Raw genomic sequence first — 57,671 nt, 5'->3', positions numbered from 1 at the left:
CTGTTGATCTTGCCAGTGGCGAGCGCGCAGCGCGCGGCCCTCGGCTTCCAGCGCCGCCTGATCGATGTCGCCCTTCCAGTAGGCTTCGGTGGCTTTCTTCAGTTCGCGATCGGCACCGATGCGCGGATAGCCGAGAATGTGAGCCAGCGTCATGGTTATTCCTTTGCGTAATTAAGAGATACACTTGGCAATGAATTCGCCATAAGCGATGGAGGCAGTTTCGCTGGCCGCCGAGAGTGAATCAAACTAAATTATCTAATCTACAACATGAAAAGCGCTCACCCACATGCTGGAACTCCGTCACCTCCGTACCCTGATTGCCCTGCGTGATGCCGGCTCGCTGGTGGAAGCCGCCGAGCGCGTCCACCTGACCCAGTCCGCCCTGTCCCATCAGCTCAAGGATCTCGAGGAGCGCCTGGGCAACTCGCTGTTCCTGCGCAAGACCCGGCCGGTGGAGTTCACCCGCGCCGGCCAGCGCCTGCTGGCGCTGGCCGAACAGATCCTGCCCGAGGTGCGCATGGCCGAACGGGACCTGGCGAGGCTCGCTGGCGACGAACGAGGCCGGCTGCACATGGCCATCGAATGCCACAGCTGCTTCCAGTGGCTGATGCCCACCATCGACTATTTCCGCGATCACTGGCCCGAGGTCGAGGTCGATATCCCCAGCGGCCACAACTTCGACCCGCTGCCGGCGCTGGCCCGGGAACAGCTCGACCTGGTGATCACCGCCGACCCTCAGCCGCTGCCCGGAGTGCACTACGAGCCGCTGTTTCGCTACGAGGGGTTACTGGCAGTGGCCAAACAGCACCGCCTGGCCGGCAAGGCCTGGATCGGACCCGATGAGCTGGCCGACGAGACCCTGATCACCTATCCGGTGGAGCACGCGCGGCTGGATGTCTTCACTCAGTTTCTCGATCCGGCCGGGGTCCGCCCCCAGGAAATACGCACCGCCGAGCTGACCATCATGATGATGCAGCTGGTGGCCAGTGGACGCGGCGTCTGTGCGCTACCCAGTTGGGCGCTGACGGAATACCTGGAGCGGGACTATGTGCGCGGCGTGGCGCTGGGCGAACAGGGCATGTGGAGCACGCTGTTCGCGGCCATCCGCGAGGACAGCCGCGATGCCCCCTGGATGGAGGACTTTCTGCGCACCGCGCGCGAGACCTCGTTCGCGGTGCTGGAGGGCATCAAGCCGGCGTGACGCCGGCCTGCTTGAGGGGCAGCAACAGGCTGAAGCGCGCGCCGCCGAGACGAGAACTATCGTCGACCATCACGCTGCCACCGTGCCAGAGCATCACCTTGTGGACGATCGACAGACCCAGGCCATAGCCACCGGAGCGCCGGGTACGGCTGTCGTCGAGCCGGGCGAAGGGCTTGAAGATCTCCTCGCGCTCGGCGACCGGCACGCCCGGTCCGTCATCCTCGACGTCCAACCGCGCCACCTGACCATCGTCACTGAGGGTCAACCTGACCTGGCCGGCGGCATGCCGACAGGCGTTGGCCACCAGATTCTGCAGCGCCCGTTGCAGATAGCGGGGGTCTGCCACCACCTCGACAGAGGGCCCGGGCGTCACCTGTAGCGAGAGCTTGGCATGCAGCGGCGCCAGTGCTTCGACCACGTTGTCGGCAAGATCCCGGCAATCGACCAGCTCCGCTTCCTGCAGCACACCCTGGGCATGATCATTGCCAAGCTTGGCGTAGGTGAGGATCTCATCGATCAGGCCGTCGAGTTCCTCGATGTCGCCGTCGATGCCAGAGAGTTGACGCCGAACTGGCCCGCTGTCGGTCATGTCCTCGACCATTTGTACAGCGAAACGGATCCGCGCCACCGGAGTGCGCAATTCATGTGACACCGCGCGAATCATTTCCTGCTGCGCCCTCAAAAGCGCCTGCACCTGGGAGGCCATGCCGTTGAAGGCCATGCCGACCCGCCCCAGGAAGTCGCCGCTCTCGACCTTGACCCGGGTGTTTAGGTGGCCACAGGCGATCCGCGTGGCGGCTTGTTCGAGGCGCGCCATTCGCGATTCCACGCCCCGCACGATCATGTAGATGATCCCTGCCAGCACGCCCAGCATGGCGACCAGCAACGATAGTGACAGCGACAGCGACATGGGCTCGAAAGCCGCCAGCGGCCCTACCTCGACCCACTGGATACCGCCGCCAGCCGCGGGCAGGCGCAGATACAGCGTCATCGCCCAGCGCTGGGGCAGCAGTTGAATGACCACCTCGGTATCGCGCAGGCGGGCAATCTGGGTTGGGGGTAGGTCTTCGGGTGGAGTATCGGTAAGTTGCGCCTGGATCACCGGGCTCTTGAGGCGCTCGAGACGCTCGAGACGCGCCTCGCCGTCGACCTCGGCCAGCCACTCCCCGAGCTGGCGAGCAAGGCCCAGCAACTGCTGTTCAGAGAGACTCTTGAGCTCGGCACGCAGCATCCAGGTCTCACCAGGCAGTTGGCGAAACAGTTTCCAGCCTTGGCCCTCGGCCTCATCGACCTCATCCACCAGGGTACGGCCACTTTCGAGGCTGGTGCGCTGAAAGAAGTTGAGCGGGTAATTGCGACGATCATGCAGGCTCAACGTCATCGACAGCTGCTCGCTCTTGCGGGCCAGCCAGGCATCACGGCGAGACAGCGGCAGAGCAGCCAGCTGGAGCGAAAGCAACGTCATCGGGGCTTCTGCCAGCTGCTCGCGGTAGTGATCATGGCGGACCTTGTCGACCAGGGCAAAGGTCGACAGGGCAAGAACAAAGGTCAGCACCAGTGCCAGCGCCAACCATACATAGACCCGAAGGAAGGCGCTGTCGGCCAGTGGCCGTGGCAACAGGCGAGAAAGCACCATCAACTATCCTTGACGAACAGGTAACCCTTGCTGCGGACGGTCTTGATGCGGTGTGGTTGGTTGGGGTCGTCCCCGACCTTGGGCCGAATGCGCGACACTCTAACGTCAATGGAACGATCCTGGCCGTCATACTTAATGCCGCGCAGCTGCGAGAAGATCTCCTCCCGGGTCAGCACCCGGCCGGCATTGCTGGCCAACAGCCACAGCAAATCGAACTCGGCGCTGGTCAGATCGATGCGCTCGCCCTCGAGCCAGGCCTCGCGCGTGGCACTATCGATTTCCAGGTTACTAAAGGTCAGCCGCCCTTCGCCGGTCGGTATGCTGACATCGGCGCGGCGCATCAGTGCCCGCATACGCGCCAGCAGTACCCTTGGCTGCACGGGCTTGGGCACGTAGTCATCGGCGCCCATCTCCAGCCCCAGCACCTGATCCATGTCATCGGTGCGGGCGGTCAGCATCAAAATCGGACCATCGTAGTCTGGCCGCGCCCGGCGACAGATCGACAGGCCGTCTTCACCTGGCAGCATCAGATCGAGGATCACCAGATCCGGCTGCAATTCGACGATCTTTTCGACCCCCTTGGCTCCATCAGCCTCTACCGTCACAGTGAAGCCATTGGCCTCGAGATAGTCTCGCGTGAGCTCCGCGAGTCGCTCGTCGTCCTCGATGATCAGGACATGATCGTGGTCATTGCTTAGCACGCTCTCGCTCGCTCCTCGTTGACGTCCAGTTACTGCAATTGTCATTGGATAGCATATACCAGTCTGCATGATACCCCAGCAGATGCTGTTTTGGCTGTCATTGAGACTCATTAGACTATGAGGTGCGCCTGATATAAAAGTCATCAACCGCTCTAGGATGCGGACTCCACGCGGTCGCTTTCTCACCCCCAAGTCAGGCACAAGATACCCACAGGTTATCCACTTGATGAAAGCTCTCGAGCACACTATCTTGTGCTGCATATCAGAAACGACACAAGATAGTGTGCTCCTAGCAATTCAGAGCACGACTGTCAAACCACGCTGTCCAAGCAGCGCGGCCCCCGGTTTCGCCCAGATATAATCGTTGACCAGACCATCCGTTCAACGTCCTGGGCTCCGCTCATCCATCAATCACCGCTAGGAAGACACGGCGCCATGGATACTACGCTTTCCCCCGGCAACTCGTCCGTCAACGTGACCGCCCCACAGCAACTGCGGGTGATCAAGCGCAACGGCGATGTTGCACCCTTCGATGCCAGCAAGATCGCCGTCGCCATGTCCAAGGCGTTCATCGCCGTGGAAGGCGACAACGCCGAGGCCTCCTCGCGCATCCGCGATTTCGTCACCCAGGCCTCAGACGCCATCTGCGAGGCCTTCCTGCGTCGCATGCCGGATGGCGGCACCCTGCACATCGAAGATATCCAGGACCAGGTCGAACTGGCGCTGATGCGCGCCGGCGAGCAAAAGGTCGCCCGCGCCTACGTGCTCTATCGCGAGGAGCATGCCCGGGCGCGCGCCGCTGCCGGCGATGATATCCAGAAGCCCCACCCCAGCCTCAATGTGACCCTGCCCGATGGCACCTTGCGTCCGCTGGACCTGGGCCGCATCGAGACCCTGGTCTATGAGGCCTGCTCGGATCTACCCAATACCGAGCCGCAGAAGATCGTCGACGACTCGGTGCGTAACCTCTATGACGGGGTGAGCAGCGACGGTGTCTCCCAGGCGCTGACCATGACCGCGCGCACCCTGGTCGAGAAGGACCCGAGCTACACCTACGTCACCGCTCGCCTGCTGCAGGACAACATCCGCCGCGAGGCGCTGTCCTTCCTGGGCGTGGCCGAGGAAGCCACCTACAGCGACATGGCCGAGCTCTATGCGCCGGCCTTCAAGGCCTACATCGAGAAAGGCATCGAATTCGAACAGCTCGACGAAGCGCTGGCCGAGTTCGACCTGGAGCGCCTGGCCGCGGCGCTCGACCATACCCGCGACAACGCCTTCACCTACCTGGGCCTGCAGACCCTCTACGATCGCTACTTCATTCACCGCGATGAGGTGCGCTACGAGCTGCCCCAGGTGATGTTCATGCGCGTCGCCATGGGCCTTTCGCTCAACGAAGACGACCGCGAAGCGCGCGCCATCGAGTTCTACGAGCTGCTGTCGAGCTTCGACTACATGGCCTCCACGCCGACTCTGTTCAACTCAGGCACTCAGCGCAGCCAGCTCTCCAGCTGCTACCTGACCACCGTGCCCGACAACCTCGACGGCATCTACAGCGCGATCCGCGACAACGCCATGCTCTCCAAGTGGGCCGGCGGCCTTGGCAACGACTGGACGCCGGTGCGCGCGCTGGGCTCCTACATCAAGGGCACCAACGGCAAGTCTCAGGGCGTCGTGCCCTTCCTCAAGGTGGTCAACGACACCGCCGTGGCTGTCAACCAGGGCGGCAAGCGCAAGGGCGCGGTCTGTGCCTACCTCGAGTCCTGGCACCTGGACGTCGAGGAATTCCTCGAGCTGCGCAAGAACACCGGTGACGACCGTCGCCGCACCCATGACATGAACACCGCCAACTGGGTGCCGGACCTGTTCATGAAGCGGGTCTTCGACGACCAGGAGTGGACGCTGTTCTCGCCGGCCACCTGCCCGGACCTGCACGACCTCTACGGCGCGGCCTTCGAGAAGCGCTACCAGGAATACGAAGAGATGACCCGTAACGGTCAGCTCAAGCTCTTCAAGCGGGTCAAGGCCAAGGACCTGTGGCGCAAGATGCTGTCGATGCTGTTCGAGACAGGCCACCCGTGGATCACCTTCAAGGATCCCTGCAACCTGCGCAGCCCGCAGCAGCATGCCGGCGTGGTTCACAGCTCCAACCTGTGCACCGAGATCACCCTGAACACCAGCGTCGATGAGATCGCGGTGTGCAACCTGGGCTCGGTCAACCTCGCGCAGCACATGACCGACGGCGAGCTCGACGACGAGAAGCTGAAGAAGACCGTGCGCACCGCCGTTCGGATGCTCGATAACGTCATCGACATCAACTACTACGCCGTGCCGCAGGCCAAGAACTCGAACTTCAAGCACCGCCCGGTGGGGCTCGGCATCATGGGCTTCCAGGACGCCCTGTATGCCCACGGCATCGCCTACGCCTCCGAGCAAGCCGTCGACTTCGCCGACCGTTCCATGGAGCTGGTCAGCTATCACGCCATCGAGGCTTCCTCGGATCTGGCCGCCGAGCGCGGGCAGTACCAGAGCTACGAGGGCTCGCTGTGGAGCCAGGGCATCCTGCCGATCGATTCCATCGAGAAGCTCAAGGCCGAGCGCGGCGAGAAGTACATCGAGGTCGACACCTCACAGACCCAGAACTGGGATCAGCTGCGCGAGAAGCTGGCCGATCAGGGCATGCGCAACTCCAATGTCATGGCCATCGCCCCGACCGCGACCATCTCCAACATCTGCGGCGTGTCGCAGTCGATCGAGCCGACGTATCAGAACCTGTTCGTGAAATCGAACCTGTCCGGCGAGTTCACAGTGGTCAACTCCTACATGGTCAACGACCTCAAGGAGCGTGACCTGTGGGACGAGGTGATGATCAACGACCTCAAGTACTACGACGGCAGCGTGCAGCCGATCGACCGCGTACCGGACGATCTCAAGGCCAAGTACGCCACCGCCTTCGAGGTCGAACCCAAGTGGCTGGTGGAAGCCGCCTCGCGTCGCCAGAAGTGGATCGACCAGGCACAGTCGCTGAACCTCTACATTCAGGGCGTGTCCGGCAAGAAGCTCGACGTGACCTATCGCATGGCCTGGTTCCGCGGTCTCAAGACCACCTACTACCTGCGTGCGCTGGGCGCCACCTCGGTCGAGAAGTCCACCGTTGATCGCGGCAACCTCAACGCCGTCGGCAACGGCAGCGAGCCGTCGCCCAAGCCTGAGGCAGCCCCGGCGCCGGAAGCCAAGCCGGAAGCCCGCGGCATCGAGGACTTCCTGAGCGGCAAGAGCGGCAGCGGTTCGCGCGCGCCCTCGGCCGGCGATATCGATGAGCTGGGCTGCGAGGCCTGCCAGTAACGGCGCGACGCCAAGCGCTGATTCACTTTCAAGACCGGAAGGCCCCGAAGGCGCCTTCCGGCCCCACGACACATCGAGGAAGACGACATGCTGAACTGGGACGAGTTTCACGAAGACACGATTGACGACGATACCGCGGTCGCCGACAAGCCTGCCGAGGCCAAACCCGCCCCGGCCGCAGCGCCCGAGCCCACTCCTGAGGCAGTCGCGGAAAGCGCCGGTCAATACCAGACCGCCGATCAGGACCGCCAGGCCCGCGCCAAGCAGTCCCTCGAAGAACTCGACGTGGCCGCCGGCCTCGAGGAACTCGAGATGGGCGCCAAGCGTATCGAGGTCGACCAGAAGCGCATGATCAACGCCCGCGCCGACCTCAACCAGCTGGTGCCCTTCAAGTACGAGTGGGCCTGGCAGAAGTACCTGGATGGCAGCGCCAACCACTGGATGCCCCAGGAAGTGAACATGAACGCCGACATCGCGCTGTGGAAGAGCGCGGACGGCCTCACCGCCGACGAGCGTCGCATCGTCGAGCGTTCACTCGGCTACTTCTCCACCGCCGATTCCCTGGTTGCCAATAACCTGGTGCTGGCCGTATATCGCCTGATCACCAACCCCGAATGCCGCCAGTACCTGCTGCGCCAGGCCTTCGAAGAAGCGATCCACACCCACGCCTACCAGTATTGCGTGGAGTCGCTGGGCATGGACGAAGGCGAAGTCTTCAACATGTACCGCGAGGTGCCTTCGGTTGCCGCCAAGTCAGCCTGGAGCCTCAAGCACACCCAGTCGCTGTCGCGTCCAGACTTCCAGACCGGTACTCCGGAGACTGACCAGGAGCTGCTGCGCAACCTGATCGCCTTCTACTGCGTGACCGAAGGCATCTTCTTCTACTGCGGCTTCAGCCAGATCCTGTCCATGGGCCGGCGCAACAAGATGACCGGCGTCGCCGAGCAGTTCCAGTACATCCTGCGCGACGAGTCCATGCACCTGAACTTCGGCGTCGACATGATCAACCAGATCAAGATCGAGAACCCGCACCTGTGGACGCCGGAGTTCCAGGACGAGGTCACCCAGATGATCCTGCAGGGCACCGAGCTCGAGATCGCCTATGCCCGTGACACCATGCCCCGCGGCGTGTTGGGCATGAACGCGGCGATCATGGAGGAATACCTGCACTTCATCTGCAACCGTCGTCTGGCGCAGATCGGCCTCAAGGAGCAGTTCCCGGGCGCCAAGAACCCCTTCCCGTGGATGAGTGAGATCATCGATCTGCGCAAGGAGAAGAACTTCTTCGAGACCCGCGTGACCGAGTATCAGGTCGGCGGCGCGCTGAGCTGGGACTGAGCTCACCACAAGGATGGCGTAACGCCTGCTTCCACAAACACCCGCCACTCGGCGGGTGTTTTTTTGCCTGGATACCAGGCTCTTGCGCGGACGTGATATGCCACGCGGCGACTCAGGCCGAGCCCGTGCGCTCGCTCAGCCAGGGCATCAGGCGCTCAAGCGGCATGGGTCTGGCCAGGAGATAGCCCTGGTAGAGATCGCAGCGCTGCTCTTTCAGATAATCGAGCTGGGCCTGGGTCTCCACCCCTTCGGCGACCACCTTGAGTTCCAGCTCCTTGGCCAGAGTGATGATCCCTTTGCAGATGGCAGCATCCTTGGTGTTGTGGCTCACATTACTGACGAAGCTTCGATCGACCTTGATCTTCTTGATGGGCAGGTAGCGAAGATAGCTCAGGCTCGAGAAACCGGTTCCGAAGTCATCGATGGCGGTGGTCACACCGAGGTCTTGCAGCTCATTCATTCGCTCGATGGCACTGTCGGTGCTTCGCATAAGGATGCCCTCGGTGAGTTCAAGCTCCAGATGCTCGGGGGAGAGTCCGGCCGCCTCTAGCGTCTGCTTGAGGCCAGCCAGAAAATTGGCGCGGTGAAACTCCAGCGGCGACAGATTGATGGACACCCGTCCATTGAATAGCCCACGCGCCAGCAGCTCCTTAACATCACGGCAGGCGCGTGCCATCACCCACTGGTTCAGGACAATGATCTGTCCGGTCTCTTCGGCAAGGGGGATGAAATCACAGGGCGGAATGGCCCCCTTGGTGGGGTGCTGCCAACGCACCAGCGCTTCGAGCCCGTCCAGTCGGCCATCAGCGTCCAGCAGCGGCTGATAATGCAGGGTCAGACGCTCCTGAGTGATCGCTTCCTGAAGCTCATTGCGCAGAGTTAGCCGCTGAGACAGACGGCTGTCGAGATCGGCACTGAACTGATGGTAGGTATTACGCCCCTTCTGTTTGGCCTCATACATGGCCATGTCGGCCTGCTGAATAAGCTTGCCGTCCTGTTCATCACTTGTGGCGTCACTGTTCGCATGACTGATGGCGATACCGATGCTCGCTGAGAGGTACAGCTCGTGACCGCCCACTCGATGTGGGGCCACGAGCTCATGCAATAACCGACTGGCCACCTCGCTGGCCTCGCGGCTCTCTTGCAGATCCGGCAACACCAGCACGAATTCGTCTCCCCCCAACCGAGCCAGCGTGTCGCTGGGCCTTAGCCCCCGGCCCAGACAGCGCGTCACGCTGATCAGGAGCTGATCGCCGACCTCATGCCCGAGGGTATCGTTGATCGGCTTGAACTCATCAAGATCGATGAACAGTACTGCCAGCACATAGCCGTGTCGGCGAGCCAGTGCTAGACCTTGTTGAAGCCGGTCGTTGAGCAATGCTCGATTGGGGAGCCCGGTCAGGGCATCGTGGCTAGCATGGTAGGCCAACCTCGCTTCCTGATCCTTGCGTTCGGTGATGTCATTCATGATGCCGACGAAGTGCGTAGCTCGACCTTGGGCATCACGTACCGGAGAAATGAACAGCTGATTCCAGAACGGCGTGCCATCGGAGCGGTAGTTCAGCACGGTGAGTGCCAACTCCTGCCCCTGATCGAGAGAGGCCTGTATCCGTGCAGCCTGCATGGGATCGGTCTCCGGGCCCTCGAGGAAGCGGCCGCTACGCCCTAATACCTGATCGTCGCGATAGCCAGTGATGCGAGTAAAGGCAGGATTAACGTAGATGACCGGGTGCTCTGGCTGGGTAGCATCGGTGATGATCACGGCATTGCTGCTGGCCTCGATACTGCGCTCGAGCACATTCAGGCGCTCCATGTCACGCTGGCGCTGTGTAATGTCTTCGACGATGCCATACACGCCCTGAACCCGATCATCCACCATGATCGGCAGCAGTCTCACATCGAGACCCTTGGGCGCCTGGCCCGGCGGCGTAAATTGCAGCTCATACTGCTGAATCTGGCCGCCCTTCACAGCTTCGAAGGCCGCTACCACACGCTTGAGTGCCTGACGGCCCACGGCCTCAGGCGTCAGCACCTGCTCGAGAGAACGCCCCAGAAGCGCCGTGGCATCGATGCCAATGACGGCCTCTGCCGCCGGATTGATGCTGCGATGAACGCCATCAAGGTCTATCGACATCACCGCATCGGGGTTTTGAGTGAACAGCGAACGAAAGCGCTGCTCGCTGATATAGAGCTCTCGCGTCTGCGACGAGCGAATGGACATCAGCGACAAGCTGACGATCAGCTGATGCGTAAGACCGATGCCCATCAGCCCGGCGCCCAGCCCCAGGCTGCCGACCAGCGTCTCAGCCCGCTCTGGCAGCTCCCGAGGCAGCACCCCACTGACCAGCCACCAGACCATTATGCTCAGAGTGATACCCAGAGCGGCGATGATGAGGATCGTGCGCGAAAGCGGAGGCAACAGCTCTCCTTGAACCGGAGCACTCAGCAGCAGCGCCGCCCCCAGTAGCATCACTTCAAGACTTGAGACCAGGGTAAGGGGCGTGAAGAGGACCGACGAGGCGTCGCTATCGGCGGGCCACAGCCATAGCGTCAACGACAGGCCGCCCAACATGACCGCAAGCCATCCACCCCTTCGCGATAGGCGCGAGTGTAGCGCCGCACGCCAGCGCCCATGATGATAAACGATCCCCATCAGGCCAAGTGTCAGCAATAGCAACAGGACGCTGACTAATGGTGAAGCCATCCGCCAAGGCGGCATTGGTATATGAGGCAGGATCGTGATCGTATGAGGTAGAGCCGTTTGAGGAAGAAGCACCACCAGGATGTTGATCAGAGCAAGAATAAGACTGGTGATCAGCAGGACCAACAGGCCCGCCTGGCGCATCAACGCTCGATTATTCAAATCCATTTGAATGTGACCTAGGTAATCCAGCGGACTGCTGTTGCTGTCGAGTCTTTCTTAGCGAATCCAGCAACCGAATCTGGAGCGCACCTTGAGTGAGAGGCGTGTCGGCATAACCGAAAGCCGAGGAAGGTGGTTAATTATTGTTAATGGAACGTAATGATATAGTACCTCCCGGTGTATCGAAATATTAGCCGCTTCCCATAAAATTAGTCAGCTTCCATACAACAGTGCCAAGCGACACTGCCCCGTTAATAGGCTAGGCGCTGTTTTTGGCCAAGCACGACCACCAGGCAGACAAAACAGACATGAAAAAGGCAGGCCGTTGGCCTGCCTTTCTGAGTAGTACGCCTCTCGCTACCTCAGAGTTGATCGTTGCCCGTCGGCGGACGCTTCCTGCCGGTGACCATGGCACGCATGAGGTTTTCCCTCGATAGCCAACTGGAAGCGATTACCCCCAGCAGGTGCAATCCCACCAGCGTAAGCACCAGATTGCCTGCCAGCACGTGAAGCTGCTGCACCCAATCCACGCCCCAGAAACGGTCGGTCGTCGACAGCCAGCCGGAGCAGGTCAGCACCGCGAGCCCTATCAGCAAGGCGATGATCATCGCCGCGCCGGCCGGATTGTGTCCCAGATAGCGCGTTTCCTTGCCCGACAGCATCTCGCGCAGGTGGGCAAAGACCGCAAACGGGGAGCGTACGAAACTGGTAAAGCGCGCCCGCTGTGGGCCGACGATACCCCACAGGCAGCGCCAGGCCAGCAGGCCCGCCACGGTATAGCCCGCCCAATGGTGCAGACTGCCCCACTCGTCGGCGCTGAACCAGGCAGTGGCAAAGGCAGCCACCAGCCCCCAGTGGAACAGCCGCAACCAGAGGTCCCAGACCTTTACTGATGACGGCTTGGCCATGACTCAGTCCTCATCCTCGGAGACGGGCTCGAGAGACTGGGGATCGAAATACACTTCCCGACGCTTGCCGTCTGCGTCGATGGCATAGGCCTCGTAGCAGCCGCTATCGACCTTGATGTTCTTGATCGTCCAGCCCTGGTCAGTGAGTTGCTGCTCGAGCGCCTGCTGGGGCTGCCACTGATCTTCGGGCACATCGCAGCGGTCGCTGGCCTGGGCGGTAGCAGCACCGGCCATGGCGATCATCGACAGCAGCAGCGTCACGGGTTTGAGGTGAGTCATCGTCTTTCCTCCTCGTACGATCTCAGAATGAGTGCCACTCAGGTGGCATCACCCACTCTCCTCCCTGTGACTTAAGGCAACCTTAGCGGCGACGAGACGTTTCGCAGGAAGAAGGGGCGGCGAATCAGCAACACGAAAAAGACCTGACGTAAAAACCCATCGCTGGGCTCAGCGCTGCTCGCTCGGCAGATGCCCGACCTTGACGTAGATCAGCGCCCCCTCTTCCTCGGTGAAGGGCGCATGGCGACTCAGGTGAGGACTTCGCAGCCAGCTGCCTGCCGGATAGGCACCGTGTTCGTCATGGAAGCAGCCCTCGATCACGAAAATCTCCTCGCCGCCCCAGTGGGAATGGCCGGCAAAACGGGTATGGGGTGCCCACTTCACCAGTGCCACATGCTCGCCGCCGATGTCGTGCAGCGGGAGCACCTCAAGGCCCTCGACCTGGCCGGGATACCAGCTGGCCGCCCGGGTATCGAAGGCGAAATGGGCCCTGTCATCGGCGGCGAACTGATGCAGCTTGACCAGGATGGTAGCTCCGTCAGCCCCCACTCGCGGCGCATGGTGAGTACCGATGGGATTGCGCAGGTAATAGCCGGCAGGATAGCGGCCATGTTCATCGCCGAACTCACCTTCCAGCACCAAAATTTCTTCGCCGCCGCCATGCTCGTGGGTCGGAAAGTGGCTGTTGGGGGCATAGCGCACTAGCGAGGTAGCCCTGGCGACCTCATCGCCAATGCGATCGAGCATCATCCGCTCGACGCCTGGGGTCGGCGAGGGAACCCACCGATAGTCCTCGGGGGTGATCACGACTTTCTTCGAGAAATCGGCGTTGAGCTGCATGACAAGACATCCGGTCGGCGAAACGTAAGCAACGAAGGCGTGCAAAAGAAACGAAATGTGCAAAGGAGACGTGCCACAAGCATGTGCCACAAGGGGAATGCGGGCATGAAGCGTGCGCCTTCGCCCGGTCTGGCGCAAGACGCGCCCGGCCCATGTTGTCGGGTCGTGTAGAATCATCCTCTAAGGGAGTCTAGAAAGTGCCTCCACACATATAACAGGGAGACGAAGGTGGCCATTGCGCTATTGATCAACGTGCTGATCTTTCTCGCCGCGGCGGTGCTCATCGTGCCGCTGTTCAAGCGCCTTGGGCTCGGCGAAGTGCTCGGCTATCTGGCCGCCGGGGTCGTGATCGGCCCTTCGGCGTTGGCCCTGGTGCCCGACGCCGACGCAGTGTTGCAGTTTTCTCAGGTGGGCATCGTTTTCCTGCTGTTCGTGATCGGGCTGGAACTCAAGCCCTCCCGACTCAAGCTGATGCATCGGGTGATTTTTCGCTTCGGTGGCCTGCAGGTGACCATGACTACGCTGGGGTTATCGGCGGCGGCCTGGGGGCTGGGCCTATCCCCGGTGGCGGCTCTGGTGGTGGGCTTCAGCCTGGGGCTGTGCTCAACGCCGCTGGTGCTGCAGCTGCTGGGAGAACGTCACGAGTTGCAGACTCGCCACGGCCGCAATGCCTTCTCGCTGCTGCTGTTTCAGGACCTGGCGGCGATCCCGGTGCTGGCGGCGATTCCCATTCTAGGCGCCGGCTCGCTGTTGGCCGAAGGCGTCACACCGCTGCTCGCCGAGGTGGCCGTCGCCTTCGGCGCCTTCGCCGGGCTGATCATCGGCGGCCGGCTGCTGCTCCGCCCGTTATTCCGCTTCGCCGCCGGCACCGAAAGCCGCGAGGTATTCTCGGGGACCGTACTGCTGGTGGTGATCGGTGCGGCATTGCTGATGGAACTGGCCGGCCTGTCGATGGCGCTGGGTGCTTTCATCGCCGGGGTGCTGCTGGCCGACTCGGAATTCCGCCACAATATCGAGGCCGATATCGAGCCGTTCCGCGGCCTGCTGCTGGGGCTATTTTTCATGGCAGTGGGCATGACCGCTCAGATCGGCCTGCTCGCCGACATGCCGCTGATCATCATTGGCCTGACCGCGGCTCTGCTGCTGACCAAAGGGCTCTCCGTACTGGCAGCCTCGAGGCTCTATGGCACCGGCTGGAAGGAGGCCACGACGCTCGCCATGCTGCTCTCACAGGGCGGTGAATTCGGCTTCGTGCTGCTCACGGCGGCCGGCAGCGCCGCGCTGCTGGATCGCGAGCTGGTCAACCTGCTGGTGCTGGTGGTCTCGCTGTCGATGGCAACCACACCGCTTCTGTATCTGATCCATGTGCGCGGCATTCGTCCGCTGTTCAAGGGCAAGCGCAAGAAGCCCAGTTTCGATCAGCCGGTGGACGATTCGCCGCAGATCATCATCGCCGGCTTCGGCCGCTTCGGACAGATCATGGGCCGCGCTCTACAGGGCCTGAAGATTCCCTATACGGTACTCGACGTCAACGCCGAGCAGGTCGAGTTCGTGCGCCGCTACGGCAACAAGGTCTACTATGGCGATGCCTCGCGCATCGACCTGCTCGAGGCCGCCGGCGCTGACAAGGCGCGGGTGATGGTGGTGGCGGTAGGTGACACAGAGGCCTCGATGCGCATCGTCGCCCAGGTGCAGCGCCAGTTCCCGCATCTGCGCCTCTATGCTCGGGCCCGCAACCGCTATCATGCGCATCTGCTGATGCGGGCAGGCGTCGAACACCTGGTGCGCGAACTGCTGCCGGCAAGCCTGGAGCTGACCCGCGAGGTGCTGATCGAACTGGGCGTCACCCGCGATCAGGCCCAGCACACCATCGACACCTTCCGCCCCCACGATGAGCAGGCGCTGCGCCGCCAGCTCGAGGTCTTCGGCAACGAGAAGAAACAGATTCAGACCGTGCAGGAAGCCGCCCGCGAGCTCGAGGCACTCTACGAGGCCGACGAGGAGATCGATACCTCGCTGACGCCCCTCTCACGCCCCCCACAAGGATGACGCCATGGCTGGTGCAAGTTTACTGACGCTGATCGATGACATCGCCACCCTGCTCGACGACGTGTCGCTGATGACCAAGGTGGCGGCCAAGAAGACCGCCGGCGTACTCGGCGACGACCTGGCGCTGAACGCCCAGCAGGTCACCGGCGTCAAAGCCGACCGGGAGCTGCCGGTGGTGTGGGCGGTGGCCAAGGGCTCGCTGCGCAACAAGCTGATTCTGGTGCCGGCGGCACTGGCGATCAGCGCCGTGATCCCCTGGCTGGTGACGCCGCTGCTGATGCTCGGCGGTGCCTTCTTGTGCTTCGAGGGCGCCGAGAAACTGCTCCACGTGCTAAGCCACGATAAGGACGAAGACGCGGCGGCCCATGCCGAGCACGTCAAGGCGCTTGCTGATCCCGCGACCGACGTGGTGGCTTTCGAGCGCAACAAGATCAAGGGCGCCGTGCGCACCGACTTCATCCTCTCCGCAGAGATCATCGCCATCACCCTGGGCAGCGTGGCCGGCGCCCCCTTCGTCCAGCAGGTGATCGTGGTGTCCGGCATTGCCGTGGTCATCACCGCCGGCGTCTACGGGCTGGTGGCCGCCATCGTCAAAATCGACGACTTGGGTCTCTACCTGAGCCAGCGCGGTGGGCGCCTGATAAAGGCCGCCGGTCGCGGCCTGCTCGCCGCCGCGCCGATACTGATGAAGACGCTGTCGGTGGTCGGCACCGCCGCCATGTTCATCGTCGGCGGCGGCATCCTCGTTCACGGCCTGCCGATGCTGCATCACGGCGTCGAGGCGCTGGCAGAGCGCGCTGGCGAACTGCCCACCACCGGCGCGGTGCTGGGCCCGCTCAGCAGTATCGCTCTCAATGCCGGTATCGGCCTGGCCGCTGGCGCCGTGCTGGTCGCTATCGGCAAGGCGGTCGCCGCCCTGCGCGGCCGCCGCGCCTGATCGCCGGCGCCTGGCACCTTCCCCAACGCATATCGCAGGATGCTCTTTTCCATGCACCCTGCGCGGTTCGTTACTATCAGCGTTCGTGACTATCAAGGCAGACGCCACCAGCCCGGCAGCAGGGCCCTGACTTCGGGACGGGCAAAGCGGTCGTCCATCAGCACCACCACGCCGCGATCCTCGGGGGTGCGAATCACCCGGCCGGCGGCCTGCACCACCTTGTTGAGGCCCGGATACTGATAGGCGTAGTCGAAACCGCGACCGAAGCGCGCCTCGAGCTGTTCGCGCAGGGTCTCCTGCCGCGCGTCCACCGGCGGCAGGCCCAGGGTGGCAATGAAGGCGCCGATCAGCCGATCGCCGGGCAGGTCGATGCCCTCGGCGAAGGCCCCGCCCAGTACCGCGAAGCCGATGCCCTGCCCGCCCGAGACGAAGCGGGCGAGAAAGGCGTCCCGGGCCCCTTCATCCATCCCCCTCGCCTGCCGCCAGATAGGAATCTCGCCGTGGGCGTCGCCAAAACGTGCGGCGACCGCTTCCAGATAGGCGAAGCTGCTGAAGAAGGCCAGATAGTTGCCCGGCGCACGCTGGAACTGCTCGTGAAGGGTCGCAACGATCGGCTCGATGGAGGCCTGGCGATGGGCAAAGCGGGTCGAGATATCCCGGCGGATATGCACGTCGAGCTGCTCACAGGCGAAGGGCGAGGCCACCTCGAGACAGGGCGTTGCCGCCGGCAGGCCCAGCAGATCGCGAAAATAGCCGCCCGGCGAGAGGGTGGCCGAGAACAGTACCGCGCTATGGCTCGCCGCGAAGCGCGGTGCCAAAAAGGGCGCCGGGATCAGGTTGCGCAGCGCCAGTCGGGCCCGCCCGCGGCCGCTTCGGGTGAGCTCGAAGAGCGAGTGGTCATCGAAGACCTCGGCGAGCCGGGTGAAGGCCAGCGCCTCGAAAAGAAACTCCTGCAGGGCCGGGTCGACCTCGCCGGGGTGCTCGGCCAGATAGTCGGTGATCGACGTCGCCGCCTGGCCAAGGGCCCTGAGCATCCCTCTGGGCGGCGCGGAAAGCACCTGATAGTCCGCCGCTCGGCTTGATTGGCCGCCCTTGCGCTTACGATCGCCGCGGGTATCGCCTGATCGCCACGCCTGAGCATTCTGCTGGCCGGGCTGGCCGGCTCCCTGCTCTTTCCCCAGATAGCCTCCCGTCTCTTTCTCCCCGCCCTTCTCTTCGCCCAGGGCCGCCCACTGACGACCGAGTCGCTCCAGAGGCTTCACCAGCGCCGGTGGCGCCTGGCGGCGCAGCCCCGCGAGCCGGCGCTGATCCAGCTCGGCGCTGTACATGCCGCGCGCCCTATCGATCAGGTTGTGGGCCTCGTCGACCAGCACCCCGACCCGCCAGTCATGGGCCTGGGTCAGCGCATGGAGCAGGGCGTGTACGTCAAAGTAGTGATTGACGTCGCCGACCACCACATCGCACCAGCGAGCCAGCTCCTGCCCCAGATAATAGGGGCAGACCTGATGTTCCAGCGCCACCTCGCGCAGCGCCGCCCGGTCGAGCCACCCTCGTTCGGTAGCAGCCTGCCGCGCCGCGGAAAGGCGATCATAGAAACCCCTGGCCAGCGGGCAGGCCTCACCGTGGCAAGCGGTGCCTGGGTACTCACAGGCTTTCTCGCGGGCGATCAGCTCCAGCACGCGAAGCGCGGGAGCTGCCTTCTGCGGCTCGAGGGATGCCTCCAGCCGCTCCAGGGCTTCCAGGGCCAGGCGCCGCCCGGGGGTCTTCATGGTCAGGAAGAACAGTCGATCCAGCCCCTGGCGAGGCATAGCGGTGAGCATCGGAAACAGCGTGCCCAGGGTCTTGCCGATGCCGGTGGGCGCCTGGAGTAGCAGTGCGCGGGAGGTGCTCGCCGCCTTGTAGACCGCCTCGGCCAGCGGCCGCTGGCCGGTGCGAAAGGCGGCGAAAGGAAAGCCGAGCTGCCTGAGTGCTGTGTCGCGGCCCTCACGGTGCGCCCCTTCCTGCTTGGCCCAGGCCATGTAGCGTACGCAGTGATCCCTGAACACCGCTTCCAGCGCCGGCGCCGTGCAGGTCTCGCTGAGCCGGGTCTCCCGGCCGCTGCCGAGTTCCAGGTAAACAAGCGACAGGGTCAGACGCTCGAGACCACGGGTCCGACACAGCAGGGCACCATAGACGTAGAGCTGGGCCCAGTGCAGGGCCCGCTGGTTGTCGGCCATGCGCGCCAGATCGCCACGATGGGTCTTGACCTCCTCGAGACAGCTCCTTGTCGGGTCAAAGCCGTCGGCTCGACCGCTAACCACGAGAGCCTGGCCCGTCTCGTCGACGTAATCGCCTGCGAGGGCCACCTCGGTTTCAAAGGCTGGGTCCGCCGCCCGGCGCCGCTCGGCGATCAGTTCATGACCGGCGATGCCCTCGCTGGCGGTAGGCGACGGGGTGAAGCGATGATCGAGGTCCCCGCGACGGGCGGTGAAGTCGCATAGGGCACGCACCGCGACCCTGAGGCTCACGGTGCGCGTGCTCCCAGGGGCTCGTCCCGGGGCTCTTTCAAAGACTCTTTCAAGGGCTCATCCAAGAACTCGCCCCCGCTCTCTTCAGTACTATTTCCAGTACTCTCTGCAGTACTCTCTTCAATACCCTCTTCAATACCCTCTTCCCAACGCACCTCGCAGACCGCCGCAGGGATGCCCTGCTCGGCGAAGAAGGCGAGCCAGCGGCGCTGGTTATCCTGCAGCCGGTCGCCCGGTCCCTTGACCTCGATCAGCCGATAGCGCGGCCCCGTCTCCGCCTCCGGCGAGAATTGGATCAGATCCGGCAGCCCGGCACGGTTGGCTCGCGGGTCCTCAAGCAGGCGCTCGAACAGCACGCGCAGATGCATCGCCGGGATGCAGGCCAGGGCCTGCTCGAGCATGGCCGCATCGAGTACCCCCCAGTGCACGAAGGGCGAGGCCAGGCCCTGCTTGTCCTGAAGGCGCGCGCGCAGAGTGGCGGGATAGCGGCCATCGTCGAGCTCGGCGAGGCAGGCATCGAAGTGCGCCCGGCGTCGGGTGACGAAGTCCTCGCGGAAGAGATCGGCGGGCCCACTGTGGAAGGGATGGAAGAAGGCGCCGGGAAGCGGTGCGAAAATAGCGGGCCAGCACAGCAGGCCAAAGAGCCCGGTGATCAGGGTGTTTTCCACGTAATGCACCGGAGCCGACGGCTCGGCGAGATGGTCACGCACGGCGAACTCCACCCGGCCAGCTGAGGCAGGCAGCGTCAGGGTAAAGCGCTTAGGCGCGGGGGCCCGGGCCGGCGCAACGGGCCGTCCCAGGCGGCGACCCAGCCGGGTTTCCAGCCGAACCAGCGCCTGCGCCTCGGCGGCATCACGAGGGGCCGCCAGAGCGCGCCTGACCTTGGCGAGGATGGCGGCGTGGGTCTCCTCGCTGTCGGGGTCGTTTGCCGCACGACGTTCGGCCAGGCGCAGCGCCCGCACGCGTGCCTCGGGGTGACTAGAGTGGGGGTAAAGCTCGGCGGCCAGGGTTATATCGCCCTGCCGCTCGGCCTCACGGGCGAGCCGGAACACCAGCCGGCCACGCCGCGTCTCAAGCCAGGCATTGGGCGCACAGTCAGGGGAAACGACGGACGAGCTGTCGGGCAACAGCGGCCACAGCGCGCCCGGAGGCTCGCCGTCGTCCAGCCGCTCACGTAACGCTTCCAAGGCCAGGTAGGTATCGACCTCGTGGCGCGCCTGAAAGGCACGGGAGTCATCGCTAAAGGAGACCTGCTCGAAGCGCTGATGGCCAAGCTCGGCAAGCACGAATTCCGAGAAGTCCTGACGCAGATTGCCAAAGAACATCAGCCGCAGCCGCTCGCAGAGCGCCATGCAGGTGAGTTCGACCACGGAGACCTCGTCAGGTGCTCCCCAGCCGTCGAGCGAGCGGGGAGCGGGCAACCCCGGGCTCAGTGCCTTCAGGAGCCGCGCCTTGCTGACGCCCGCGGGCAGCCCCGCCGCGCGGATGTCATCGCAAAGCCACTGGCGCAGCTCGCCAAGCGTTGCCAGACCGAACAGCCCGACAAGATCGAGCCTTGGGGCGTCGTCGACGAGCCCCGCCTCGACCAGGGATTCCAGGGCCAGGCGGGGATCGCCGATCTCGGTATAGTGCAGCTTATCAAGGCGAAAGCGGCTGCCCTTGCGCATGACCATGCGCGTGAGCAACGCCAGCGAGGCCGCCGGCAAGCGACCAAGGCGCGTCAGCGTCGCGTGCTCCTCGCCGCTCAACAGGTCACCGTAGCGCGCGACGACCCAGTCGAGCACGAAGCGGAAATTGGTCAGGTAATAGCGCGGGTCATCCAGAGAGGCGGTGACCGGCGCCGCCGGCGGGGCACTGTTCATTCATCCATGCTAGCAAGGGAAGCTTGGCCGCGACCAGGCAGTTTTAGTACCTTTCATCGATCACGCCCCATCAGGACGTCATTCACTTGCCATGCGTTACCGGGCGGAGACGGCGCTTAGGGCACCTCGCAGGACGTCCAGCGGCATGGGGCGGTGCCAAAGGAAACCCTGCATATGCTCGATGCCAAGACCACACGGCACCGACTGCTGCTCCAGGCTCGCATCGTAACGGCGCAGACCCGGACCAAGTGATCCCTCCTTGGCGAGGTTGGCACGCCGTATCAACTCGTGGGCACTGGCGACATCGCCTGCGAACTCACAGACGCCGATGGCCACCAACGCCGAGCGCTGACCTTCGCCGACGGAATACGGAACGGTGACGTCTTCATGCACCCGTTGCGCCCACCGCCAGGTTTCCTCCTTCGTAAGGAAGTCGGCGCGAGCCACCATAATGCGATCCCTCTCTGGCAGAGACACTAGGCCACCCGGCCCCGCCAGGCAGCGCAGGCGCTCAACGAAGAGCCGTATCGCCTCATTCAAGGCCTCGCGGCCGTAGGTAGTGAGAAATTCATTGAAGTGCAGGAAATGAACGGCCGCCAGCGCCCCCTTGCGGCCTTCAGCCTGCGCCGCGTCGACCAGTCGCTGGAGTTGTTCCTGACCCAGCAGTTTATTGGGCAGCGAAGAATCAGGGTCGTAGAACGCCTGATCAGGAAGATCGTCGCTGGCCCCGTGAAGCCGTTCGGTGATGGTGATCTCATGCTCGACCAGTCAGGATTCTTTAATCGGAGCAAGAACCGCAAGCTCGCAGGCCTCCCACTGCTGAGCGGCGCGACACCCGCGAGCCTGATCGACGGCCAGACAGATCAGAATGGCCATCACGAATAGCGCAGCGCAGAGCAGAATCGAGGCCTTCAGCCCCACCACCGACTGCAGCAGGCCCAGGCCAATGATGCCGATCACGCCAGCGAGCTTGTTGGCCAGGCCCCAGAACCCGAAGAACTCGGCGGCCTTGTGCGACGGTGACAAAAGCCCTACCAGGGCGCGGCTTGCCGACTGACTCGAGCCCAAGCTGAGCCCAGCTAGACAGCCCACCACCAGGAACAGCTGTTGAGGCTGCAAGCCAAGGCCCAGATAGGCGTTTAGCCAGGCGGTCAACTCCGGCGTGGCCCAGATGGCGAGGATCGCCAGCACCCAGAGGCCAAGCGTCAGCAGATAGGTGCGCTTGGCGCCGAGCCGGTCCTGAATCACGCCGAACCCCAGCGCCCCGGCGGCGGCAGTGATCTGCACGATGATGAACATCAGGTTGCGCGTGGTGGTGTCCCAACCGATCACCTGAGCCCCGTAGATGAAGGCGAAGGCAATGATGATGTAGACGCCCGCCATCGAGAACACCAGCGAGACCAGAAAGGTACCCAGGTCGCGAAAGCGCCTGAGTTCATGAAACGTAGTACCGACCCTCGCCCAGGCGATGCCGGCATAGCCGCGCCCCGGCGGCAGACGCTGGGGCGTGCCACGCTCCCTAAGCCAGAGGAAGGTCGGAATGGCGGTGATCAGGAAGAAGCCAGCAGCGAAGGGCCCAACCCAGCGGATGCGGTCGAAGTTCTCGGCAGTGGCTTCGCCCAGCACTACCAGCGTAAAGCCCGCGGCGAACAGACCGCCGACATACCCCAGCGCCCAGCCAAAGCCGGAAATCCGGCCCAGCGCTTCCGGCGGACCGAGGTCCGGCAGAAAGGCCGCGATAAAGGATTCGCCCATAGAGTAGGCGTAATTGGAGAGCACGATCAGCACGACCCCGAGCCATACGAATCCCGGCGCCACAAAGTAAAGCAGTGCCGTGGTGGCAACGGTGGCCAGATAGCTGACGAACAGGAAGCGCTTCTTGGCCGCCGAGACGTCCATGGCGGCACCGCAGACAGGCCCGCTGGCCACTACCATCAGATAACTCAGCGCCAGAGCAGCGCTCCACAGCAGATTGGCAAAGCGATAATTATCGCCACGATCGCCGACGATAACGGTGGTGAACAGCTCGCCGAACACCACCGTGATGATCAAGAGGGTATAGGCCTGGTTGGCGAAGTCGAACATCGCCCAGCCGAAGATCTCCTTGCGGGACGCATATGCCGTCGTCGACAACGGGCGCGTGGCCACCGAGGCCAAGGTCATGCGTCCTCCGTGCCAGGCGCCCGTTCCTTGGCGACCTTAACCCGGTTGCGGCCACCGTGCTTGGCCGCATATAGCGCCCGGTCGGCGCGGCGCATGCACTGCTCGTGGGACGGGTCTCCCTTGGCCATCGCAGAAATGCCGAAGCTGGCCGTCATGCGCAGCGAGATATCTTCAAAGGGCACCTCAAGCACCTCCAGGGCGTAACGAATGCGCTCGGCGAGGGAATGCCCACCTTTTTCGCCGGTATCGGTGAGCAACAAGGCAAATTCCTCGCCGCCAATGCGTGCCGGAATATCCAGGTTGCGACACCAGGCGGTCAACACCTCGGCAGTATATTGGATGACACAGTCGCCGGCCGCATGGCCGTGGATATCGTTGACGTTTTTGAAGTGATCGATATCGAGCAGGATCACCGCGGCGGACTGACCGTAGCGTTGATAACGTTCGAAGGCCTGCTCCAGTTGCTGCATGAAATAGCGTCGATTCCACAGCCCGGTCAGGGAATCTGTAGTCGCCAGTCGCCGCAGGGCGGCTTCGGCATCCTTGCGATCACCGATCTCCTGGTGGATGCCGGCCATCATTTGCGGTCGATGATCCGGGGTCCAGCGGAATACCTTGCCATGCGCAAGCACCCAAACCCACTGTCCGTCTCGATGGCGCATGCGGAACTCAAGAGAATAGAACTCATGCTTGCCGTGAAAATGGGCATTCAAGCGCTCGAACGCTCTGGCCAGGTCATCGGGATGGACCAGCCGTTCCCAGGTAGCAGAGCTGATCGGCTCGAGTTCGGCAAGCGAATAGCCGACGATCTCCGCCCACCGCGCGTTAATGAGCAGCTCACCGGTCTGAACGTTCCATTCCCAGGACCCAGCGTGGGTGCCCTCAAGAATATTGGAAAGCCGCAGGCGTTCTTCTTCGAGGGCCCGTTCCAGCACATGCCGTTCTGTGATGTCACTAATGTAGCCGTAACACAGCCTACTGCCATCGACTTGATGGCTAAGGGTGGCGTTGCCTTCATGCCAGCGCAGCCGGCCATCAGGAAGGTAGTAGCGGTACTGGCAGTGCCAGGGGTGCTGACCGTGAGAGGCCCGTTCGATGCTGTCCAGAATATGCGGCAGGTCATCGGGATGAGCGCGAGCGAAGACCGGCGAGGCATCATCCTTGACGACGGAATAAGGCAAGCCGAAGAGTTCCTCGAAACGCTCGCTGGCATAGGGGAAATGAGAGCTGCCATCAGCACGGATACGGTATTGATAGATGACCCCAGGCACATGGCGCGCCAGTTGCGCGAGCAACATGCTGGACGCCTGTGACGACTCGACCACCGGCGGTGAGACACACAGCCGGCGACCATCCACCCAGGGGGTGAGGCGCCAAGCCAGGCGTACCGTTGCGCCGGTCCGCAACCTGGCCAGAAACGAGCAAGCCCCAAGGGTCGCCAGAGCCTCACGGCACTGCACTGCATCATCTGGGTGAAGCTGGCCTACAAACGACGCGCCCACCAGGGTGTCATCATCACTGTCGAGTGCCGCCATGAACGCAGGATTCGCCTCTAGCACTTGTCCCTCGGCGCCCAGCGCACATATCAGGTCAGTCGACTGCGCCAGCAGTGCGGCGTAATCGATCTCGCTCATGTCCATCCTGCCTTGATTATTATCTTCTCATCCCTGAGCGCTAAGCCCTGAATGTTGCAGCGTGTTATATCACTAGCCTGCAGGGTGTCAGATCAAGATGGCACCACTACGACGTTCACGCCACTACGATGCTCAAACCACAGCGATACTCAAGCCACTAAGATCCTCAAGCCACTAAGGTCCTCAAGCCACTACGACGCTCACGCCATTGAGTCGCTCCCACCATGCTGGGGAGCTCCTCAACGACCGGCTGCCCGGGACTGCCTTCACCACCTTACGATACGTGCCCCATGACGGCTCCCCATGCCGGCGTCAGACGCAAGGCCGACACAAAGGCTAGACCAAATCCCTAGGTATCGTCTCGTCCCAACTCTTGGCAAAGACCCGGGTATCGCCCTCATAGGCATCGAGGGTTGCCCGCAGGCGAAAGTTGTCGGGATCACTGGTCATCAGGGTGCGCGTCAGGGTGCGCACCTGCCAATCGCCGCGACGAAAGCTGCGCTCCCATTCCGTCCAGCCGCTGACGCTGTCATAACTGCCATAGGCGTAACGGTAGCGCTCGGTGACCCGCACCGAAATCTCCATGTCGATGTCATCGAGACGATAGGTCCCCTCGTCGTTGATCACCTCGAGCGTCGTAGTGTCATTGGCCAGGTCGCGGATCACCCGCCAGTGCTCCTGAGTCGGCTGGATAAGCGTCTTGGCAATGGGCGGCGCCCCTTCAGGTTCGGCAAACGACGGCAGACCAGCTTCTTCGGCAGGGCGTGGCACCCGCATGGGCAGGAGAAGGCGGCTCGCCGAGGGATAGACGGTCACCCGCACAGGCCGCGGTGACGGCCAGGCCAGCGGCCAATAGCTGGTCGATAGTGACAGGCGGATGGCATGGCCGACCGGAAACTGCTGGGCGATGTGCTTGAGCAGCACACGCACCCGATAGCGCCGCCCTGGCGTAAGCGGCTCGGGAGACTCGTTGCTGTCCCGATGGGTCAGGTTGAGCAGCCCGTAGGAGACCCGCGTGGCCTTGTCATCGTCAGCCACATCGATCAGGCGCAGCGCCAGCATGGCCACCGGCTGGTCGGCCGAGATATCCAGTTCGACCACCGGTTGGCCACAGATCTCAAGCGGCGCCTTGAGCCGCGCGGTCTGAAAGATCAAGGCCCCGCCGTCCTCATCACGCTGGTCATGGGGCAGGTCGGGAGGCGCATTATACGAGCACCACTTGCCCGCATAGAGGCCCACCGAGAGCGGCGAGCGAATCGTCAGCGGCGCATCTTCGGCGCCCTGGCCCTGTTCGGAAAGCTCTTGTTTGACCGGGTCCTGTTCGGCCAGCACCTCTTCGGGCAAGAGATCATGGCCCGACGTTAGTCGGAAGGGCGTCTCGACGATATTCGGCGACGGCCAAACGGGCTCCGCGATCCAGCGACCGGGGCGCTGCTGGTAGCGGGCCGAGGGCGGCGTCGATTCCTGCATCCAGACCCGCAGCATCGGCTCGTCCATGATCCCGGTGTCCTTGCCCTTGAGCCAGTGATCCCACCAGCGCAGGCCGTCCTGCAGAAATCCGATCGCCGGCCCGGGAATGCCCAGATGGGGATACTTGTGCGCCCAGGGACCGACCAGCCCCTTGCGCGGCACCTTAAGCCCGGCCAAGAGACGAAACACCGCATTGCAGTAGCCGTCGGCCCAGCCGCTGATGGCGTAGACCGGGCACTGGATGGCGGAGAAGTCCTCGCACACCGAGCCGTGGCGCCAGTAGTCATCGCGGCGCTGATGCTCGAGCCAGGTAGCAAGCCACAGCCCGCTACCATCGAGGCGCTGATGCCACATCTCGCGCCAGCGATCGCCGACCAGGGCCGGGTCCGGCGGGCTGGCATTGCCGTCGAACATGGTCGAGGCCCAGGACAGGTTGTCACCGAGCAAACAGCCACCCATGTGGTGAACGTCGTCGGCGAAGCGGTCATCGGTTGAGCACAGCGTAATCACCGCCTTGAGCTGGGGCGGGCGCAGGGCGGCGATCTGCAGACCGTTGAACCCCCCCCAGGAGATACCCACCATGCCGACATCTCCCGTGCACCAGGGCTGGCGCTCGAGCCAGTCAAGAATCTCGAGGCCGTCGTCCAGTTCCTGCTGGAGATATTCATCTGTCAGCACGCCATCGGACTCGCCACTGCCGCGGATGTCGACTCGCACACCGGCATAGCCATGCCCCGCCCAGTAGGGATGCGTCTGAACATCGCGGGCCGCAGTGAGATCGCGCTTGCGGTACGGCAAGTACTCGAGAATCGCCGGCACCGGGTCGCTGTCAGCATCCACCGGCCGCCAGATCCGGGCGGCCAGCCGGGTGCCATCGGCGAGACGAATCCAGGTCTCCTCCTCGAAGACCTCTCGCGGATACTGGGTAACGATGTGCATGAACGCCCCTCTCTATTTTTTGCCATCTATGTTCTTGCTATCTAAGTCTCTGCTATCTAAGCCTCTGCTATCTAAGCCTTTGCTATCTAAGTTCTCGCTATTGATGCGCGCGCTGCGCTCTGGCCAAGCGTGACTCCCGAGAGGCGTCGCCGAGAAATGGATACTGACCAAGGCCCGGTGGGTCGCAACGGCTCAACCGACGATGTCCTCGAACGCGAAGTTAAGCCGCGATGACAGGCTTTCGTAGTTCGCCAGCAGCTCTTCGGCGTCCTGGCCGCCCATCCATATGCAGGCCAGCGCGAAGCTATAGGCGTCCTGCTCGGGCATGCTCGACAGCTGCTGGCCAGGCGCGACCTGCAGGGTAATCTGGGTGCCGGGGAACTCGGCCTTGAGCGCAGCAAGCTCCGCCTCGCTGGGCACCTGAGTCACCCGTGCATCGACGAAGAACACTCGGTAGAAGAACATCGCCGCGATCGGGAATTCACCCTGACGATACGGCATCGCCGGACGCCGACCCAGGCCCAGATCCAGGCTCACCTGCTGGTTGCTGATGCCATCGACCTTCTCGAACAGATCGCAATGGGACTGGGAGATACGCGTGTTGATCTCCAGGAGCCACACCCGGTTCTGCACCTCATCCCAGAAATACTCGATGTTGAAGGCGGCATTGTCGTAGCCGATATGGGTCATCACCCGCTCGGTCAGGTCCTTCATCTGCGCCTGCACATCCGCGGGCAACTGCGACGGGTAGCGGTAATGGAAGAAGCTCAGCACCTGGGGATAGCGCAGCGAATCGACGATGCCGTAACTGACCACCTCGCCCTCGAAGACATAACCCTCTACGGTGCACTGCCAGCCGCCGATGATCTCCTCGGCCATGCAGAAGTGACCTTCTACCGCAGCGATCTCCGGGGGCAGCAAGGCGTGGTCGAGCACAGTATTGAAGGGGGTGGCGATCAGGCCGATATCCTCGCGCAGCCGCACGATGGCGTGAGCGAAGTCTTCGGGGCTATCGATGCGAAAGCCGAGCCGTGACCCGGAGGACTTGATGGGCTTGAGGAAAAAGGGAAAGTAGAGACCCGCCGCACGAATGGTATCCAGCGCCTGATCATCGAATGGATCAATGGCGGTGAAGGCGGGAATCACATCGGGAATCACTTGGCGCTGCACCAGCCGGCTCCAGAACTTGTGCTCGCACTTGAGCAGGCTTTCGAGGCTGGTGGTGCGGGTGCCGAAGCGCCGACACAGGATCGGCAGCATGGTCGAGACCGGAAAATCCATGTAGCCAATGATGGCGTCGATAGGCCCATCGAAGGCGTCCAGCTCGTCGCCGGCCCGCGACAGCATGCCAGCGATATCAAAGACTTCGGTGTCGTAAACATCCGTGGGCGGGATGATCCCGTGGAATTCGCAGCCCTTGGCTCCCGGCAACTGCTCGAGCCGGGCACGATTGAAGTCGTTGAGGCCTATCACGAAGATCTGCTTGGGGGTGAGCATGGCGTGCGCCTCTCTTGGCCACTAGGCCCGGGACGACCTGGGCGCCGCGCCGCAATGGCGCCGACCATGACCCATTCTGTCCGTCACAGTGCAGCATAGCTCACCCCGCGACGGGCGGTGGGCTTGTCCATGACGACCCTGCTTTATTTCACCCAGCCCTATTCTGCACGGCTCTCACCTGAACGGCCCACCTGAACGACTCACCCAGCACCTCAGGTTCGGCCCCACCAAGCGCCTGAACCGACGCTGACTCACGCGTGACGCCCGCAGCCATCATCGCCGCTTGCGGCCCTCCCCTTCGCTGCCCGCGTCATTCGTCTCGTCGTCATCTGAATGGGCGGCGAACAGATCCGGTTCGCCGCGCTCCAGGCGCTCGATGGCCGCCTCGCCGTCGCGGGCCAGGCCATCCAGACGTTCGATTTGCGCTGAAAGTTCGGGTAAAGCTTCCTGCCGGTAGCGGGAGAGGTCGTCGAGCGCCGCCATCACATCGCCGAAGGCCTGCTCGAGAGATCCCATGTCCAGCGTCGCCGAAGCGGCCCGCTTCTGCACGTCGACACCCTGCTGGCGCAGTGCCCGAGCGGTGCCGGCGATGGTCTCGGAGGTGGTGGTATTGAGGGACTCGATGCGATCCAGCACCAGCCGCTGATTGGCCAGTGCCAGCGCCACGGTGGCAGCCACGCTGAGCGCCGAGACGGTGACATTGATGGCCCGGTCGACGCCGCGCATCAGCTCGCGGTTGTTGCGGATGATCACCTCGAGAGCCAGCACGCCCTGCTGGCTGACCGCCAACTGCTGCTGCAGGTCGAGAATGCGCTGACGCAGCGGAAACAGCAGCTCTTCCTCGATAAAGCGGCGCTGTTGATCGTCGCTGGCATTGGGCAAGGCATCCTGAAGGCGCTGATCAATCAGCCGCCCGAGCGTCACCTGGCGAGCCAGCTGATGATGGATCTGGCGCAGGCTGGCCTGATCATCGCCAAGGGTCAGGTTGTCGCGCTGCAAGCGATCGCGGCCCGCCTCAAGCTCGCCGATGATGGCATCGATAGCCTGCTGGGCGGTCTCGAACTTGTGAAAGTAGCGCTGCAGGCGATTGCCGACCCCGGGAAGGGCCCCGAGCAGGCGATCGAAGCGGCCGGGGCTCAGCCGGTGCTGGTGCGGATCGAGACGCCCCATGCGATCGCGAAGGTCGGTCAGCGCCCGCGCCACCGGGCCGCCGTCCTCGCCGTGCTCGGCGAGCTGGCGCAGCGGGGCATCGAGCATACTGCTGTAATGGGCGGCCTGACGCTGCAGCGAAAGGCCCATCTCGTCGACGGCCCGGCGCTGACGGCTAGCCGCGCCCTCATCGGCGAGAATCTCTTCCACGAAATCAGCAGCCAGCGAGACGAGCTCCGAGTCGATGTCAGCATCGGCCGCATCGCTGGGCTCATCGCCAGCGGCTTCCCTGAATTCGTCGACGGACATTCTTTCAGATGCCCGCTCAGCCTCTTTATCCGTTTCACCGTGGCGCTGGCCGGTGCGGGGGTGGCGAAGCTCGGCCTCGATCACCTCGACCGGCGGCAGGGACAGACGCGAGAAGCCGCCCGCGTTTTCGTCGCTCATCGTTGCGCTCCTCGGGTTGTGATGCTCTTCACCCTAGCCCAGTTCATGACGGCGGCCCACTGGGAAAGCCGCGGCCATGCTGAGCCTGAGGTATCTTATTCAGCGGCTGCGGTCATAGCGCTCGGCGCCCTCGACGAAGCGCTTGAGCTCGGCGCACGCCTGCTCGGCGGCCAGGCTCGCCTGAGGCTTGTCGGTACGCAGCCGGGCCACCGCCACGGCGGCGTCATCCAGCGCCGTCAGGGCCGCCTCATTGCGCGCCGCCAGCTGGCGCAGCTGTCGCTCGGTGTCTTCGACCAGCGCCAGGCGACGCTTGAGAGCGATACGCTCCTCGACGGTCAGGTTGGCGGCGTCGCGGGCCAGCCGGCGCTTGACGTAGGCGGCATCCACCCCGGCGACGCCGCTGGCCTGGTGGGCCATGGCCGTCAAGTTGTCGATGGCGCCCAGGCAGACCTGCGTGACCAGGCCGCGGGCGCGCTCGTAAGCAAGCTCGCCGACCTCGAAGCGGCTCCCCAGCACGCCGAGCACATGGCGATAGCGGCTGTAGAGGCGATCGGCCTGGGGTGCATGATCGCTGCGATCCACCTCGAGCAGCGCCTGCTTGGCACGACACAATGACAGCACCAGGTCGTCGGCATCCGCCGGAGGGTGTTCGGGATCGAGAGTCTGAACGCCGGTTTCCTGGCGCTCGCTGGCCTGGCGGCGGGCGGTCTCGGCGCTTCGCTGTAGCGCCGCGCGCTGCTGTCGACGACGGGCAAGCCATCCGCGCCAGCGCCGCTCCATGGGCACCTCGGCGGCAATCGCCACGAGACCGGCAAGCCAGCCGCCCAGGCTTGGAGAAAAGCCGCCCCATAGCGACGTCAGCCACAGCAGCACCGCAAGGCTCGGCGCTACAAAAGCATAGCGCACCACCACCGGCCAGCGCCGCGGCGGTGTGGCGGGATCACCAAGTTCGGGACGGATCACCCCCAGCATCAGCCACACCAGGCTGGTGAGAAAGAGCCCGTAGGAAAATCCCTGCAGGAAACCCAGCATTGGCCACACTACCCCGCGTTCCAGAAAAACGGCATACGTATATGAGAGATGAGTGTAGAGGAAGGTTCCGGCCAGCATAAGCCCCACCGGGCCGGCTGATACCTGCCGGCGCGATGTGTCAGGCTAGCTCTCTGCCATGGGCGCAGGCGTAGAGCTTTGCCACCTCTTCACCGACGCGGCGCAGGGCTGCCTCGATGGTCGGCGTCAGGGCCGCGGCATAATTGAGGCGCAGGCACTCGCGGTACTTGCCCGACGCCGAAAACAGCGCCCCGGGGGCGATGCGCAGCCGGGCCGGCACTAGACGCTCGTTTAGGCGCATAGAGTCGATGCCACCGGGCAGTTCCAGCCACAGAAGGAAACCGCCCTGGGGGTAGCTGATGCCGGTATCGGCGGGAAAGTAGCGTCTCACCCAGCCAATCATCAGGTCCCGTTGGCGGCGATATTGAGCCACCACTGCACGCAGGTGGCGCTCGTAATATCCCTTGGCGACGAAGTCGGCAATGGCCAGTTGCGGCAGGGTCGCCGAGGCACCGGTAGAGACATACTTCATGTGCTGGACGCGGTCGCGATAGCGCCCCGGAGCGATCCAGCCCACCCGAAGCCCCGGCATCAGGGTCTTCGAAAAACCGCTGCACAGCAGTACCCGGCCATCGTCGTCGAAGGCCTTGAGCGTTCTTGGCCGCGGCGTTTCGAAGGCCAGGTCACCATAGATGTCGTCTTCGATGATCGCCACATCGAAGCGTTGCGCCAGCGCCAGCAAGGCACGCTTGCGCTCCTCCGGCATGGTATAGCCAAGCGGGTTGTTGCAGGTCGGGGTGAGCTGGATTGCACGAATCGGCCATTGTTCCAGCGCCAGCTCCAGGGCCTCCAGGCTGATGCCGGTGCGAGGGTCGGTGGGAATCTCCAGCGCCTTGAGGCCATTGGCCTGTAGTATCTGCATGGTGCCGTAGAAACTCGGCGAATCCACCGCCACCACGTCTCCTGGTGCGGTCAGTGTCCGAATGGCGATCGACAGCGCCTCCTGGCAGCCGGTGGTGACCAGCACGTCATCGGGGTGCAGCAGGCTGCCCGCGCCCGCCATCAGCCGCACGATCTGCTGTCGCAGGGCGAGACTGCCGGCCAGGGCATCGTAGTTCAGGTCCTGGCCACTAGCATGCCGATAGCGCTCGGCCAACAGGCGATGCAGCGGCTTCAAGGTCGGACAGGCGAGATCGGGGATACCACGCCCCAACAGCAGCACGTCGTCGTCGGGCGGGTGGCGCTCCACCAGTTCCAGAACCTGGTCCCAGCGCGAGACATCCAACGGCCGCTGCGCCGGGCGCGTCACCGCCGGCAGACTCGTAGGGGTTGGCTGCGAGCGCACGAAAAACCCCGATTTGGGCCGCGCCTCTACCAGCCCGGCATCCTCTAGCCGAGCATAGGCGGTCTGCGCCGTGGAGATGCTGACCGCGAATTCGCGACACAGGGCCCGGATCGACGGCAGCCGATCCCCCCCGCGATAGATGCCGCCGTCGATACGCCGACGCAGCTCGTCGGCCAGTTGCGCATAGCGCGTCATGACAGTTATCTCCACGTCACCGGGACATCGATACAGATAGGCTCATCACGGGCCATACAGTGGGCTTACCCCACCATCTGTATGGATAACTTTTAAACTCTCTATATCTGTATGGCAAGTCGCGCCGGTCATAAGCTGATGGTGGTTACATCGACAAGCGACTTCGGAGATTTGCCATGCGACTCGCTCACCGCCCAAGGCTTCTTGAAAGACTCCCGCTTTTATCGCTGACTCGGCTCGCCGGGCGGTATGACAGGTTACGCCAGCGGCTTCGCTACCTCAGCCAACGCCAGGCCTCGCGTCGCGCGCTGCTGATGCTGGACGATCATCAGCTCATGGACATCGGCAAATCCCGCCGCCAGGCCGAACAGGAAGGCCGCAAGCCTTTCTGGCAGAGCTGAGGGCTGCGTGGCTGGAGGGCTGGAGGGATGGAAAACGTGGCAGAAAAAAAGAAAGCTGAAAGACGAGCAGGATGACACTCGCTCAAGGCACCAAAAGCTTCGCTGCCAGGGCAAGGCCGGCCATGATCAAAGCGGTCATCATGGCGATGTCCACCAGAGCGTTGAGGCGGGGTTCGTTCAGCCAGCCGCTAAGGCGGGTTCGCCAGCGACGAGACGAAACAGGAGATGTCGAACGGCGAGTGGCGCCGTGTCGGGGCTTTTGGTGACGATGCTTTTGGATAGTCATCGGCGCCTCCCGCCCAAGCTGGGCTATCGGCCTTTCATCATAGTCCGCTCGCCGCCGCTGGTATACTGGCCTCCCAACATCCAGTTGCCGAGATGCCATGCTCCGCTCCCTGACCTCTGCCCGTCGCTGGCTTTCGCGCCTGAGCGCCTCGCGCCACGCCCTGTGGCTGCTGGGCCTTGCCTCGGTGCTGGAAACGCTGCTGGTGCCGATCCCCATTGAAGTGATCCTGATTCCCTGGATGCTCGCCGAGCCTCAGCGCCGCTGGCGTCTCGCCGGGGTGGCGCTGGCCGGCAACCTGTTCGCCGCCCTCATCGGTTATGGCCTCGGGAGCCTCGCCATGGCCCAGTGGGGCGATGCCTTGCTGCCGCTCTTTGGCGGCGAATCGGCTTACCAGGCCTTTCAGGCGCGCTTCCTGGACAACGGCTTCGTGGCCATCCTGGCCGTCGGTGTCATCCCCATACCCTTCCAGACCGCCATGCTGGTGGCAGGCGCCAGCGACTACCCGCTACCGCTATTCCTGCTGGCGGCGCTGATCGGCCGCGGGCTGCGTTACTTCGGCCTGGCGCTGCTGGTGGCGCTGGCCGGCGAGGCCGCATTGGGTCTGTGGAAGCGCCATGCTCGCCCGCTGGGAGCCGGCCTGACCGTGATGGCCGGTTTTTGGCTGGCCTGGGAGCTGGTTAGCTAGCCTGTCAAACGCTAGGGAAGCCGTCACGGCAGGATAGCCGTTAGCAGGCACGTCACGCAGGGGAGCCGTCGACCCTTGTTATTATCGAACAAGACCTCCATGCTGCAATCATGAGGATGCTAACAATCCTCCCTTACTCTGATTCCAGCCAGGAGTCCCCATGTCACGTCTCGCCCACTCACGTCTCTCGAACACGGCCCTGTCGGTGCTCGACCTGGCACCAATTCGCCAAGGCGGCAGCGCCGCCGATACGTTCAAGGAAACCGTCGCCCTCGCTCAGCAGGCCGAGCGGCTGGGGTTCAGCCGCTACTGGCTCGCCGAGCACCACAATATCGAGGGCATCGCCAGCGCGGCCACCTCGGTACTGATCGGCCATGTGGCCGGCCAGACCGAGCGCATCCGCGTGGGCAGCGGGGGCATCATGCTGCCCAACCATCCGCCGCTGGTGATCGCCGAGCAGTTCGGCACCCTGGCCACCCTCTACCCGGATCGCATCGACCTGGGCCTGGGGCGCGCACCAGGCTCTGACGGCGCCACCATGGCCGCCATGCGCCGCAATCCCCAGGCCGGCGTCAACGACTTCCCTGAACGGCTCGAGGAGCTACGGGGCTATCTCGACGAGGCGAGCCCTGGCCAGCGGGTCAAGGCGATTCCCGGTCAAGGCACCCATGTCCCCACCTGGCTGCTCGGCTCCAGCGACTACAGCGCCAGGCTAGCCGCCAGGCTCGGTCTGCCCTTCGCCTTCGCCGCCCAGTTCGCGCCTGCCCAGCTGCTCGAGGCGCTCAGGCTCTATCGCGACAACTTCCAGCCCTCGGCGGTTCTGGACGCCCCCTACGCGATGGTCGGCCTGCCGGTGATCGCCGCCGAGAGCGATCTCCACGCCCAGTACCTGGCGACTACCGCCCAACAGAAGTTTCTCAACCTGATCCGGGGTCGGCCGACCCGCTCGCTGCCTCCGGTCGAGGCACTGGACTGGAATGCCCGTGAGCGGGCGCAGGTCGAGCAGTTCCTTGGGGCAGCGGTAATCGGCGGGCCCGAGACGGTCAAGCAGCAGCTCGAAAGGGTCATCGAGGTCACCGGCGCCGATGAGCTGATGCTGCATACGGATGTCTTCGCCCAGCAGGACCGGCTGCAAAGCTATGAGATCGTCGCCGGGGTATGGCGGAGCTGAGCCACGGCTCGCCATCGTCCGGGTTGCCCGTCATGGGGATAGGGCGCAGCATACGGCCTTTGGCCTGCTGCTTTAGCAAGCTCACGTTCTCGTCCTGACCCGATCGCGAGGCGCCATGTCTTCAAACCCGTCTTCTCCTCCCACCCCGGGCGCCCGGCTCGACCGGGCCGGCACGTTATCCGGCCTCAAGCGCATGGCGCCGATGTCGCTGTTCGTGATCGCCTTCGGCCTGGCGTTCGGGGTGGCAGCGCTGCAACAGGGCCTGTCTGGGCTCGAGACGCTGCTGATGAGCGGCCTGGTGTTCGCCGGTGCCGCCCAGTTCGCGGTGCTGGACCTGTGGGGCCCCGAGATCCCGGTGATCGCGCTGATCGCCACCACCTTCGCCATCAACGCCCGTCACCTCCTGATGGGCGCCTCGCTCTATCCCTGGCTGCGCCACCTGCCGCCCCGGCAGCGCTACTCAAGCCTGCTCATCTTGAGCGACTCCAACTGGGCCATGGCGGCGTCGGACTACCGGCGCGGCGAGACGAATGTCGGCATGCTGGTCGGTGGCGGCCTAGCGCTGTGGATGGCCTGGATGGTCGGCACGCTGATCGGCGTGGTGTTCGGCAGCGGCATCAGCGACCCCGAGCGCTTCGGCCTGGACGTGATCATGGGCTGCTTCCTGCTGGCCATGCTGGTAGGCGGCACGCGGGACCCCTGGGTGCTTCTGCCCTGGGGCGTGGCGGCTCTGGCGAGCATGGCGGCATTGGCCTGGATGCCGGCCAATGCCCATGTGATCGTCGGCGCCCTGGCGGGCGGCGTCACCGGATTGCTGATGCCACCTCGGTCGGCGAAGCAGGAGGCCGCGTCATGAGCCTGCCCATGAACCTACCCGTAAGCCCCGCAGGAGCCCTGGCCGCCATCGTCATCATGGCGCTGGTGACCTATCTGACTCGCGCCGGCGGCGTGCTGGTGATGTCATGGGTGCCGATCGGGCCGCGCGTCGAGCGCTTCATCAACGCCATGGGCGGCTCGGTGCTGGTGGCGGTGATCACACCCATGGCGGTCAACGGCGACATCGCCGCGCGTCTGGCGCTTGCCGCCACCCTGGGGGTGATGCTGGCGACCCGCAAGCCGCTGCCATCGATCGGCGCCGGCATCGTCACCGCCGCCCTGTGGCGGCTGATCTAAGCGTCGGCTAGCGCTTGTTTATACAGGCTCAGTCCGGGATGCCATGCCGCTCGGCCAACGCCTGACGATAGCGGGTGTAAACCGCCTCATAGGCCGCGACGCGTGCCGACACGGGCTCGGCGCGCGTCGCCTCATCGAGCACCACCAGCCGTTCGCAAAGCGTCTCCAGCGAGGTACCGCTCTGGCGTTCGCACCAGGCGGCCTGCAGCGCCGCACCCAGCGCCGCGGCATCGGTGATCCGTGGGCTGATCACCGGAATACCGGTGATATCGGCCACCATCTGGCGCCATACCGGGCTCTTCGCCCCGCCGCCGATCAGGCGAATCTGCCGGGCGCCGGCAGCGAGTGAGCCGAGCTGCTCGAGACCATAGCGCATCCCGAAGGTCGCCCCCTCCATCACCGCCCGACACAGGTTGGCCCGCTTAAGGTTGGTGCCGGTCAGTCCCAGCAGGCTGGCCGAGGCCTGTGGCAGCGCGGGCACCCGCTCGCCATCGAAGAACGGCAGCATCAGCACGCCCTCGGCGCCGATAGGGGCAGACGCGACGTGTTCGCCGAAGTCGTCGAGTTCAAGCCCGAACAGTTCGCGAATCCGCGTCGTCGCCGAGGTGACGTTCATGGTGCAGATCAGCGGCAGCCAGCCGCCGTCGCTTGAACAGAAGTTGGCGACCATGGCGCTTTCGGCCTGCACCGGTTCGCTGGAATGCGCACAGAGCGTACCGGAGGTGCCAAGGCTCATGGTGATTTCGCCCGGCCGGATGTTGCCGGTGCCGATGGCGCCAAGCATGTTGTCGCCCCCGCCGCTCGAGACCACTACGCCTTCGGCAAGCCCCAGCTCCCGGGCCAGCGCCGGGCGCACTACCCCGGCTGGCTGCTGAGCGTCGATCAGCCTTGGCAGCACCGCCTGTGCATCGAGCTCGGGGGCGATCTCGGCGAAGACATCGTGCCGCCATTCGCGTCGCCGGGTATCGAAGTAGCCAGTGCCGGAGGCGTCTCCGGCCTCGCTGACCCGCTCGCCGGTCAGCCAGAAGTTGAGGTAGTCGTGAGGCAGCAGCACGCTGTCGATGCGCTGATAGGCCTCGGGGTGAGTATCGCGCAGCCAGGCGAGCTTCGAAGCGGTATACCCGGTCTGCAGAACCAGGCCCAGTCGCTCGAGACAGCCGGCCTCACCGCCCAGACGATCAATCAGCGTGGCATTGTGATTGGCGGTTTCGGTGTCGCACCACAGCTTGGCCGGATAGACCGGTTCACCGTCACGATCCAACGCCACCAGACCGTGCTGCTGCCCCGAGACACCGATGGCGCGAATCGCGCCAGGGTCGATGTTCGCCTTGGCCACGGCGTCCTGGAAGGCGCCGCGAAACGCCGCGAGCCAGTCACCGGGATGCTGTTCGCGACGGCCATTGGCCCCCTCGATCAGCCGGTGCGAGCGGCTCGCCTCACCGAGGATGGTGGCGGCGTCGATATCGACCACCACCACCTTGGTACTCTGGGTGCCGCAATCCACGCCAATATACATGGCGGTCTCCTCGTCCTCAGCCATATGTGATGAGCCTTGGTGCTCTTTGCTGCGTGCTCTTTGCTGCGTGCTCTTTGCTGCGTGCTATTTCTTAAGTGCTCTTTCTTACATGCTCTTTCCTACGTGCTATTTCCTACGTGCAGTGGCTTAGGTGTTCTTGCTCAGGTGATAGCGCTGATACGAGCAGTCCTTCACGAACATTTCTCATGAACAGTCTTACACGATAAGACCGACGTGATCAGCCTTGATTCTTGACCAGCGCTTCCAGCGTAGCCCGGGCGCCCAGGCGATGCAGACGGTCGAGCGCGGTAAAGTAGGCCTCGCGGAAGCGCGCGTTCTCGGCAAGATCACCGAACAGCTCGCGGTTCTCGATAAAGGCGGTGGGATGGTCGTGATTTTTTGCCGCGATCGCCATCAGTTCGTCCTTGAGGCGGTCGACCACGGTGATCGCCTCGCCCTGCTCGTCGAGGCCTTCGGCATAGCGTGCCCAGCTCGCCACCACCGCGGCGCAGCGATGGATATCGCCCCCCTTGTCGATCTGCGCGCGGACCACCGGCAGCATCCACTTGGGAATGCGATCCGAGCTCTCGGCGCAGAGCCTCGCCAGGGTGTCCTTGACCTCGGGGTTGGCGAAGCGAGCGATCAGGGTGCGGCGATAGTCATCCAGGTCGACGCCCGGCAGCGGCGCCAGGGTCGGGGTCGCCTCGTGGGTCATGTAATCGAGCAGGAACGTCTCGAACAGCGGGTCGGCGCTGGCCTCGTGGGCATAGCGGTAGCCGGCCAGGTAACCGAAGTAGGCCAGCGCCTGGTGGCTGGCATTGAGCAGCCGCAGCTTCATCAGTTCATAGGGCTCGACGTCCTCGACCACCTGCACGCCGACGTGCTCGAGGGCGGGACGTCCGGCCACGAAGCGGTCCTCGAGAACCCACTGAGTGAAGGGTTCACAGACCACCGGCCAGGCGTCCTCAACGCCGAACTGACTGCCGAGCTCGGCGATATCCTCGGCGGTGGTGACGGGCGTGATGCGGTCGACCATCGAGTTGGGAAAGGGCACCTCGGCCTCGACCCAGGCGCCCAGCTCGCCGTCCCTTGCATGGGCGAAGGCCGTGAACATCTTGCGGGCGACGTCGCCATTGCCCTGGATGTTGTCGCAGGACATCACCGTGAAGGGGGCGAGGCCACGCTCACGGCGAAGACGCAGGGCCTCGATGACCAGGCCGAAGGAGGTCTTCGGGGTGGCCGAGGGCGCCAGATCATGCTGGACGTCAGGGTTATCGAGGTCGAATTCGCCGCTCACCGGGTGGAAGTTGTAGCCGCCTTCGGTGACGGTCAGCGAGACGATGCGGATGCCCGGAGCGGCCATCCGTTCGACCACCGCCTCCGGGTCCTCCGGGGCAAACAGATAGTCGAGCATGGCGCCGATCACCCGCGCCTCGCGTCGCCCGTCAGGATGTTTCAGCACCAGGGTATAGAGATGATCCTGGGCGGCCAGCGCCTCTTTCATCCGGCGATCACCGGGCATCACGCCGACCCCGACGATGCCCCAGTCGAGCGCCTCGCCTTGGTTCATCAGCTCATCGAGGTACATGGCCTGGTGGGCGCGGTGAAACCCCCCGACGCCGATATGGACGATGCCCTCGGTGACCGCCTTGCGGTCGTAGTCTGGGGTGGCGATATCGGCTCCCAGGTCATCCAGGTGGGCGTTATCGAGATGGATCATGGTATGGCTCCTGGAGAAGCGTCGATCTGGCGACAGATCGCGCAAAAAGTAGAAGAACGGACCGCGGCCAGCCCTCGGCCTCGGTCAGACGTCATGTGTGCTGTGCTCGGGCTCAGACAGTCGCGGCCCAATTGACATCGGCGGCTACCGATGCGGTTTTGATCAGCCGGGCGTTGAGCAAGTCCTTGTCGCGGGTCCGCTCGAGGGCGCCGTCCTGGTCCTGTCCCATGCCGAGCCAGCGCTGGATCAGGCGGGCCTCGAGGACCTCATCCGGAACATCGAGAAACAGCGTCAGGCCATATAGCGGCCGCAGCGCCGGCCAGTCGCCCTGATCGAGCAGCAGATAGTTGCCCTCGACGATGATCAGCCGGTGCTCGAGGGTGATCAGCCGCCCACCCGCCCGGGCCAGATCCAGCGGCCTGTCGAAGACCGGCACCGCCACGCTGCGATCGGCGCGCCGAATGCGGGTCAGGTCCTGCCGAAGACCATCGATATCAAAGGTCTCCGGGGCGCCTTTCACCGGCACCAGCCCTTCGGGCTCGAGCACGGCGTTATCGAAGTGGTAGCCATCCATGGGCACCACGGCGGCGATGCCGGGGTGTCGCAGGTTGAGTTCGCGACACAGCCATTCCGAGAGGAACGACTTGCCGGCCGCAGGCGGGCCGGCGAGGGCCACGATGAAACGCTGGCGATGCATCGAGGCCTCGAGCAGCTGCGCGGCCATGTCATGAATATGCGCGATCATGGTTATCCTTCCTGGCGATCCGCTATCGCCTCAGCTCATCCAGTTGCCGCCATCGACGTTCAGGGTCTGGGCCACCACGTAGTCGCTGTCATCACTGGCCAGGAAGACGGCAGCGCCGGTGTGATCTTCCGGCCGGCCCATGCGTCCGTAGGGCACCGCTTCACCGACCAGGCGCTTCTTCTCACCCAGGGGCCGCCCTTCGTAACGGGCGAAGAGCGCATCGACTTCCTCCCACATCGGCGTATCGACCACGCCCGGGGCGATGCCGTTGACGTTGATGCCGTGCTCGATCAGCGCCAGGCCGCAGGACTGGGTCAGGCTGATCACCGCCGCCTTGCTGGCGCAGTACATGCTGACCAGCGGCTCGCCCCGGCGACCAGCCTGGGACGCCATGTTGATGATCTTGCCGCCCTGCCCACGCTCGACCATGGCCCGTGCCACGGCCTGCAGGGTGAAGAAGGCGCCTTTGACGTTGACGCCAAACTGCTTGTCATAGCTCGCCTCGGTTACCTCGAGCACCGGCGCCATATCGAACACCGCCGCATTGTTGACGAGGATGTCGATACCGCCGAGATGACGCCTGGTCTCCTCGATCAGCGCCGCGACCGAGGCCGGGTCACAGACGTCCAGACGAACGCCCAGAACACGGTCGGCATCACCGCTCGACTGCTGCAAATGGGCCACGGCCGCGTCGACGGCATCGCGATCGATATCGGCCACCACCACCTTGGCTCCCTCGGCCAGATAGCGCTCGACGATGGCAAGGCCAATGCCCCGAGCACCGCCGGTCACCACCGCGACTTTGTCATTGAGTTTCATGTATTCCTCCTTTGAATGGGATGGCGCTGAGTGAGTCGACGTTGAATGGCTTGAAGTGGAATGGCTTGAAGTTGAATGACATGCCGACTTAGGCATCGACTTACAGCCGGCGAGTGTCGAGCCACTGCTGCACCAGCGCCTCCAGCCCCCGCATATGAGGCAGGATTTGCCAGGCCCCGGCGTCACGCAGCCGCGCTTCCTGTCCCGCCGGCACATGGCTGGCACCAGTGAAACCGATCACCGTCATGCCGGCGCTATAGGCCGCGGTCACACCGGCGACGCTGTCCTCCACCACCAGGCAGTCGCCGGGCTCACAGCCCAGCTGCCCGGCAGCCAGGCGATAGAGCGCCGGGTCCGGTTTGGGTTGCGTCACCTGGTCGGCGGTGAAGATCGGCACCTCGCCCAAGAGAGCATCGAGACCGGTGGTAGCAAGCGATGCCAGTACCCGCTGGCGGCGGCTGTTGGAGACCACCGCCAGTGGCAGCGCGAGCGACTCAATGGCCTTGATGGCCTCGGCGACGCCGTCGATGGCGTCAAGCTCATCGGCCAGGCGCGCCTCGATGGTCTCGTCGACCCGGGCTGTGGCATCGGCCGGCAGGCGATGGGCACTGCGCGCTTCGAGGTGGCCGAGAATATTCGCGGTGGTCATGCCCAGCGCCGCCGTCAGCTCCTGCTCGGTGGCCAGGTCCGGCAGCCAGGCCGCCAGCAGGTCAGTCAGGGTGGCCTCGGCGATGGCCTCGCTGTCCACCAGCACGCCGTCGCAATCGAAGATCACGCTATCCATGACCTTCTCCTCAGTGATCGACGGCATCGGAGGACGCGCGATTGTCCTGACGGCGCAGGCCTGCCAGGGGATGCTGATGCAGGCTCGGCAGGGCCAGCCCTTCCCCATCGAACAGATGTGCCCGCTCCGGTTCGAAGCCGAAGCGCACCTCATCACGCACTCGGTGCGCGACATCGCCGTCTGCCATCAGGGTCATCAGGGTCTCCCCCATCTGGACGTACAGCGAGGTCTGGCCCCCCAGACGTTCGAGGACCTGGATCTCGCCGCTAAGCGGTCCCTGGGTGTCGTCGAGCACCAGATGTTCTGGGCGGACACCCAGCTCCAGGGCGGTGCCCGGCTGCAGGCCGTTGCCCTTGGCAGGCACGTTGATAATGCCGCCGCCCGGTAGCTTGACGCTGACGCCCTTGGCGTCGGCCTCGACCACCTCGACGGGCAGGAAGTTCATCTTCGGCGAGCCGATGAAACCGGCCACGAAGCGATTGCGGGGATGGTGATAGAGCTCCATGGGCGAGCCCACCTGCTCGATCTCACCGCCCTGCAATACCACGATCTTGTCGGCCATGGTCATGGCCTCGATCTGGTCATGGGTGACGTAGATCATGGTGGCGTCGAGCTCCTCATGGAGCCTCGCCAGTTCGATACGCATCTGCACGCGCAGGGCCGCGTCGAGGTTGGAAAGCGGCTCGTCGAACAGGAAGATGCTGGGGTTGCGCACGATGGCGCGGCCGATCGCCACGCGCTGGCGCTGGCCGCCAGACAGCGCCTTGGGCTTGCGATCCAGCAGCGGCTCGAGCTGCAGGATTTTGGCCGCTTCGAGCACCTTCTCGCGGCGTTTGTCCTTCGAGACACCCGCCAGGCGCATGCTGAAGCCCATGTTGTCTTCGACGGTCATGTGCGGATAGAGCGCATAACTCTGGAAGACCATGGCCAGGCCACGATCAGCGGGACCCACGTCGTTCATGCGCGCCCCGTCGATGAGAATATCGCCGCTGGTGGCATTCTCGAGCCCCGCAATCATGCGCATCAGGGTCGACTTGCCGCAGCCGGAAGGGCCAACGAAAACCACGAATTCGCGGTCGTTGACCTCAAGGTCGACGCCCTTGATGACATGGGTGTCATCGAAGCTCTTGTTGAGCTGTTTGAGTTGTAGCGTTGCCATGATGAGATTCCTTTACTTGACGGCGCCAAAGGTCAGGCCGCGTACCATCTGTTTCTGGGTCAACCATCCGAAAACGATGATGGGCGCAATGGCCATGGTCGAGGCCGCGGAAAGCTTGGCCCAGAACAGCCCTTCGGGGCTCGAGAAAGAGGCGATATAGGCCGTCAGCGGGGCCGCCTGGGATGAGGTGAGGTTGAGACTCCAGAAGGCCTCGTTCCAGCTCAGGATCACCGCCAGCAGGCCGGTGGAGGCAATGCCCGGCAGAGTCAGCGGCAGCAGTAGGTAGATCACCTCCTGCAGGGTGCCGGCGCCATCCATACGGCCCGCCTCGAGGATGTCCTTGGGCATGTCCTTGAAGAAGGTGTAGAGCATCCAGACCACGATCGGCAGGTTCATCAGGGTGTAGACGATGACCAGCCCGGTACGGGTATCCAAAAGCCCGACGTCACGGAACAGCAGATAGATCGGCACCAGCACGCCGACCGGCGGCAGCATCTTGGTGGACAGCATCCACAGCAGGGTGCCCTTGGTGCGCTTGGTGGGCAGAAAGGCCATCGAATAGGCCGCCGGAATGGCGATCAGCAGCGCCAGCAGCGTCGAGCCGAAGGCCACCACCACACTATTGAAGGCGAACTTGGCATAGCCCGCGCGGCTCTGGACCTCAGCGTAGTTCTCAAGCGTCGGCGAGAAGATCAGACTCGGGTCGGCGATGGCGTCGGCCTCGGTCTTGAAGCCGGTCAGCACCATCCAGAAGATCGGGAAGAAGATCATCAGGGCCAACGTCCAGCCCAGCACGCCGAGCCATAGGCGTCGATTGAGCAGAGTACTGGCCAGCGGTGACCGCTTGACCGGCGAGGCAGAGGCCCCGGACACGGAGTGGGTTCTTGCAGTCGTCATGTGTCGCGCTCCCGCGTCAGTTTTCCAGGTTCTTGGCCACCATACGGACCAGGAAGATGGCAACGATGTTGGCAAGGATGATCGCGACCACCCCGCCGGCGGAGGCCATGCCGACGTCGAAGTCGAGCAGGGCGCGGATGTAGATCAGGTAGGCCAGGTTGGTGGTGGCAAGGCCCGGGCCACCGGAAGTGGTGACGAAGATCTCGGCGAAGATGGTCAGCAGGAAGATCATCTCGATCATGATCACCACGCTGATCGCCCGCTTGAGGTGCGGCAGGGTGATGAAGAAGAAGATCGCGATCGGGCCAGCGCCGTCCATGCGGGCGGCTTCGACCTGGTCTTCGTCCAGCGATTGCATGGCGGTGAGCAGAATCAGCAGCGCGAACGGCAGCCACTGCCAGGCCACGATGATGATGATCGAGGTCAGCGGCAGCGACGAGAACCAGTCCACCGCCGGCAGGCCGAGGGACTCCGCCACCCAGGACAGCACCCCGTTGGCCGGGTGCATCATCATGTTCTTCCACACCAGGGCGCTGACGGTGGGCATGACGAAGAACGGTGAAATCGCCAGCACCCGGGCGATGCCCCGGCCCATGAAGTCTTGCTGGAAGAGCACCGCCAGCAGCGTGCCGCCGACCACGGTGATCACCAGCACCCAGCCGACCATCAGCAGGGTCGTGCCCATGGCCGACCACAGGGCCGGGTCAGTGAACAGGTATTCGTAATTCTCGAGACCGGCGAAGCCGGTCATGCCGGGCATCAGCAGGTTGTAGCGCTGCAGGGAGAACCAGACGGTCATCGCCAGCGGCACGATCATCCACAGGAAAAGCAGGGAGACGGCGGGCGCCTGCAGCGAGAGGGTACGCAACCCTCCGATGGTGCGCCCGGAAGTTCTGGTCTTGTTCATGTCGGTAACCATGAAGGTCGCAAGGAAGGAGCCGACCGGGGTCACCCGGCCGGCGGACACGGATCAGTCCAGATAACCGGCGCGCTCCATGGTGCGCTCGGTGGCGCGCTGCGACGCCTGCAGCGCCTGCTCGACGGTGGTCTCCCCGGTCAGGGCTGCGGCCACCATCTGGCCAACCTGGGTACCGATCGACTGGAACTCAGGAATACCCACGAACTGCACGCCAGTGTAGGGGCTCGGTTCCAGGGTCGAATCGGTGGGATCGGCGCCCTGGATGGCGTCCAGCACGAAACCGGCGAAGGGTGCGGACTGCTGGTAGTTCGGGTTCTCGTAGGTGGACGTACGAGTGCCCGGGGGCACGCTGGTCCAGCCTTCACGATCGCCGACCAGGGCGATGTAGTCCTTGGATGTCGCCCAGGTAATGAACTGGCGAGCCGCGTCCTTGGAATCAGACGAGGCCGGGATCGCCAGGGCCCAGGACCACAGCCAGTGCGAGCCCTTGGGGGTCTTGGCGACCGGCGCCGGGGCGAAGCCCAGTTTATCGGCGACCTTGGACTGGTCGGCATCGAAGAGCTTGCCCGCCGCCGAGGTGGCATCGACCCACATGGCACAGTTGCCACGGGAGAACAGCGCCAGGTTCTCGTTGAAGCCGTTGGAGCTGGCTCCGGGCGGGCCGAAGTCGTTCAGCAGGTCGACGTAGAAACTGACGGCCTCCTGCCAGGCCGGCGAATCGATCTGCGGCTGCCAGTCCATGTCAAACCAGCGCCCACCGAAGCTGTTGACCATGGTGGAGACCAGCGCCATGTTCTCGCCCCAACCCGGCTTGCCGCGCAGGCAGATGCCATATTGCTCCTGCTCGGCATCGTGCAGCTTGCCGGCCCACTCGCGTACCTGTTGCCAGGTCGGCTGGTCGGGCATCGTGATGCCGGCCTCGTCAAACAGGTCCTTGCGGTAGTACATCATCGAGCTTTCGGCATAGAACGGCAGCGCTTGCAGGGTGCCGTCATAGCTCAGGCCGTCGCGGACCGACTGCAGCAGGTCGTCGACCTGATAGTCCTCGGGGAGATTGTCGAGGGGCATCAGCCAGTTGCGTTCGGCCCAGATCGGTACCTCGTAGGTGCCGATGGTCATCACGTCGAACTGCCCACCCCCGGTGGCGATATCGGTGGTCAGCCGCTGGCGTAGCACGTTCTCTTCGAGCACCACCCAATCCAGCTTGATGCCCGGATGGGACTGCTCGAAAGCGTCGGTCAGGCTCTGCATGACCACCATGTCATTGTTGTTGACGGTGGCCACGGTGATGGTTTCTGCATTCGCAACCGTCGCACCGACGGCAGCCAGGCCGGCGATCGGAAGCACACGAGACAGCTTCATGGCTTGCTCCTTCGTAAGGGAGTTATCTGTTGTTGTGTTTTGATCAATCACTCACTTGACGATCAAATGATCGGACAGCACCCTGAAAAAAGCAAAGCCACAGGGCCTATACTTTAGGGGTAGCGGGCAACGGTTGGCGGGGCAAGCGAGGGGGAATGAGGGGCACGAAAAAAGGCCATGGCGCAACGTGCGCCATGGCCTTTTTAGATCAATGATCGATCCGTGATACTGCTGGTCTGCCAAGCCGACTCAGCACCAACGCCCCCCTCGGTACTGCAGGACACCAGACGATATCGGCGTGGGGAAGGAAAGAGATACGCGGGAAAGGAACGCCATAACAGCCGAGTTCGGGTCACTCCCGGGCATCGAGAATGAAGCGCGCCGCGGTTTCGTCGGTAACCAGGCCCTTCAGCCACCCACCGCGCAGCGCCGCAAGAATCGCCGGCGCCTTCTCACGGCCACCGGCAAGCGCGACCAGCTGTTGATCACGAAGCAGCTCGAGCGGCAGGCTGGTGACGCGATGGGTAATCGAACAGTCGATGACCTCGCCGTCCTGATTCATCGGCCAACCGAGCAACTCTCCCACCGCCTGCATGGCGAGCAGTTCATCAAGTTCGCTCTCGTTGATGAAGTGATCCTGGAACAGCGGCGCCTGGCGGTCGATGCGCCCTACCCCAATGAAGGCCGCCTCGGCTTTAAGGGCCACATCCGTCACCGCATGGAACAGCCGCTGGCCGAGCATGGCGTCCTTCTCTTCCACCGAACCGGCCACCACAGGCGCGGGTAGCAGGAAGCGCTCGCCGCCGGTCTTGTCGGCCAGCACCATGATCCCGTCGTAGCGATTCGAGGAACCGTCACGGGCGACATTGCCGACCAGCGAGACGAAGCGATGCTGGGGACGATCGAGACGGCTCAGGGCCTCGACCATGGCTCTCACCGTCCGACCCGACCCCAGCGAGAGGGTCAGCGGCGCGATGCGCTCGATATAGCGTTCCAGTCGCTCGGCCCCGGCAACGGCCAGGTACTGGTAACTACTGTCGGCGGCACCGGTATCGACGGGCACCACGTCGCAAAAGTCCAGATCGAAACGCTCGCAAATCTGCTGGGACAACATCATGCAGGTGGCAATGGGATGATCGATGTGCACCTTGACCAGCCCTTCCTGCCGCGCCAGGGCCAGCAGGCGCTGCACCCCGGGGCGCGAGACACCGAGCTGGCTGGCGATCTCATCCTGAGTGCGCCCCCCTACATAGGAAAGCCAGGCTGCGCGCGCTGCCTGGTCCAATCGTTGCTCAAACTTGTCCACGTAATCGCATCATTCCCGTTGGTCATCTGTGCCAAGGATCATCGCAAGCCTGCCGGCAATGCACAACGGCCACCCTTCATGACCGGCGTGCTCGCTTGCATGACACCAGTGCCGCGGCGTGCCACGCTTGCCTGTAACCCCGCGCCTCAACATGACCGCCGAGATCACGGAACCTGACCTTCGATTTACCATCGAAGAGATTATCGTCAACGCAATCACCACCCACCTCCCCTCGGGAGCAGTTCATGAATGATCAAGATCGTCAACGCAATGCCGCCTGGCAGGCGGCCCATCAATGGAAGGAACGGGCTCGCCAGGCGCGGCCACGCCAGGGCATGAGCGGACCACGCCTGGTGCTGACCTGGCTGATGTTCGGCGTGCTGATGATCGTCGGCACCATCCTTGGTCTCTTCTTCCTGCTGATCGGCTGGGCCATGCTGCCCTTCCTGCGCCATCGCATGAAAAAGCGCATGGAGCAGATGCGTGCCCAGCAGGCCGAGGATATCGGTGGCGGCTATTACCACCGTGACACCCAGGACCGCGAGTCTCGCTCCAGCAGCGGCCGTCTTGAGGAGCACGAGGTACTGGAAGGCGAGTACCGGGAGAAGAAATAGCGCCGAGCGGGTGCCATCGACGACGGTGGCCCCTCCCCTACCCTTCGCCCAGGCATGCCTCGATGTCTGCCGTGCTCGGCACGAACTCCTCCCGTACCATCAGAATCAGGGCGGTGGCGTTGAAGCGGTGGTCGTGAGCCGGGTGGCAAACGATCTGGCCGTCCTTGCCCACATAGGCCATCAGGGTGCCCATGCCGGAGGCCATCAGGCGACAGGTCACGTCGGACCAGACGGCGTCCTCGAGCGACACCGAATAGCGCATGGCGTGGTCGTCATGATGAGTGAAGAGGTTTTCGAGGATTTTCTCGGCCCCCGGCGCCACCAGCGAGCGCACCAGCATCTCCGGATAGGCGCGGATCGGCCGCAGGCTAGTGCTGGCACCGGCCAGCTCCAGGCGTCGTCGGCTGTCCTCGTGCACGCACTCGGCGACGGTATAGGGCAGCGACGTCCCACACAGATCCCGGAGCTGGGTCAGCACGTCCAGCGTGATGCTGTCGGAGACGCGGCTGTATTCGTCGCTTGCCAGCACAATGATCACTCGGGCGCTTTCCGGCGTCACGGCGGCCAGCGCCTGAGGGTCGGAAGGCTCGCCGTGGTGATGCACCACGCCCTGCTCGCGAAGATGGTCGGGCAGCCCGTCCGGAAAGGCCTCGGTAAGAATCTGCACCGGTGTGTCGTGAAGCTCCCGGGTCGCGCGCAGCTGTTGCACCAGTCGGTCGAAGTAGACCGCGGCGTTATTAGCGGGACTGTTGATGATCAGCACGTGGTCGTTCATCTGCCACCTCCAGCGGCCCTTGATCATGGATTCTTTCCGCTTGAGGCGGTAGTCGATGTAGTCGCTTGCCAGCTGCGCGAGCAGGGTGATGCCGGCGACGTACAGCAGCAGCACCGTAGCGGCACGCCCCAGCGGTGTCGCCGCCGAGAGGTCGCCATAGCCCACCGTGGTCATGGTGGTCAGCGTCAGCCACAGTGCATCGCCCCCGCCCATTGACTCGAAAGCGACCATCGCCAGGGTGTGCAAGACGGTGAGCACCAACAGCCACAGGAAGGCCCGCTTTAGTCGCGCACGCATGTCGATGTTGAGCTGCTGCGTTAGCTGCCGACACGTCGAGCGCCGGCGCAGCATGTGAATCAGTCGCATCACGATTCTCCCGCAACGGCGAGAGCTCCCTGTCAGTCAGCATGGCAATGCACGTGCATTGAATGTCGTGCCTATACATGTCGTGCCTATACATGTCGCGGCTTCGAACGACGCCGCATCAGGCGATGCCGCGTTGAATAACGGCGCATGCTACGACACGCGAACGGGTGATGCGAATGAGCCAGCGAAGCGGGCTCCATCATTTCCACTCGGTGCAACTTATAGAGACAGGGGAGAGACGTCAGGCAAGTGCGTACGATTTACGCCGAAGGAGACCAGGGAACACAGGCATGCTCATGGCCGGCGACGCAGCGCGGCTTGGAAAAGCGGAAGGGATAGAGCGAAGGGAGTTGGCAGGGCCGGGGCGGGTGAGCGCACCATGCCCTGCAACCAACCGATCAGATGTAGGCGTAACGATAGCCCTGGCGAGCGATGAAGCCCTGATAGGAGCTCTCGGTCATGCTCTCGAGTGCGCGGTAGGCCAGCTGGCCGATGCGCTTGATCAGCGGAAGCTGTTGGGTAGCAGTAGAAGCAGCTGAGGTCGAAGTATTCATGGGATAACGGACCTATATGACTTAAGGATAGTGACCCCATGATACCCAGTATTTAGACTTTAGTCTAATCACCACATCTGGATGTCCACCGAGGCACTGCCGCCCCGGCGGGCACGAGATGTCGTCAGGCGTTGATCAGCGCGTCCAGCGCCGCCCGATAGCCATGGCTGCCAAGTCCGGCAATCACGCCGTCGGCACGCAGCGAGACATAGGAATGGTGGCGGAAGGATTCGCGCTTGTGCACGTTCGACAGGTGCACTTCGATTACCTTGCCCTCGAAGGCATTCAGGGCGTCGAGAATGGCCACCGAGGTGTGGGTATAGGCCGCGGGATTGATGATGATCGCGGTGGTGCCATCGAGTCGCGCGCGGTGAATAGCGTCGATCAGTGCGCCCTCGTGGTTGCTCTGGTGACAGGCGATATCCCAGTCATTCAGCGCCGCCCGCTCATAGAGGCCGTTGTTGATGTCGTCGAGGGTCTCTCGCCCGTAGATCTCCGGCTGGCGGGTGCCGAGCAGGTTGAGATTGGGACCATGCAGTACGAGTACCTTGCCTTGGCTCACTGAGGCGTCTCCTGATGTGAAATGTCGGGGGGCGTGGAGGCGTCGTCGTCTTCCAGCAAGCGCTGCCACAGGCGACTGACCAGCTCGCGCTGAGCGCTGAAATCGGCCTCGACGACCTGTTTGGTCAGCGCCGAACGATGAAAGGCGTTGCGGTAGGCCAGATAGGCCTCGCGCAGCGCGCTGGCATCCTCGGCGGGCAGCAGCTCGTGCTCTTCCAGTGTCTCGAGGATGCGCATGTTGTCGCTGTAGACCAGCAGCGCCGGGCAGTCATGTCCCATGGCCAGCACCGCGTACTGGCACAGAAACTCTATATCGACCATGCCACCGGCATCCTGCTTGAGGTCGAAGGCACCGGCCTCTTTGGCCACCGCCGAGCTCCCCAGGTGATCGCGCATCTTGTGGCGCATCCTGATCACCTCCTCGCGCAGCGCCGGGAGGTCGCGCACCTGGCCGAGCACCTCGCGGCGCACTGTATCGAATCGCTGCTCCAGGCCAGTATCGCCAGCCACGGCCCGCGCCCGCACCAGCGCTTGATGCTCCCAGGTCCAGGCCTCGCGGCGCTGGTAGTCGGCGAAGGCCTCGAGGGTGGTCACCAACAGGCCAGCGTTACCCGAAGGCCGCAGGCGCATGTCGACCTCATACAGGGCGCCGGCAGGGGTAACCGCGGTCAGCAGGTGGATGATGCGCTGGCCGAGGCGGGTGAAGAACACCGGATTGTCGATCGGACGCTCGCCGTCGGTGCTGCCCTGAGAGGCGGCATCGTGGATGAACACCAGGTCCAGGTCGGAGCTGTAGCCAAGCTCGATGCCACCAAGCTTGCCATAGCCGACGATGATGAAGTCGGTCTCGCCGTGACTGCCGTCCCGGCGCTTGGGATAGCCATGCTTGCGGGTCAGATGTTTCCAGGCCATCGCCAGCACTTGTTCCAGCACCACCTCAGCGATGAAGGTCAGGTAGTCGCTGACCTTCATCAGCGCCCGGGTGCCGACGATATCGGACGCCGCCACGTGCAGCACCTGGGCATGCTTGAACACCCGCAGCGCCTCGAGCTGGGCTTCTTCGTCGTCCTCGGGAATCCGCCCCAGGGCCTGGCGCAGTTCATCGGCCAACCGCGACTTGTCGGCGGGGGTATACAGCGTCGAGGGGGTCAGCAGTTCGTCGAGCAGGATGGGGTGGCGGGCGATCTGGTCGGCGATCCAGGGACTCGCCCCGCACAGTCGCATCAGGTGGCCGAGCGCATCACGATTCTCGCGCAGCAGCGCCAGATAGGCGGTGCGCCGCAATACCGACTCGATCAAGGGCAGCACCCGCTCGAGAACCGTGTCCGGCGACTCGCTGTCGATCACCGCTTCGAGCAGCAACGGCATCAGCGCGTCGAGACGTTCGAAGCCGATGCGCTGCATGCCCTGCACCGCCCGGGACTGACGCAGGGCCTTGAGCCGCCGGTCACCCCGGGCGGGATCCGCGAAGCCGGCATTTTCAAGCAGCGCCTTGGCTTCCTGTTCGGACAGCTCGCCGCGCCACAGAGCACGCAGCTCGGCGTAGGCAGAGCTGTCATCATCATCGACGCCATCGGCCTCTTCTTCGGGATCGGCGATCACCGCATCGAAATGCCCGCGCACCCGGCCGCGCAGCTCAGAGAGGCGCGCCATGAGGGCCGGCCAGTCTTCCATGTCCATCGCCAGGGCGATGCGTTCGCGCTGAGCATCATCATGGGGCAGCGCCTGGGTCTGGCGATCCTCGAGGGCCTGAATGGCATGCTCCAGGTCGCGCAGAAAGACGTAATCCGGCGTCAGCTCATCGACCACCTGCTGAGGCAGCAGACCAAGCTCGGGCAGGCGTTCGAGGGCCGTCTTTAGCGAGGTGACCTGCAGCTCGGTATCGCGGCCACCGCGAATCAACTGGAAGGCCTGAACGACAAACTCGACCTCACGGATTCCCCCGCGGCCGAGCTTGATGTTGTCGTCCATGCCGCGGCGCTTGACCTCGCGGTTGATCATCGACTTCATCTCGCGCAGCGATTCGATGGCGCCGAAATCGAGATACTTGCGATAGACGAAGGGGCTGAGACCCGCCAGCAGCTCACAGCCGGCATCGATATCGCCGGCGACAGGCCGGGCCTTGAGCATTGCGTAGCGCTCCCACTCGCGGCCCTGATCCTGGTAATAGCTTGCCAACATGGCGAAGTTGCCAACCAGCGGACCGCCGTCGCCCAGTGGGCGCAGACGCATGTCGACGCGAAACGCGAAACCGTCGGCGGTGATCGCGTCCAGTGCCCCTATCAGCTTCTGGCCAAGCTTGGTGAAGTATTCCTGATGCTCGAATTCACGCTTGCCGCCCTGGGTCACGCCCTTCTCGGGAAAGGCGAAGATCAGGTCGATATCCGACGAGAGGTTGAGCTCGCCAGCCCCCAGCTTGCCCATGCCCAGCACCACCAGGCGCTGGGGACTGCCGTCGGCGCGCGGCGCCGGCCGGCCCCAGCGGGCCTCGAAATGCGCCTCGAGCCAGCCAAGCGCACCTTCCAGGCAGGCCTCGGCGAGACGTGAGACGGCGCCGGCGGTTTCCCACATGGATGTGCCGGTGGGGCGGGTCAGGTCCCGCCAAACAATGCCCAGCATGCGCTCGCGGCGAAAACGCCGAATCGCCGACTGCATGGTCGCCTCATCGGTGGCCTCGCCAAGGACCTCACTCAGCCACTGATCGAGCAAGCGAGGTGAAGGCGCACTCTCAAGCTCGCCGTTGGCGTCCAGGCTTGTCAGCCAGTCCGGATAGTGGACCAGCGTATCGGCGGCGAACGCCGAGACCGCAAGCACCTTCGCCAGCTGCTCGCGACGCGATTCGCCGAGCGCTCGCCAGGTCTCGCTCAGCGGGTCGCTTTGCTGTTGGCGCGCACGGGCATCGGCGCGCTCCAGCGCCTCATCCAGACGCCGTGCGGTCTCGCCAAGCGAGGCGTGCAGGCAATGGGGAATCTCGATCAGCGGCAGGAAGCCGTCGGGCAGCGCCATGGGCGTCTCCTTGTCATTTCCCCAAGCATAGCGAAGCCGCCGCCCTACTGTCTGCGCCCTGCGGATAACTCAGCCCAGTCACACGGGAAGGCCTAGCCAAAGAAGCGCTGCCAGGCCAACAGGCCCCAGGTCATCCCGGCGATCATCAGCGCCAGCATCACGGCCGCCGAGCCAATGTCCTTGGCCCGCCCGGAAAGCTCATGGCGTTCGGGACCAATGCGGTCGACCACCGCCTCCACGGCGGTATTCAGCAGTTCGACGATCAGCACCAGCAGGCAGCTGCCGATCAGAAGAATCCATTCGACGGGTGAGTGCCCGAGCCAGATCGCCAGCGGTACCAGCACCAGGCACAGGCCCAGCTCCTGACGAAAGGCGGCTTCGTTGCGAAAGGCGGCATTCAGCCCCTTGATGGAATAGCGGGTGGAATGGATCAGGTGGCGCCAGCCGGTGTGCCCAGGCTTCATCGAGTCGTTCCTGCATGTCGGAGGATGGGTGACGGTCGCCGATTCTAGCAGCCGAATATGAAAGCGAGTCGTGGCATGTCACCCACACCGGGCATATTTTGGAACTCGGGATGGGCCAGGCTCCTCGCGAAAACGCCCGGCCGCTGACACCATTAGTGACAATGGCCGCTGGCCGCCGCTTCCGTATCCCGGGGATCGGCCATGCCTCCCTTGAGGCCAAATTTGATCAACAACAGGTTGGCCGGCCAGGCCGCAAAAAGGCCAAGGCTCAGGGAAATGTAAAGAGACGCCCAGAAAAGCGCATCGCTCATAGTGGACTGCCCCCCCAGATTAATATCCACGGTGATCGCCACGAACTCCATCACCGCAATGCTGATGGTTTCTGCCAGAAACGCACCCTTGAGTGCCTGCATGAAGGGCACTCCCGACTGCATCATCGGCCCGAGGTTAAGCGCGAACCCGAAAACATAGGCCAAGATAAACGTGATGGCCGCTGTCCAGGCGTTGCCAACGGCAAAAATACCCACCGCGATTATGACGCCGAGGATCTCACCGATGCCGCAGCCAGAATAGCAGTGGGCCACTGACCGGAACCCTTTGCGCTTTAGGTTATCCGCTGGAATCTGGCGACGTCCGGAGTAACGGTAAATCAATACGCCAATGGGACCGGAATACAACACCGTCAAGATCCAGACCCATTGCATGATCGAGGCCATGTGGCTGTTCTTGGTGCGCAAGTCATAGGCCACCCAGGCTACGCTGGCGGCCACCAGGGCGAGCCACACGCCAAGCCCGACCCAGGAATCGATAAATGTCTGCAGCTGATCTAATGACATCTTGGGCTGTCTCCATGGCGATGCTAAGGATGCTATCTACTACCTGAATCTGTGATGATTCAGGCGCCATTTTCAACCCTGGCTGCACATGACATTCATGCATGAGAAGGACTTCTTGCGCCGCTGAGCGCGCCCCCTCGCCGTGCCTGGAGGTCTCACTTACCCCGGTGTGAATTCATCGCCACTGACTGGCGCTCCATAAACCAGCCTATAAACCAGTCCAATCAATCAGCCCGATGCCCTGCCAGTGACTGTCTCAGTGACTGTCTCAGTGACTCAGGATCATCGACTCAAGATCATCGGCGAGCGGTTCAAGCACCTGCCGCCAGGCCAGGTAGGGCGTGCTGGCCGTGCCATTGACCAGCACCGAGAACACGCCCCAGCGACCGCTCTGGGTGCGGAAGTAGCCGCCGGTGGAGCGCACCGAGAATGGCTGATTGAGGGTACCCGTCTTGAGCATCACGTTTTCCTGAAAGGTGTCGCTGCCGCGGCGCAGGAAGCGCATGGCGCCGTTGGTGGGCGACTGCAGGCCGGCGATGAAGCTCGGGAACAGCGCCGGGCGCTGGTACATGTGTTCGAGCAACGCCGTAACGCCGCGCGCCGTGGTGCGATTGCCGGTGGTCAGGCCGCTGCCACTCTCCAGGGTCAGCGGGCCATGGCCGGGAATCGTCAGGGCAAAAGCCTCCACCGCATCGCCGGCCTGAGGGAGAGTCGCTCGTGGCGAACCGACCAAATCGAGGGCCAGCACATCGGCCATGAAGTTGTTCGAGTAGTTGAGGGTGCGCTGCAAGAGTTCCTGCAGCGGCTTGCCCTGCACGGAAGCGAGCTCGGTGACCGCCGACGGCGGCGCCGAGCTGACCACCCGAGCGCCACCGGTCACGGCGATGCCGGCCTGATCAAGCAGCGATGCCAGGGTGCTAGCGGTCTGCTCGGCGGGGTCGGAGCTGGCGCGGTAAACGTAGCGCGGCCCGTCACCCATGGCGATGGTGCCCGTGAGCAGCATGCGATCGCCTTGGCCGTCGGTCAGGCGTTCGGCATCCAGGCGGGTCCGGCCATCGGCGCGGGCGGTTTGAATCTGGTTATCGAGACGCGTCAGCAGCGCGCCGCTTGAGCAGCTGGCAACCCGCGCAGGCTCACCAAGAGCAGGCCCGGGGCGGACCACTAGACACCAGCTGCCATAATCCACCCCCGCCGCCGACAAGAGCGCGCTATAGGCGTTGGTGCCACGGCGACGGGCCTCGCAGCGGTCGGTGGTAATGCACTGCACCGGGCCATAGCGCCACTGATTGATCTCGAGCGCCCCGTCTACTCGGGTCACGCCCTGCTGACGAAGCTGCTGCACCAGCCGCCAGAGATCTTCTGAGACCAATGCCGGATCGCCACCGCCCTCGAAGACCAGGTCGCCTGTCACCACGCCATCGCCAGACAGCGTGCCTGGTGTCACCAGTCGAGTGGTGAAGCGGTGCTGGGGTCCCCAGCGGTCAAGGGCCGCGGCGGCCATGTAGAGCTTGGAGACCGACGCCGGCGACAGCTCAAGGTCGGGCGTGATCTCGCCGAGCACCTCGCCGCTGTCCAGCAGACGCGCCTCGGCACCGATCAGAAAGCCCTGATCCTCCAGGGCGGAAAGGCGTTCGAAACCCGCCGCCGATGCCATCGGCGCCCCCAGAACACAGCACAGCAGCACAACCAGCAATAAACGCAGCGACAAAGAGGGCATTGAGCAATCCGACAGCAGACGAGGCCATGCAGGCCTCTGGTTTCATGGCTCGCCTTATGTGACGAGATAGCGTTGGGCCTCTTCGTGCGAGGCGGCTTCGGGCCTCGATTAAGAGGCGGCTTCGGGCCTCGATAAAGAGCCGGCTTCGGGCCTCGATAACGAGGCGGCACCTGGCCTCAGTGAGACGACACGCTGGAAAATACCTGAATCACCACCACGCCGCCAATGATCATTCCGAGCCCCAGTACCGCCGGCAGGTCGGGGCGCTCGCCATAAACCACGATGCCGATCAGGGTCACCAGCACGATGCCAAGACCTGCCCAGAAGGCATAGGCGATCCCCACCGGCAGGGTGCGCAGCGCCAGCGACAGCAAATAGAAAGCGAGCCCATAACAGACGACCACCAGCACGCTCGGCCAAAACCGCGAGAACTCCTCGGACGCTTTGAGAGCGGTGGTGCCAACGACTTCGGCAATGATGGCCAACGCCAGGAATACATAGGTCATGAGCTACCTCCCCGCGCCAGGTGACGGCGCATCGCTCGATCAAAAAGGGTATTGAAGATCAGGCCATAGGCCAGGAAAAACACCACGAAACCGATATCGAGCCACAGCGCCTCGGCGAGCCCGATCTCAAGCCACCAGGCCACGCCGGGCAGGGTCAGCACCACCAGGCCCGCCTCGAAGCCCAGCGCCTGGGCGAGTCGCTCAAAGACGCTGCGCCGCCGACTCGGCACCCAGTGATCGAAGAGTCGGTTCCAGATCAGGTTCCAGCCCATGGCCACGGTAGCCAGGGCCACCCCCAGCGTCCCCAGCTTGCCCAGGCCATGGCCGCTAACCAGGTTGGCGAGCGGCGTGACCAGGACCAGGCCACCGGCCTCGAACAGGGCGCTGTGCAAGAGCCTTTCCTTTACCGAGCGCATGCCCTCCTCCCCAAATGTTTCTACCCGTTCATGTACATACCGATGGAAATGCTGCATGGGCGTAACGAATGCCCCGACAACGGCGGCCATTCTAACCGCAGCAGAGATAGCATCCAGTTAGATTCCATCTGATATTCTGATAGCTCGGCCAATCAATCCGCCGCCATCCCCCCGTTTCACAGGAGGCCTGAATGCGTTGGACCCTGGATCAGTTGGAATGCCTGATTGCCGCCGCCGAGCAGGGCTCGTTTTCTGCCGCGGCGCGCCGGCTGAAGCGTGCCCAATCGGCGATCAGCACCGCCATCAGCCACCTGGAGGACGATCTGGGCTTCATGCTCTTCGACCGCCAGGGACGACTGCCGCAACTGACGGCGGCCGGCGAGGCAATGCTGCACGAGGCCCGAGCGGTGCTGAATCAATGCCAGCGACTGGATGCCAGGGCCCGGGCCATCGCCGAGGGCGAGGAGGCAAGCCTGGTCATGGCCATCGACGAAGCGCTGGTCGAAATGCCGCCGGTGGATACCACCCTCGAGGCGCTGGCCCATCGCTATCCGGCACTGC

Annotated in this window: 48 protein-coding genes (2 of these 48 cut by a window edge); 12 read left to right on the top strand and 36 right to left on the bottom strand. The window is 63.8% G+C overall.

Annotation, left to right across the window (positions count from 1 at the left end; translation table 11 throughout):
- Positions 1–153 carry the beginning of a 5-methyltetrahydropteroyltriglutamate--homocysteine S-methyltransferase gene (gene metE, locus BCL93_RS09650; RefSeq protein WP_112055072.1) on the bottom strand. It extends 2,157 nt beyond the left edge of the window, so only the first 153 of its 2,310 coding nucleotides appear in the window; the start codon lies at positions 151–153; the stop codon falls past the left edge of the window.
- A 133-nt stretch (positions 154–286) separates the two neighbouring features.
- Between metE and BCL93_RS09645 the strand changes: the two genes are divergently transcribed.
- Complete coding sequence (locus BCL93_RS09645) at positions 287–1,201, top strand: LysR family transcriptional regulator (protein ID WP_112055071.1); 915 nt, start codon at positions 287–289, stop codon at positions 1,199–1,201.
- On the opposite strand, the gene BCL93_RS09640 is transcribed toward BCL93_RS09645, so the two are convergent.
- Together BCL93_RS09640 and BCL93_RS09635 are read right to left on the bottom strand one after the other, a co-directional pair.
- Positions 1,188–2,837: an ATP-binding protein gene (locus BCL93_RS09640; RefSeq protein WP_112055070.1), complete on the bottom strand. Its 1,650-nt coding sequence runs from the start codon at positions 2,835–2,837 to the stop codon at positions 1,188–1,190. The genes BCL93_RS09645 and BCL93_RS09640 overlap by 14 nt on opposite strands.
- Positions 2,837–3,583 (bottom strand): response regulator, encoded by a 747-nt coding sequence (locus tag BCL93_RS09635; RefSeq protein ID WP_112055069.1) that lies wholly within the window; start codon positions 3,581–3,583, stop codon positions 2,837–2,839. The genes BCL93_RS09640 and BCL93_RS09635 overlap by 1 nt, the downstream gene beginning before the upstream one ends.
- Before the next feature lie 390 nt (positions 3,584–3,973).
- Here BCL93_RS09635 and BCL93_RS09630 point away from each other — a divergent pair, with 390 nt between their 5' ends.
- Together BCL93_RS09630 and BCL93_RS09625 are read left to right on the top strand one after the other, a co-directional pair.
- Positions 3,974–6,880 carry a ribonucleoside-diphosphate reductase subunit alpha gene (locus BCL93_RS09630; RefSeq protein ID WP_112055068.1) on the top strand — a complete coding sequence of 969 codons (2,907 nt, stop codon included), beginning with the start codon at positions 3,974–3,976 and terminating at the stop codon, positions 6,878–6,880.
- 87 nt (positions 6,881–6,967) lie between these two features.
- On the top strand, positions 6,968–8,218 hold the full coding sequence (locus BCL93_RS09625) for a ribonucleotide-diphosphate reductase subunit beta (RefSeq protein ID WP_112055067.1): 1,251 nt from the start codon (positions 6,968–6,970) through the stop codon (positions 8,216–8,218).
- Positions 8,219–8,330: 112 nt separating this feature from the next.
- Here the strand turns inward: BCL93_RS09625 and BCL93_RS09620 are convergent, their stop codons facing one another.
- The 4 genes from BCL93_RS09620 to BCL93_RS09605 all read right to left on the bottom strand — a co-directional run bounded on the left by BCL93_RS09620 (position 8,331) and on the right by BCL93_RS09605 (position 13,108).
- Positions 8,331–10,790 carry a putative bifunctional diguanylate cyclase/phosphodiesterase gene (locus tag BCL93_RS09620; protein WP_181463074.1) on the bottom strand — a complete coding sequence of 820 codons (2,460 nt, stop codon included), beginning with the start codon at positions 10,788–10,790 and terminating at the stop codon, positions 8,331–8,333.
- 653 nt (positions 10,791–11,443) lie between these two features.
- Complete coding sequence (locus tag BCL93_RS09615; RefSeq protein ID WP_112055065.1) at positions 11,444–11,989, bottom strand: cytochrome b/b6 domain-containing protein; 546 nt, start codon at positions 11,987–11,989, stop codon at positions 11,444–11,446.
- A 3-nt stretch (positions 11,990–11,992) separates the two neighbouring features.
- The gene (locus tag BCL93_RS09610; protein ID WP_112055064.1) at positions 11,993–12,268 is read right to left on the bottom strand and encodes a PepSY domain-containing protein; all 276 of its coding nucleotides are present in this window, start codon (positions 12,266–12,268) and stop codon (positions 11,993–11,995) included.
- 168 nt (positions 12,269–12,436) lie between these two features.
- Positions 12,437–13,108: a cupin domain-containing protein gene (locus tag BCL93_RS09605; RefSeq protein WP_112055063.1), complete on the bottom strand. Its 672-nt coding sequence runs from the start codon at positions 13,106–13,108 to the stop codon at positions 12,437–12,439.
- Between the two features lie 228 nt (positions 13,109–13,336).
- Here BCL93_RS09605 and BCL93_RS09600 point away from each other — a divergent pair, with 228 nt between their 5' ends.
- Positions 13,337–15,157 (top strand): monovalent cation:proton antiporter-2 (CPA2) family protein, encoded by a 1,821-nt coding sequence (locus BCL93_RS09600; protein ID WP_112055062.1) that lies wholly within the window; start codon positions 13,337–13,339, stop codon positions 15,155–15,157.
- A 4-nt stretch (positions 15,158–15,161) separates the two neighbouring features.
- A complete protein-coding gene (locus tag BCL93_RS09595; RefSeq protein ID WP_112055061.1) occupies positions 15,162–16,094 on the top strand; it encodes a DUF808 domain-containing protein in 933 nt (310 codons plus the stop codon).
- Between the two features lie 92 nt (positions 16,095–16,186).
- Here the strand turns inward: BCL93_RS09595 and BCL93_RS09590 are convergent, their stop codons facing one another.
- The 10 genes from BCL93_RS09590 to BCL93_RS09545 form a co-directional block, all read right to left on the bottom strand.
- Entirely contained in the window at positions 16,187–18,601 is a 2,415-nt protein-coding gene (locus BCL93_RS09590; RefSeq protein ID WP_112055060.1) for an ATP-dependent DNA helicase, read from the bottom strand.
- Positions 18,598–20,463 carry a VRR-NUC domain-containing protein gene (locus tag BCL93_RS09585; RefSeq protein ID WP_112055059.1) on the bottom strand — a complete coding sequence of 622 codons (1,866 nt, stop codon included), beginning with the start codon at positions 20,461–20,463 and terminating at the stop codon, positions 18,598–18,600. Before BCL93_RS09585 ends, BCL93_RS09590 begins: the two co-directional genes overlap by 4 nt.
- A gap of 96 nt (positions 20,464–20,559) precedes the next feature.
- Positions 20,560–21,210, bottom strand: coding sequence for a GGDEF domain-containing protein (locus tag BCL93_RS09580; protein ID WP_258396336.1), 651 nt, complete (start codon positions 21,208–21,210; stop codon positions 20,560–20,562).
- 21 nt (positions 21,211–21,231) lie between these two features.
- Positions 21,232–22,626, bottom strand: coding sequence for an MFS transporter (locus BCL93_RS09575; RefSeq protein WP_258396287.1), 1,395 nt, complete (start codon positions 22,624–22,626; stop codon positions 21,232–21,234).
- Entirely contained in the window at positions 22,623–24,260 is a 1,638-nt protein-coding gene (locus tag BCL93_RS09570) for a GGDEF domain-containing protein (protein WP_181463073.1), read from the bottom strand. Before BCL93_RS09570 ends, BCL93_RS09575 begins: the two co-directional genes overlap by 4 nt.
- A 336-nt stretch (positions 24,261–24,596) precedes the next feature.
- The gene (locus BCL93_RS09565; protein ID WP_112055056.1) at positions 24,597–26,669 is read right to left on the bottom strand and encodes a CocE/NonD family hydrolase; all 2,073 of its coding nucleotides are present in this window, start codon (positions 26,667–26,669) and stop codon (positions 24,597–24,599) included.
- 192 nt (positions 26,670–26,861) lie between these two features.
- Complete coding sequence (locus BCL93_RS09560) at positions 26,862–28,166, bottom strand: ATP-grasp domain-containing protein (RefSeq protein ID WP_112055055.1); 1,305 nt, start codon at positions 28,164–28,166, stop codon at positions 26,862–26,864.
- A gap of 273 nt (positions 28,167–28,439) precedes the next feature.
- Complete coding sequence (locus BCL93_RS09555; RefSeq protein ID WP_369700254.1) at positions 28,440–29,762, bottom strand: toxic anion resistance protein; 1,323 nt, start codon at positions 29,760–29,762, stop codon at positions 28,440–28,442.
- A gap of 99 nt (positions 29,763–29,861) precedes the next feature.
- Positions 29,862–30,872, bottom strand: a complete 1,011-nt coding sequence (locus BCL93_RS09550) for a cobyrinic acid a,c-diamide synthase (RefSeq protein ID WP_258396281.1) — start codon at positions 30,870–30,872, stop codon at positions 29,862–29,864.
- 40 nt (positions 30,873–30,912) lie between these two features.
- Positions 30,913–32,352: a PLP-dependent aminotransferase family protein gene (locus BCL93_RS09545; protein WP_112055053.1), complete on the bottom strand. Its 1,440-nt coding sequence runs from the start codon at positions 32,350–32,352 to the stop codon at positions 30,913–30,915.
- Positions 32,353–32,528: 176 nt separating this feature from the next.
- On the opposite strand from BCL93_RS09545, the gene BCL93_RS09540 reads away from it, so the two are divergent.
- From BCL93_RS09540 to BCL93_RS09515, 5 genes are all read left to right on the top strand, one after another.
- Positions 32,529–32,753, top strand: coding sequence for a DUF1127 domain-containing protein (locus tag BCL93_RS09540; RefSeq protein ID WP_258396278.1), 225 nt, complete (start codon positions 32,529–32,531; stop codon positions 32,751–32,753).
- Positions 32,754–33,136: 383 nt separating this feature from the next.
- On the top strand, positions 33,137–33,724 hold the full coding sequence (locus tag BCL93_RS09530; RefSeq protein ID WP_112055051.1) for a YqaA family protein: 588 nt from the start codon (positions 33,137–33,139) through the stop codon (positions 33,722–33,724).
- A gap of 160 nt (positions 33,725–33,884) precedes the next feature.
- The gene (locus tag BCL93_RS09525; protein ID WP_112055050.1) at positions 33,885–34,895 is read left to right on the top strand and encodes an LLM class flavin-dependent oxidoreductase; all 1,011 of its coding nucleotides are present in this window, start codon (positions 33,885–33,887) and stop codon (positions 34,893–34,895) included.
- 115 nt (positions 34,896–35,010) lie between these two features.
- Positions 35,011–35,751, top strand: a complete 741-nt coding sequence (locus BCL93_RS09520) for an AzlC family ABC transporter permease (protein WP_112055049.1) — start codon at positions 35,011–35,013, stop codon at positions 35,749–35,751.
- Positions 35,748–36,068, top strand: coding sequence for an AzlD family protein (locus BCL93_RS09515; protein ID WP_369700253.1), 321 nt, complete (start codon positions 35,748–35,750; stop codon positions 36,066–36,068). The genes BCL93_RS09520 and BCL93_RS09515 overlap by 4 nt, the downstream gene beginning before the upstream one ends.
- A gap of 28 nt (positions 36,069–36,096) precedes the next feature.
- Here BCL93_RS09515 and xylB read toward each other — a convergent pair whose 3' ends face one another.
- From xylB to BCL93_RS09465, 10 genes are all read right to left on the bottom strand, one after another.
- Complete coding sequence (gene xylB, locus BCL93_RS09510) at positions 36,097–37,584, bottom strand: xylulokinase (RefSeq protein WP_112055048.1); 1,488 nt, start codon at positions 37,582–37,584, stop codon at positions 36,097–36,099.
- A gap of 238 nt (positions 37,585–37,822) precedes the next feature.
- A complete protein-coding gene (locus BCL93_RS09505; protein ID WP_112055047.1) occupies positions 37,823–39,304 on the bottom strand; it encodes a mannitol dehydrogenase family protein in 1,482 nt (493 codons plus the stop codon).
- A 112-nt stretch (positions 39,305–39,416) separates the two neighbouring features.
- Positions 39,417–40,049, bottom strand: coding sequence for a nucleoside/nucleotide kinase family protein (locus BCL93_RS09500; RefSeq protein WP_112055046.1), 633 nt, complete (start codon positions 40,047–40,049; stop codon positions 39,417–39,419).
- Positions 40,050–40,079: 30 nt separating this feature from the next.
- Positions 40,080–40,868, bottom strand: coding sequence for an L-iditol 2-dehydrogenase (locus tag BCL93_RS09495; RefSeq protein ID WP_112055045.1), 789 nt, complete (start codon positions 40,866–40,868; stop codon positions 40,080–40,082).
- Positions 40,869–40,968: 100 nt separating this feature from the next.
- Positions 40,969–41,652, bottom strand: coding sequence for an HAD family hydrolase (locus BCL93_RS09490; protein ID WP_112055044.1), 684 nt, complete (start codon positions 41,650–41,652; stop codon positions 40,969–40,971).
- Positions 41,653–41,662: 10 nt separating this feature from the next.
- Complete coding sequence (locus BCL93_RS09485; protein WP_112055043.1) at positions 41,663–42,811, bottom strand: ABC transporter ATP-binding protein; 1,149 nt, start codon at positions 42,809–42,811, stop codon at positions 41,663–41,665.
- Between the two features lie 12 nt (positions 42,812–42,823).
- Positions 42,824–43,708 (bottom strand): carbohydrate ABC transporter permease, encoded by an 885-nt coding sequence (locus BCL93_RS09480; RefSeq protein WP_112055042.1) that lies wholly within the window; start codon positions 43,706–43,708, stop codon positions 42,824–42,826.
- 16 nt (positions 43,709–43,724) lie between these two features.
- The gene (locus BCL93_RS09475) at positions 43,725–44,615 is read right to left on the bottom strand and encodes a carbohydrate ABC transporter permease (RefSeq protein WP_112055184.1); all 891 of its coding nucleotides are present in this window, start codon (positions 44,613–44,615) and stop codon (positions 43,725–43,727) included.
- Positions 44,616–44,678: 63 nt separating this feature from the next.
- Positions 44,679–45,989, bottom strand: coding sequence for an ABC transporter substrate-binding protein (locus BCL93_RS09470; protein ID WP_112055041.1), 1,311 nt, complete (start codon positions 45,987–45,989; stop codon positions 44,679–44,681).
- Between the two features lie 352 nt (positions 45,990–46,341).
- A complete protein-coding gene (locus tag BCL93_RS09465) occupies positions 46,342–47,295 on the bottom strand; it encodes a sugar-binding transcriptional regulator (RefSeq protein WP_112055040.1) in 954 nt (317 codons plus the stop codon).
- Between the two features lie 245 nt (positions 47,296–47,540).
- Here BCL93_RS09465 and BCL93_RS09460 point away from each other — a divergent pair, with 245 nt between their 5' ends.
- Positions 47,541–47,909, top strand: coding sequence for a hypothetical protein (locus BCL93_RS09460; protein WP_112055039.1), 369 nt, complete (start codon positions 47,541–47,543; stop codon positions 47,907–47,909).
- 37 nt (positions 47,910–47,946) lie between these two features.
- Here BCL93_RS09460 and BCL93_RS09455 read toward each other — a convergent pair whose 3' ends face one another.
- The 9 genes from BCL93_RS09455 to BCL93_RS09420 all read right to left on the bottom strand — a co-directional run bounded on the left by BCL93_RS09455 (position 47,947) and on the right by BCL93_RS09420 (position 57,110).
- Positions 47,947–49,050 carry a potassium channel family protein gene (locus tag BCL93_RS09455; RefSeq protein ID WP_112055038.1) on the bottom strand — a complete coding sequence of 368 codons (1,104 nt, stop codon included), beginning with the start codon at positions 49,048–49,050 and terminating at the stop codon, positions 47,947–47,949.
- Between the two features lie 398 nt (positions 49,051–49,448).
- Positions 49,449–49,604: a hypothetical protein gene (locus BCL93_RS17250; RefSeq protein ID WP_181463072.1), complete on the bottom strand. Its 156-nt coding sequence runs from the start codon at positions 49,602–49,604 to the stop codon at positions 49,449–49,451.
- Positions 49,605–49,728: 124 nt separating this feature from the next.
- Positions 49,729–50,166 carry a type II 3-dehydroquinate dehydratase gene (gene aroQ, locus BCL93_RS09450; RefSeq protein ID WP_112055037.1) on the bottom strand — a complete coding sequence of 146 codons (438 nt, stop codon included), beginning with the start codon at positions 50,164–50,166 and terminating at the stop codon, positions 49,729–49,731.
- The gene (gene glnE, locus BCL93_RS09445; RefSeq protein ID WP_112055036.1) at positions 50,163–53,171 is read right to left on the bottom strand and encodes a bifunctional [glutamate--ammonia ligase]-adenylyl-L-tyrosine phosphorylase/[glutamate--ammonia-ligase] adenylyltransferase; all 3,009 of its coding nucleotides are present in this window, start codon (positions 53,169–53,171) and stop codon (positions 50,163–50,165) included. Before glnE ends, aroQ begins: the two co-directional genes overlap by 4 nt.
- Before the next feature lie 92 nt (positions 53,172–53,263).
- Positions 53,264–53,635 carry a diacylglycerol kinase gene (locus BCL93_RS09440; RefSeq protein ID WP_112055035.1) on the bottom strand — a complete coding sequence of 124 codons (372 nt, stop codon included), beginning with the start codon at positions 53,633–53,635 and terminating at the stop codon, positions 53,264–53,266.
- Positions 53,636–53,787: 152 nt separating this feature from the next.
- On the bottom strand, positions 53,788–54,471 hold the full coding sequence (locus tag BCL93_RS09435; RefSeq protein WP_112055034.1) for a DUF4396 domain-containing protein: 684 nt from the start codon (positions 54,469–54,471) through the stop codon (positions 53,788–53,790).
- Between the two features lie 268 nt (positions 54,472–54,739).
- Complete coding sequence (dacB, locus tag BCL93_RS09430) at positions 54,740–56,188, bottom strand: D-alanyl-D-alanine carboxypeptidase/D-alanyl-D-alanine endopeptidase (protein ID WP_112055033.1); 1,449 nt, start codon at positions 56,186–56,188, stop codon at positions 54,740–54,742.
- A gap of 176 nt (positions 56,189–56,364) precedes the next feature.
- Positions 56,365–56,694: a DMT family transporter gene (locus BCL93_RS09425; protein WP_112055032.1), complete on the bottom strand. Its 330-nt coding sequence runs from the start codon at positions 56,692–56,694 to the stop codon at positions 56,365–56,367.
- Positions 56,691–57,110, bottom strand: coding sequence for a PACE efflux transporter (locus tag BCL93_RS09420; protein WP_112055031.1), 420 nt, complete (start codon positions 57,108–57,110; stop codon positions 56,691–56,693). Before BCL93_RS09420 ends, BCL93_RS09425 begins: the two co-directional genes overlap by 4 nt.
- 191 nt (positions 57,111–57,301) lie before the next feature.
- On the opposite strand from BCL93_RS09420, the gene BCL93_RS09415 reads away from it, so the two are divergent.
- On the top strand, positions 57,302–57,671 hold the 5' end (the start) of the coding sequence (locus BCL93_RS09415) for a LysR family transcriptional regulator (protein ID WP_112055030.1). The gene runs 524 nt beyond the window's last position; 370 of the gene's 894 nt are visible here — the first part of the coding sequence; its start codon is at positions 57,302–57,304; the stop codon falls past the right edge of the window.

It is taken from the genome of Onishia taeanensis (assembly GCF_003268885.1).
Taxonomy (GTDB): Bacteria; Pseudomonadota; Gammaproteobacteria; order Pseudomonadales; family Halomonadaceae; genus Onishia; species Onishia taeanensis_A.
The sequence above is the reverse complement of the archived record's forward strand: the minus strand, read 5'-3'. Positions and strand labels throughout refer to the sequence as shown.

Bases quoted from the DNA above. Each gene is read 5' to 3' on its own strand.
- BCL93_RS09635 (WP_112055069.1), bottom strand. From the start codon at position 3,583: ATGACAATTGCAGTAACTGGACGTCAACGAGGAGCGAGCGAGAGCGTG.
- BCL93_RS09455 (WP_112055038.1), bottom strand. From the start codon at position 49,050: ATGCGACTGATTCACATGCTGCGCCGGCGCTCGACGTGTCGGCAGCTA.
- BCL93_RS09480 (WP_112055042.1), bottom strand. From the start codon at position 43,708: ATGACGACTGCAAGAACCCACTCCGTGTCCGGGGCCTCTGCCTCGCCG.
- BCL93_RS09565 (WP_112055056.1), bottom strand. From the start codon at position 26,669: ATGCACATCGTTACCCAGTATCCGCGAGAGGTCTTCGAGGAGGAGACC.
- dacB (WP_112055033.1), bottom strand. From the start codon at position 56,188: ATGCCCTCTTTGTCGCTGCGTTTATTGCTGGTTGTGCTGCTGTGCTGT.
- xylB (WP_112055048.1), bottom strand. From the start codon at position 37,584: ATGTATATTGGCGTGGATTGCGGCACCCAGAGTACCAAGGTGGTGGTG.
- BCL93_RS09525 (WP_112055050.1), top strand. From the start codon at position 33,885: ATGTCACGTCTCGCCCACTCACGTCTCTCGAACACGGCCCTGTCGGTG.
- BCL93_RS09545 (WP_112055053.1), bottom strand. From the start codon at position 32,352: ATGACGCGCTATGCGCAACTGGCCGACGAGCTGCGTCGGCGTATCGAC.
- BCL93_RS09645 (WP_112055071.1), top strand. From the start codon at position 287: ATGCTGGAACTCCGTCACCTCCGTACCCTGATTGCCCTGCGTGATGCC.
- BCL93_RS09585 (WP_112055059.1), bottom strand. From the start codon at position 20,463: ATGAACAGTGCCCCGCCGGCGGCGCCGGTCACCGCCTCTCTGGATGAC.
- BCL93_RS09575 (WP_258396287.1), bottom strand. From the start codon at position 22,626: ATGACCTTGGCCTCGGTGGCCACGCGCCCGTTGTCGACGACGGCATAT.
- BCL93_RS09490 (WP_112055044.1), bottom strand. From the start codon at position 41,652: ATGGATAGCGTGATCTTCGATTGCGACGGCGTGCTGGTGGACAGCGAG.
- BCL93_RS09460 (WP_112055039.1), top strand. From the start codon at position 47,541: ATGAATGATCAAGATCGTCAACGCAATGCCGCCTGGCAGGCGGCCCAT.
- BCL93_RS09555 (WP_369700254.1), bottom strand. From the start codon at position 29,762: ATGAGCGACGAAAACGCGGGCGGCTTCTCGCGTCTGTCCCTGCCGCCG.
- BCL93_RS09615 (WP_112055065.1), bottom strand. From the start codon at position 11,989: ATGGCCAAGCCGTCATCAGTAAAGGTCTGGGACCTCTGGTTGCGGCTG.
- BCL93_RS09595 (WP_112055061.1), top strand. From the start codon at position 15,162: ATGGCTGGTGCAAGTTTACTGACGCTGATCGATGACATCGCCACCCTG.
- glnE (WP_112055036.1), bottom strand. From the start codon at position 53,171: ATGGCGCTGCCCGACGGCTTCCTGCCGCTGATCGAGATTCCCCATTGC.
- BCL93_RS09475 (WP_112055184.1), bottom strand. From the start codon at position 44,615: ATGAACAAGACCAGAACTTCCGGGCGCACCATCGGAGGGTTGCGTACC.
- BCL93_RS09520 (WP_112055049.1), top strand. From the start codon at position 35,011: ATGTCTTCAAACCCGTCTTCTCCTCCCACCCCGGGCGCCCGGCTCGAC.
- BCL93_RS09620 (WP_181463074.1), bottom strand. From the start codon at position 10,790: ATGTTGGGCGGCCTGTCGTTGACGCTATGGCTGTGGCCCGCCGATAGC.
- BCL93_RS09530 (WP_112055051.1), top strand. From the start codon at position 33,137: ATGCTCCGCTCCCTGACCTCTGCCCGTCGCTGGCTTTCGCGCCTGAGC.
- BCL93_RS09610 (WP_112055064.1), bottom strand. From the start codon at position 12,268: ATGACTCACCTCAAACCCGTGACGCTGCTGCTGTCGATGATCGCCATG.
- BCL93_RS09425 (WP_112055032.1), bottom strand. From the start codon at position 56,694: ATGACCTATGTATTCCTGGCGTTGGCCATCATTGCCGAAGTCGTTGGC.
- BCL93_RS09540 (WP_258396278.1), top strand. From the start codon at position 32,529: ATGCGACTCGCTCACCGCCCAAGGCTTCTTGAAAGACTCCCGCTTTTA.
- BCL93_RS09485 (WP_112055043.1), bottom strand. From the start codon at position 42,811: ATGGCAACGCTACAACTCAAACAGCTCAACAAGAGCTTCGATGACACC.
- BCL93_RS09505 (WP_112055047.1), bottom strand. From the start codon at position 39,304: ATGATCCATCTCGATAACGCCCACCTGGATGACCTGGGAGCCGATATC.
- BCL93_RS09420 (WP_112055031.1), bottom strand. From the start codon at position 57,110: ATGCGCTCGGTAAAGGAAAGGCTCTTGCACAGCGCCCTGTTCGAGGCC.
- BCL93_RS09630 (WP_112055068.1), top strand. From the start codon at position 3,974: ATGGATACTACGCTTTCCCCCGGCAACTCGTCCGTCAACGTGACCGCC.
- BCL93_RS09550 (WP_258396281.1), bottom strand. From the start codon at position 30,872: ATGCTGGCCGGAACCTTCCTCTACACTCATCTCTCATATACGTATGCC.
- BCL93_RS09515 (WP_369700253.1), top strand. From the start codon at position 35,748: ATGAGCCTGCCCATGAACCTACCCGTAAGCCCCGCAGGAGCCCTGGCC.
- BCL93_RS09470 (WP_112055041.1), bottom strand. From the start codon at position 45,989: ATGAAGCTGTCTCGTGTGCTTCCGATCGCCGGCCTGGCTGCCGTCGGT.
- BCL93_RS09495 (WP_112055045.1), bottom strand. From the start codon at position 40,868: ATGAAACTCAATGACAAAGTCGCGGTGGTGACCGGCGGTGCTCGGGGC.
- BCL93_RS09570 (WP_181463073.1), bottom strand. From the start codon at position 24,260: ATGAGCGAGATCGATTACGCCGCACTGCTGGCGCAGTCGACTGACCTG.
- BCL93_RS09625 (WP_112055067.1), top strand. From the start codon at position 6,968: ATGCTGAACTGGGACGAGTTTCACGAAGACACGATTGACGACGATACC.
- BCL93_RS09435 (WP_112055034.1), bottom strand. From the start codon at position 54,471: ATGTCATTAGATCAGCTGCAGACATTTATCGATTCCTGGGTCGGGCTT.
- BCL93_RS09640 (WP_112055070.1), bottom strand. From the start codon at position 2,837: ATGGTGCTTTCTCGCCTGTTGCCACGGCCACTGGCCGACAGCGCCTTC.
- BCL93_RS17250 (WP_181463072.1), bottom strand. From the start codon at position 49,604: ATGAATACTTCGACCTCAGCTGCTTCTACTGCTACCCAACAGCTTCCG.
- BCL93_RS09605 (WP_112055063.1), bottom strand. From the start codon at position 13,108: ATGCAGCTCAACGCCGATTTCTCGAAGAAAGTCGTGATCACCCCCGAG.
- BCL93_RS09440 (WP_112055035.1), bottom strand. From the start codon at position 53,635: ATGAAGCCTGGGCACACCGGCTGGCGCCACCTGATCCATTCCACCCGC.
- BCL93_RS09500 (WP_112055046.1), bottom strand. From the start codon at position 40,049: ATGATCGCGCATATTCATGACATGGCCGCGCAGCTGCTCGAGGCCTCG.
- BCL93_RS09560 (WP_112055055.1), bottom strand. From the start codon at position 28,166: ATGCTCACCCCCAAGCAGATCTTCGTGATAGGCCTCAACGACTTCAAT.